This is a genomic window from Pseudomonas sp. R1-7 (assembly GCF_051132105.1).
Lineage (GTDB): Bacteria > Pseudomonadota > Gammaproteobacteria > Pseudomonadales > Pseudomonadaceae > Aquipseudomonas.
Window position 1 is genome coordinate 2,408,874 of record NZ_CP071661.1, and the last position, 56,438, is coordinate 2,465,311.

A 56,438-nucleotide genomic window follows, 5' to 3' on the forward strand; every position below is an offset into this window, starting at 1 on the left:
ATGAGCGGCTCAGCCCTCGCGCTCAAGCCCCTCATCCACCTCGACAACGCCTTTGCTCCGGGTCTTCAATTCACTGACAATCACCGCCGCCACGATCAGTGCCGCGCCGAGCAAGGCAATCGCCGGCAGCCGCTCGCCCGCCAGGCGCCCGGCGATGCCGGCCCACACCGGTTCGCCTGCGTAGATCAGTGTGGCGCGGGTCGGCGAGACGCTTTTTTGCGCCCAGTTCATTGCCACCTGGATCGCGGCGCTGGCGGCGCCGAGGCCTACGGCGCTGGCCAGCAGCAGCCAGGAGAAGCTCGGGATCACTTCTTGCGTCGGGACCACCATCAAGAAGGCGAGCACCGCCGTGCTTGCCAGTTGCACCACTGTCACCCGGCGTACATCGACCTGGCCGGCGTAGGTACTGATCAGGATGATCTCGGCGGCGATCGCGATGGCGCTGATCAGCGTGGCGATTTCACCCGGGCTGAAATTAAGCGAGGCCCCGGCCGGGCCCGACACCAGCATCAGCCCGGTGAAGGCCAGCATGATGCCGATGCTCGGCATCAAGCCCGGTCGACGGCCCAGCACCAGCCATTGCAGCAACGGCACGAATGGCACGTATAGCGCGGTGATGAACGCCGACTGGCTACTGGGGATGGTTTGCAGGCCGACCGTCTGCAGGCCATAGCCGAGCATGATCGCCACGCCAATAAAACATCCAGCCTTGAGTTCGAACAGCGTCAGCGCGCGAAGATGCCGCCAGGAGAACAACGCGACAAACGCAGCCGCCGCGGCGAAGCGCAAACCCACGAAAAACATCGGCCCGCTGACCGTCATGGCGTGCTGCACCAATAGGAACGTTCCGCCCCAGATCATGGTGATCAACACCAGCACGCACTCGGCCTTGCTGAACCTTGGGAGAGGGGAGGATGCTTGCGGGGAGTTCAACGATGCCATGACCTTGCGCGCTACTAGAGGCGGACGCACAATGCGCCCGAAGTTGGGCAGTATAATGCGCAACCCCGGCAGATGAGCAATATAGTGCACAAAGAAAACAACCAGCGGGCATCGGTCCTGCAACACGTCAGCCAGAACGTCCGGCGCCTGAGGCATGCCGCGCAGCTCAGCCAGACCGCGCTCGCAGAGTTATCCGGGGTCAGTCGGCGGATGTTGGTTGCCATCGAAGCCGGCGAAAAGAATGTCAGCCTGACCACCCTGGACCGTGTCGCCGAAGCCCTCGATGTGGCCTTCAGCGACCTGATCCAGGCCCCCGACGCCCGCGACCCGAGCCGTATCAACGAGCTGGCCTGGGCGGGGACCATTGCCGGCAGCAAAGCCGTGTTGCTCGCCAAGGCAACCGCCAGCCGTGAAGTGGAACTTTGGGAATGGCGCCTGGAGCCCGGCGAGCATTACCATTCAGAGCCCGACGCGGACGGTTGGAGCGAGCAGCTCTATGTGTTCGAGGGCTGCCTGACCCTGTTGTTGGGCGGCGAGGAACGACAGATTGGCGCTGGTGAGTTTTTCATGTTCGCCAGCAACCAGCCCCACGCCTATCGCAACGATGGGCCGGTGGCTGCGAGGTTTGTACGCAACGTGGTGATCTAGAATCCTGGAGAGCGGTATGGACACAGCGCTGGAGCAACATGAGCAGGGCATCACCCGGCAAGCCGATGTCCTGATCATCGGCGGCGGCCTGAGCGGTGCCATGCTGGCCGCGCAGTTGCTTCGCCTGCCGGGTCGGCGTGAGGTGCTGATCGTCGAGCCGCGCAGTGAACTGGGTCGGGGCGAGGCCTACAGTGCCGTGGAGCTGGGTCACACCTTGAACGGCAACGCGGCGCGCATGAGCGTCGACCCGGACAACGCCGACGATTTGACCCAATGGCTCACGGCGTTCATCGAGGCCGGCGGCTGGCCCGAGTCGGACCAGCAGCATGTGCCGATCAGTGAGCTGTTCCCGCCCCGAGGGATGTTTGGCCTCTATGTGCAACAACGGCTGGCCGAGGCGCGCGAGATTGGCGCGGTCAATGGCTCGGTGGCCGAGCATGTGCGCGCAGAGGCCATCGATCTGCAGGTCAGCGATGACGCCGTGCGCGTGACGCTGGATAACGGCCAAGTCTTGCAGGGACGCTCTGCCGTGCTCGCCACCGGCATGTTCCCGGCGGCACGCACCCCTCAAACCGAATCCAGCGGCCTGAATGCAGCGGCCCTGGATCCTTGGGATGTGGCTGCGATGCGTCAGCTCGATCCGCAGTCCACGGTGCTGATCATCGGCTCGGGTTTGACCATGGTCGACGCCGTCGTGTCCCTGGTGCAAGCCGGGCATCGCGGCCCGATCGAAGTGTTTTCCCGTCACGGCCTGCTGCCTCACGTGCGCCGCCAGCCACCGGCCTGGGTGGACTTTCTTGCCGAAGATCACAGCCTGCGTTCGCCCCGCCAACTGATGCGCGCGCTGCGCGAGCAATGCCGCCTGGCCCAAGCCCAAGGGATCGATTGGCAGGCGCCGCTGGACACCGTGCGCGCACACATCGGGCGCTTGTGGAACCAGGCCAGCGACGTGCAGCGCCGGCAGTTCGTGCGGCATGTGCGGCCGTGGTGGGAGAGCCATCACCATCGCTCGCCGCCATTGAGTGCGGAACTGGTCGCGCGCCTGCATGGGGAAGGGCGGTTGCGGATTCAGGCAGCGTCGTACAAGGGACTTGTATCGTCTGGCGCAGGGTCGGTGGCGATCAATATTCGTCGACGGGGCGAGGCAGGGTTGGAGGTGGTGAAGGGCGCCGCGCTGATCAACTCCAGTGGCATTGAATATGACTGGCGTCGGGTTGCCCGACCATTGCCGCAGCAGTTGTTGGCCCGAGGGCTGATCCGGCCGGGGCCGCTGGCACTGGGGATCGCTGCGCGTGCCGATGGCGCGGTGCTGAATGCTCGGGGCGAACCCGCCGACCGCCTGTTCGCCATGGGCCCGCCACTGCGGGGGATGTGGTGGGAAAGTACTGCCGTGACGGATGTGGCGAGCCAGGCCAAGGTGTTGGCGGGGCGGTTGGCTGAACTGCAAGCTCGACACTGAGCACCGTGGCGAGGGGCCAGGTTTCAGTGCTCCTGCACTCGCACCCAACGCTGTTCCCGTGCCGCCAGGCGAATCGCCGCCGCCAGCCGCTCCACTTCCCAAGCCTCCTCGAAATCCGTCCCGCGGCCACTTTCGCCTGCCAGCGCCAGGATCAACTCGTGCACCTCCAACGTCTTCAATTCGTTGTACCCCAACTGATGCCCGGCGGCCGGGCTGAAGGCGGCATAGCCGGGTAAGTCCGGGCCGGCCAACAAGCGCTGGAAACCTGCCTGGCCGACGCGGCAGATCCGCAGTTCGTTCAACCGTTCCTGATCGAAGCCCAGGGTGCCGAGGGTGCCGCTGATCTCGAAACTCAGGTGATTCTTATAGCCATGCTTGAGCCAAGTGCTGCTCACCGTGCCCCGGGCGCCATTGGCGAAACACAGCAGCGCGTGGACTTGGTCATCCACCGCAATAGATCGTGGTTCAGCATTGCCGGCGCTGGTGGGGCGTTGGTTGTGCACGGTCTGGCTGTCGGCGCACACGGCGTCGATGTCCCCTAATAAATACCGGGCCATCGCCAGCAAATGGCTGCCCAGGTCCGCCAGCGCGCCACCGGCGTGGGTCGCTTCGCAACGCCACGACCAGGGCAAGGTCGGGTCGGCCATGAAATCTTCGCTGAACTCCCCCTGGAAACTGATGATCCGCCCCAGTTCCCCGCGTTGGATCATGTCCCGCACCAATTGGATGATCGGGTTGTGCTGGTAGTTGTAGCCGACCCGTGTCACCACGCCGGCAGCCTTGGCTGCCTGGCGCATCTGCTCGGCCTGCTCCAGGGAGACCGCCAGGGGCTTTTCGCAATACACCGGTTTGCCCGCCGCCAGCGCGGCCATGGCCATCGGGAAGTGCAAATGGTTAGGAGTGGTGATGGCGACCAGGTGAACCTTCGGGTCGTCGATCAGCCGCTGCCAGTCACTGTGGGCTGTTTCGAATCCCCAGCTCTGGGCGCACTGGCTGGCACGCTGTGGCTCAGCGTCGGCCAGGGCCGCGAGTGAGAGGTTGAGGGGAAGGTTGAACACCGCCTTGGCATTGTGGAACGCCAAGGCATGGGCACGGCCCATGAAGCCGGTGCCAATCAGACCGATGCCGAGTTCACGCATGAGAAGAGCCCTTTGAATTTTTATTTTCAGAAGGGCTCTTTATGGAATAAATATTCTTTAATTGCAAATGTTGGAATAAATATTCATTTCTGCTGTCGCTGAAGATCCACTGTGGAAGCGAGCTTGCTCGCGATAGCGGTGGGTCAGTCAGTACTTATATGACTGATGAAATGCTATCGCGAGCAAGCTCGCTCCCACAGGGGCTTTCACAGGGCTCACTGTCAGGACAGGAACCCACCATCCACATTCAACGCGACGCCCGTGGTGTAGCTCGACGCATCGCTGGCCAGGTACAACACCGCCCCGGCCATTTCGCTCGGGTCGGCCACGCGCTTGAGGGGGATCTGCGCCAGGGCGGTCTTCAGGATGGCGTCGTTCTTGACCAGGGCCGAGGCGAACTTGGTGTCGGTCAGGCCTGGCAGCAGGGCGTTGCAACGGATGCCGAACTGCGCGCATTCCTTGGCGAAGACCTTGGTCATGTTAATCACCGCGGCCTTGGTCACCGAGTAGATGCCTTGGAAAATCCCCGGCGAGATGCCGTTGATCGACGCGACGTTGATGATGCTGCCGCCACCGTTTTCACGCATCAGCTTGCCGGCTTCCACCGACATGAAAAAGTAGCCGCGGATGTTTACGTCGACGGTTTTCTGGAATGCGCCCAGGTCGGTGTCCAGCACGTTGCAGAACTGCGGGTTGGTGGCGGCGTTGTTCACCAGGATGTCCAGGCGCCCGAACTGTTCGCGGATACCGGCGAACACTTGGCTGATCTGCTCCATTTCGCCAATGTGGCAGGCGATGGCGGTGGCCTTGCCGCCCGCAGCGATGATCGCGTCGGCCACGTGCTGGCAACCGTCGAGCTTGCGACTGGAAACGATCACATGGGCGCCTTGCTGGGCCAGCAGCTTGGCGATGGCTTCGCCGATGCCACGGCTGGCGCCGGAAACGAAAGCGATCTTACCGTCGAGGTCGAACAACTGGGTCTTGGACATGCTGTTTCCTTGTTATAGGTGCGCTCAGAGCGTGGATTTACTGATGACCTGCAGGCTCATCTGCTCCAGCAATTTGTTCATCTGAACGAACTGCGCGAAGCGTTTGTCCTGGGTCTGGCCATGGAAAAAGCGGTAGTAGATCTGCTGGACGATACCGGCCAGGCGGAACAGGCCATAGGTGTAGTAGAAGTCGAAGTTGTCGATGCGGATTCCGGCGCGTTCGGCATAGTAGTCAACGAACTCACGGCGGGTCAGCATGCCCGGCGCATGGCTTGGCTGGCGGCGCAACAGTTGCACCGGCGCCGGATCACCGGCCTCGATCCAGTAGGCGAGGCTGTTGCCCAGGTCCATCAACGGGTCGCCGAGGGTGGTCAGTTCCCAATCCAGCACACCGATGATCTGCATCGGGTTGTCCGGGTCGAGGATGACGTTGTCGAAGCGGTAGTCGTTGTGGACGATGCTCGATGTCGGATGATCGGCGGGCATCTTGTCGTTGAGCCAGGCCTTGACCGCCTCCCACTTGGGCGCATCGGGGGTCAGGGCTTTTTCGTAGCGGTCGCTCCAGCCACGGATCTGCCGGGCCACGTAGCCTTCGGGCTTGCCCAGGTCGGCCAGGCCGCAGGCGTTGTAGTCGACGCGGTGCAGCTCGACGAGCCGGTCGATGAAGCTTTTGCACAGTGCTTCGGTGCGGGCGGCGTCGAAACCCAGTTCCGGCGGCAGCTCGGCGCGAAGGATAATGCCCTTGACCCGTTCCATCACATAGAACTCGGCGCCCATCACCGACTCATCAGTGCAGTGCACATAGGCTTTCGGGCAGTACGGGAAACCTTCGCGCAACTGATTGAGGATGCGGAACTCACGGCCCATGTCGTGGGCTGACTTGGCCTTGTGGCCGAACGGCGGCCGCCGCAGGACAAACTCCTGCTCGGGGTATTCCAGCAGGTACGTCAGGTTTGACGCGCCACCGGGAAACTGGCTGATCACCGGCGCGCCGGTCAAGCCAGGAATATGGGCCTTGAGGTACGGGTCGATCAGGTTGGCATCGAGTTCTTCACCGTCGCGCACGCGGGTGGACTGATCAGTAACTGCCATGCTTATCCCTTCTGCTTATTTTGGAGGCCATCGATCATTGGCTAATCTAATGGCGCGTGGGGGGCGTCACAAGCACGCCGGGGTCTTATAGGTTAGCGTGTTGCTGGATAATCAGCGGCCTTGATGCATGGCGCCGTGCGTATCGTGCGGCGGCGAGCTAAGGTTTGGAGACTGTCGCTTCCAAGGAGCAATCGCGATGGGATGTCCGCAAGTCTGTGGCACCGCGACCCTGCAATGCAGTTTCGGCGCGGCACCGGCGGTGCTCAACGTATTACCGGTCAATCGCTTGCTGACCGGCGGGATGCCGGCGGCAAATATCATGGATCATATTCCCTTGGTGAATATCACCACGTTCGGCATGTGCCAGAGCCTGGCGAATCCGACCGTGGCCGCGGCCACTGCGGCGGCGTTGGGCGTGCTGACCCCCATGCCGTGCATTCCGGCCACCGCGACCCCGTGGATTCCCGGCGGCGCTCCGACCCTGTTGCTCGGCAACATGCCGGCCATCGACGCCAACAGCACGTTGATGTGTACCTGGGCCGGGGTGATCAAGATCGTCGTGCCGGGGCAGGTGCAGATGTTGATTCCCTGATGGCGCGAAAAGGGATGACTCCTGTGGGAGGTAGAAAACTCAGGCCTGCGCCGGATCATTCCAACGCCGGAACCACCAGCGCACCCGGGAGATCGGCTTGCCCTCGGCGTCCAGTGGACGGCCGTCCTGGGCATAGGCCTGGGCCGGTTCCAGCAGTTGACCGTTGAGGTAACGGGCTTCGACTGCCGGGCTGCCGTTGGGGTGCAGGCGACGATAATGACCGTCACGCACGCCGTCGCGATAAAACTCGGCTTCGGCCAGTTGCCCATCGGGAAAGTAATTGTTTGCCTCACCGTGCAATAGCCCGCGGCGGTACGTGGCCTGGCGTTGCAAACCGCCCTCAGCCGCATAGAAACTCGCCATGCCTTGTAGTTTGCCTTTCACGAACGGCAACACCGCCGAAACCTTGCCATTGGGATGATACAAAGTGCTGGTGCCTTGCAGCTCACCCTGGCTGTAGTTGAGTGTCGCTTGCGGGCGCTGTGCTTCTTCAATCTGCAACGGGCCGTCGAGCTTGCCATCGACCAGTTGCCCCTTCAGTTGACTGTCACCACGCTCGACGTCCAGTTTTTTCGAGGCCATGGCCGCGCTTCCTCAGTTGACCTTCACCAGGCCGCCCTTGATGGTCAGCATGCCGCCGCCGTCAACGGTCTGTTCGGCGGCGGCCTTGTTTACCAAACTGATGCCGGCGTCGTTGGTCAGGGTGGTGCCGGCCTTGTTTTCCAAGGAGGTCCCGGCCTGGTTGCTCAGGGCCGTGCCGGCTTTCTGGCTGATGGACGTGCTGGCCTGGACGGCCAGGTCCGTGCCGCTCTTGACGGCGAAGCTGTCGCCGCTTTGCAGGGTCAGGGTGCCACTGACCTTGATGGTCAGGTTGCCGTCCACCGTCAGGCTGTAGTTGCCGGTGACCTTGTGATCGTAGTTGCCGCCGGTGCTGTGGGTCTGGTCCGAGCCCACGGTCACGGTGCGGGTGTCTTTCACATCGAGGCTGTCGCTGCCGGTCTGGATGGTCACGCTGCGCTTGCCTTTCTCCAGGGTGACGGTTTCGTCGCCATCCTTCACCGTGCGGGTGCGGGCGTTCTGCACCGTGAGGGTTTCATCGTGGCCGACGGTGGCGGCGGTGTCGTTGAGCACGTTGATGTTGAAGTCCTTTTGTGCCTGGAGAAACACCTCTTCCGCGTCTTTCTTGTCTTCGAAGCGCAACTCGTTGAAACCGCCACCGCCCTTGGACGAGTTGGTCTTGATTCCGGACTGGGTCTGGTTCGCTGGCAGCGCGTAGGGCGGGGGATTGTCGCCGTTGTAGACGCAACCGGTGACCAAGGGCCGATCCGGGTCGCCGTCGATGAAGGTGACGATGACTTCCTGGCCGATGCGCGGCACGAACTGCATGCCAAAGCCCTTGCCGCTCCAGGGCAAGACCACGCGCACCCAGCAGGAAGAAGTCTCGTCGTTCTTGCCGGTGCGGTCCCAGGGGAACTGCAACTTGATCCGGCCGTATTCATCGGTCCAGATCTCCTCGCCGGCCTTGCCCACCACCAGTGCCGTCTGGGTATGCATGCGTGGTTTGGGCGTGATGCGAGCCGGTCGGTAGGCGGTGGCCTTGGGGATCGCTTCGAAGCGGTTGCGGTAGCTGTCGTGGCTGGCCTCATGGCTGACCGCCGTCACCACCCAATCAATATTCAGCGTCGTGTCTTCATGCCCGGCGAGAGTGAACCAGTAGCCCGGCACCAACCAGCGGCAGTCGCTTTCGCCAACGAAGCGTTTCTCTTGGCTGCGCAGGCCGTCCACCCGCTGTTTGGTCAACGCATCGCCCCGGGTCTTGGCGGTATAGCTGCCCGGATGTTCGTACATCGAGTTCGGCCCGGCCACGGCTTCAGCCTGGCTGAAGAGCGATGTCGTCGGCGTGGTGAACTCATAATCGGTGGCCTGGTAAACCCCGGCCACCGCTTGCAGACACACTTGGCCTGCGCGGATACCGTGCAGTTCTCGCTCCCCCAGCTTCTGCCCGAGATAATTCACCGTCGGCCCATTGGGGATGGGTTCGAAGGCGTCGTTGCTGTCGGCCAGTATCAGCGTGTGCTGACCGTCTTCATGGCCGAAGAACCAGAAAATCCCGTCCTCTTCCAACAGGCGCGACACGAAGGCCAGGTCGGTTTCGCCGTATTGCACACAGTATTCGCGCGGGGTGTAGCTGCCGCTGAGCTTGAGCTGGAAATCGCTGAAACCGTGGGCCTTGAAAATCGTGGTGACGATGTCCGAGGTGGCGAGGTTCTGGAACACCCGGTTGTTGCTGGCAAGGCTCAGCCACCAGAGCCAGGGCCGGAGCAAAAGCTGATAATGCTCGGCGGTGGCATCGGCTGGCAGTTGGCGAATCTCGGCCACCAACCCATCAAGCGGGCGCAGCATGGCGTCCTTGTGCAAGGTGGTGGTCACATGGCTGGCGACGGCCGTGGTGAGGTCCAGCGAGGCACCGTCGTTGATGCCGTTGAGAATGTGCGAGCCCAGCGCGTTGAGGCGTTCTTCGCCGGACAGTGAGGCGGGGTACAGCGCCGACAGCGAGGTGGCGGTGAGGGAGAGGGTGGTGTTGCTGTCGGTGGTGCGGGGCATTGAAAGGCCTCACGACGTCGAGAAAACGCACGCGTCAGCTGTAATGGGTGGTGATGAAGTTGTACGGTGCGCTTAATTGGCTTGATCGACTGATAGGAAGGCCGTGAGGATATGTGTCTATATTGCAGAGATAAGCGGTGAAAGACCCCTCGGCATCGCAGACCCATGAATCACCGCGGTTCAGGGTCTTATCCAGCAACTCACGATTTTTCTGACTGGTAGCGATGACCACGACCCAGCGATTGTCGGCCTTGAACCCGTGGAGCTTATTGACATCCCGGGTGATTGATTCCTGCAGGTTAGCGCCGCCGAAATCTCCGTTTGTGCTCTCTACTTTGATTTCCACCGCATAAGTCTTTCCTTGGAGAACGAAGTAGAAATCGACCTTCTCGGCGCTGTAAGGCCAGGGGTAGCTGATCTCCCTGACCTTGGCAGCGATCGCGTAGCCACGTAGAAGGTGGTAGGCAATTTCAACTTGGGCGGCGCCTTCCCACGGACCGTTCGAAGTCCAGCTTTTATTGAACTGGCTCGGTGTGCCGGAAAAATCTTGCGGGTGGACGCCGGCTGCCTGCAATACCACATTTAAAAAGTCGCTTTCCGTCATGATGCATGTCTCCGTTGAGTAAGAAACTGCTACGAAATTCGGTCGGCCTGGAGGTGTTACTCCAACACCCACTCCGCCAACTTCCCCGTCACCTGCGTCATCAGCACGTTCTCGACATCCCGCGCCCCGGCGGCGCTGCACTTGGCCAATACCGCCTTGACGATTCCGGCGTCGAACTCGAACTGCTTGCCCGTCGCGGCCTTGTAGCGCCCGCGCAATTTCTCCAGCTTCGCCAGCACGATCCCTTCCAGCGTCGCTTCATCCAGCGGCCGGTACGCCACCACCGTCATGCGCGCTAAAAACGCCGGGCGGAACGCTTGCAGCAGCACCTTGTGCAAGGCTTCGTTGAAGGCGTCGCTGCCCAGTTGCGCCACTGGCGTGTCCAAAAGCAGTTCGGCGCCGACGTTGCTGGTGGCGAGCATCACGGTGTTCTTGAAGTCCACCACCAGGCCGGTGCCGTCTTCCATCAGGCCTTTGTCGAAGACGTTGTAGAAGGCTTCGAGCACGTCCGGGTGGGCCTTTTCGATTTCATCCAGCAACACCACGGAATAGGGTTTGCGCCGCACTGCTTCGGTGAGCACGCCGCCGCTGCCATAGCCGACGTAGCCGGGTGGGGCGCCTTTGAGTTGGCTGACGGTGTGGGCTTCCTGGTACTCCGAGAGGTTGATGCTGATCAGGTTGCGTTCGCCGCCGTACAAGGCGTCGGCCAGGGCGTAGGCGGTTTCGGTCTTGCCCACGCCGGTTGGGCCCACCAACAAAAACACGCCGACCGGTTTCTGTGGGTCGGTGAGGCCTGCGCGGTAGGCTTGCAGGCGTTGGGCGATGGTATTCAGCGCGGTGCTTTGGCCCATGACCCGCTGGCCCATGCGTTGGCCGAGGGTACGCACGGCGTGGGCTTCGTCGGCGAGCATCTTGCCGACCGGGATGCCGGTCCAACCCGCGATCACCGCGGCGACGGTCTTGCTGTCCACCTGTTCGGGCACCAGCGGATCGTCCTGGCGAATGGCATCCAGGCCGGCTTCCAGGCGCAACAGTTCGGCGGCCAGATGGTCGATGCGGTTGTCGATCTCGGTGTCGGCTTTTTCGCTGTCGGCGCGTTCACTCAGGGCGAGCAGCTCGCGGCGGGTGTCGAGCAGTTCGCGCACGGCTTCGCGCTCTTCGTCCCAGCGAGTTTCCAGCTCGCGGATGGCCTGCACGTTGCTGGTCGATTCACTTTCCAGCAAGGTGATGCGCTCGCGATGATCCAGACCGGTGGCCTGTTCCCTGCGCAGGCGTTCGACTTCATCCTTGAGGCTGTTCTGTCGATGGCGCAGGCTTTCCAGCGGCGGCGGCACGTCATGTTGGCCAAGGGCGACCCGGGCGCAGGCGGTGTCGAGCACGCTGATGGCTTTGTCCGGCAATTGGCGACCGGAAATATAGCGGTGGGAGAGTTTCACCGCCTCGTGAATGGCGGCATCCAGCACCTGCACGCCGTGGTGCTGCTCCAGTTTGCTCGCCACGCCGCGGAGCATTTCCACGGCGGTGAGTTCGTCCGGTTCTTCCACTTGGACCAGTTGGAAGCGCCGGGCCAGGGCCGGGTCTTTCTCGAAGTATTTCTTGTACTCGAGCCAGGTGGTGGCAGCCAGGGTACGCAATTCGCCCCGGGCCAAGGCCGGCTTGAGCAAATTGGCCGCGTCGCTGCCACCCTCGGCTCCGCCAGCGCCGATCAGCGTGTGGGCTTCGTCGATGAACAGGATGATCGGTTTTTCCGCGCTACGTACCGCGTCGATCACGCCCTTGAGGCGTTGTTCGAACTCGCCCTTGACGCCCGCGCCGGCTTGCAACAGGCCGAGGTCGAGGACCCGCAGCGTGACTTCCTGCAACGACGGCGGCACATCCCCGGCCGCGATGCGCAGGGCGAGGCCTTCCACTACGGCAGTCTTGCCGACGCCCGGCGCGCCCACCAGGATCGGGTTGTTTTGCCGGCGCCTGAGGAGAATGTCGATGCACTGGCGGATCTCGCCGTCGCGGCCGACGATGGGGTCGATGCGACCGTTGCGGGCGTCGGCGGTCAGGTCCTGGGTGTACTGATCGAGCACCGGGTCCTGTTTCTGTGGTGCTTCGCCGGGTTTGGCCGGGCGCACGCCGCCGACATGCTCGCGGGAGCTTTCAGTCCATTCCAACAGGTGGGCGCGCAGGGCATCGCGGGGAATGCGCAGCAACGACGAGGTGCTGTTGAGCAACAGGCTGCGACGTTCGTCCCGGTCAAGCAGTGCCAGCAGTAACAGCCCGGAGCGGATGCTGTCCAGGCCCAGCACGCTGGCCTGGACCACGGCGTCTTCCAGCAGGCCGATGGTTTGCGCCGACAGGGCGGGCGTGCGGGTGCTTCCGGATTTGAACAGGTCCAGAGCCTTGTTGGTTTCCGCCGCCACCGCATCACGCTCCAAGCCGAAGCGCGGCAACAGGCAGGCGAAGTCACCGCCTTCGATGTCGAGCAATTCCAACAGCAGGTGTTCGATTTCGACGTAGTGGTGGCCGCGTTGCAGGCAACGTTGCGCGGCCCGCTCCAAGGCTCGGCGGTTGTCCGGGTTGAGGCGTCCGATCAGGCTGGCCAGTTCCATTTCAGGCGATCTCCGGCTGGCGAAGGCGGGTTTCGATCCGTTGCACGGCCAGGCTCGGCTGGCGTTGCAGGCCGCCGTTCCAGTTCAACCGTGGCGCTGCCTGGCGGCCCAGTTGCAACGGGCCGGCACCACGGACCAGCAGCACCAGGGTGCAATCCAGGTCAGGGCCGAAATACAGCGCATAAAGGCTGGCGAGCAGTGGATGGGTTTCGCCAGTAGGCAGCAAGCCGCTGGCCTGGGTCGCGGTTAGCGGCCCCAGCGTCAGGCGCACGCCAGCGTGTTCGTCCCAGACCCGTGTACCGGCGACTGCGTTGCGGCCCAGGCGAAGATTGCGTCCGCCCTGTTGCAAGCGGCTGCGGCTGGCTGGCGGGATTTCACGCCAGGCACCTTCATAGGCGTTCAGCTCGACAGGCAAGCCGAACTGTTCACGGACAATCGCCGCAAAGCCGGCCAGGGAACGCCGGCCATCGGCATACAGCGCGGTGCAGGCCAGCACCGCTGAGTCGGGTGCGGCCTGGCGTTCCTGCATGGCTTTGGGCAGCAGTCCGGTCAACGCGCGCATTTGCGCCTGTACGGCGGACGAGCCTGGGGCCGTGAACCCCAGGGCGATGCGGTGTTTGCGCATCACCTTGTAGAGCAGGCTGAGCAGGCGGTGCTGGAACAGGTCGAGGAATTGCGCCGGGGCATGATCTTTCGCCCGCGCCCGTTGTTGCAGCCATTCCTGGTAGGCGTAGGGCAGCGGGCCGTCCGGGCCTCCGAGACCGAAGATCGGTGTGGTCAGGGTGGGCGGGAGCCCCGGTTCCTGGCACAGGCTTTCGATTTCACTGGCAGCGAACAGTGGCGTCAGGGGGCCGCGTAGGCGCAACGCCTCTGCGTGCGGTGCGGTGCCGCTGCCCAGGGGCTCGGCCTGCGGATGTTCGCGTTCGAGCAGCAATAAGGCCTGGAGCCATTCGAAGCGTTGCGGATCGCGTCGCAGTCGCTCGCTGAGGTTCAGAGCGCCAGGGGTTTGCCGGCTTGGGGTTGCCATGTCTTCACCTCCTTGTCGGACTGGACCAGCACGGTGCGCACGAAGCGATTGGCGGTGGCGTACAGGGAAAAGAACTGCGCCAGTACGCCGGACAACAACACGGCACTGCTGCCGACGAAGTGATGCGGATCCAGTTGCAGGCGCACCTCCAGACCATTACGCCAGCCGCGCCAGGCGTCTTCGCCGAGATGGGCAATGACGCGCTCGCAGCCCAATCCCGATACGCCTGCGATCTGGCGACGGGCGCTGGCCTCGTCCCGCAGGTTGTGCAGTTCGAGAATCTCACGCAACGCGTCCAGCGCCCGGGGACCTTCCACCAGCGACAGGTGGTTGAGGGTCAATTGCGACACCAGCCGCCAGCGCGATTCCCCGTCCAGGCGTGGCAGGCTCTGCGGGCTGGGGGGATTGCGCAGTCGGGCCCAGGCCACCGGCCCCGGGCGCTCAAAACCCAGTGGCGTGCCGGCCGGCAGGCTCTGGGCCAGATGGCGATTGGTGCAGAGCAATTCGGCGGTGAGGCTGTAATTCTGGAATTCGGCCGAGGGGTCGAACCGGGTATCCACCAGGCTGACCATCAGGTCGGTGCCCAGTCGGTTCGGGGTCATGCCGCTGACCCGTCGCGCATGCCAATAACAGGGCTCGTCGCTGCCATGTTGGCTGCCGTAATAGGCCGGCACTTTACGCACCCCCTGGCCAGTCATGGCACGGATGCCACGGATGCTGTGGATCTCCACACTGTTTTCCCGATGACTGTCGGCCACCAGCCGATATTCGCTGCGGGTGCCGTCCGGGCGCAGGGGCTCGGAAGTTCGGGGAAACAGGTTGATCACCGGAGCGCAGCCCAGGGCGATGTCGCTGGCCTGGAGCGGCAGGCGGCTGGTTGGCGCCCGATCGAACACGATGTAGAGATATAAAGAAGCGCTGTCGCTGTTGGCGCCGGCCAGCGGCAGGTCGAAAAAGCCGAATTTGTCCGGAAAGGCGAAATACTCCGCCAACAGGCGCATGCCTGGATGCACGCCGTCTTCGTCTGGAAGCAAGGCTTGGTCACTGGCGAAACCGACGATGTGCGGCAAACCCGCCAACGGTTCCGGCACGCTACCCGGCGCGCCGGCCAGGACCTTGATGGCGTGTGCGCCAAGCAAATCGTACAGCCCGGCGTTGATCATCGGTGATGCCGCCAAGTGTATCCGCAGCGAGTCGATGCCCAGGGTCGACCATTGGCTTTTCCCCAGGCAACGCAGCTCCAGGCGCAAGGCCGAGCGCGCCTGGACCACCCCTGTCAGCGCCTGGGCCTCGTCACTGCCCAGCAACAAGGCTTCGCTGACTTGCAGTGGCCACAGGTGCACGGCGGCGGTGGTGCGAAAATGAATGCTCTGGCCTTTGTCCGTGGTGACGAACAAGGGCGTGTCGCGGGGCAGCGGATAGCCCTCGTTCAAGTTGCCTTTGCTTGGGTCGGGCTCGAACTGCACGATGGCGCAAGACGGCAAGGGTCGCATGGCCAGCGGGTAAAGCTGTTCGAGCAGCGCATCACTGAATTCGGCGTAGTCGTCGTCCAACCGACGCTGCAAGCGTGCGGCCAACAGTGCGAAACCTTCCAGGAGGCGTTCGACGTGAGGGTCGGGGCATTCACCGGGAGACAGTTCCAGGCGTCGGGCGACCTTGGGGTAACGCTCGGCGAACAGGCTTCCGGCATGGCGCAACCAGGTCAATTCGCGCTGGTAATAATCCAACAGTTGCGGGTCAATCGAGTCGCTCATGGCGCACCTCCAAGCCGTCGCCGGCGTGCTCGATCACAAACGCCACGGGCCACGGGTGCGGGTCGCCACGCAGCTCGCCCAACAGGCGTATGCACAGTTGTTGCGGCTGGCCGGGCACCGGGCAGACCTCGACTTCGCCCAAGTGCAGGCGCGGTTCGAAGTGGGTAATGGCCTGGCGAATTTCCCGGGTCAGCTGGCGCCGGTCATCGCTGCGCTGCTGTTGCAGCGCGGTCCAGTCGGCGATGCCGTAGTCGAGGATGCTTGGTGGCTCGGTCAGCGCCCGTGGGCCGCGACGGGTATTGAACAGGCGCGACAGTTCGGCATGCACCGAATCCTGCAACGCCTGTCGATCGAATGCCCGCCCGGTATCGTCCGCCAGGCTGGCCAGACGTTCGAACAGGGGCGGGCGCAGCCCGAAACCAGCCATGGCGCGGCGTCCTTACTTGGTCATTTTGTTGGCGGCCAAGTCCCAGGTCGTGCCCGCCGTGCCTTCCTTGGTGCCGTCATCTTTCTGCGCGGTGAGCTCCCATTTGATCTTGGTGAAATTCAGCGACAGGGTTTCCACCGGTTTGCCACCCGTGCCGCCGCTGACACTGACGTTGGACAGCACGACGTTGGTGAGGGTGTAGACAATGAACGGCATGATCTGGCCGCTGCCTTCGGCGGCGTTGCGGCCGATGGTGACGATGGCTTGCGGGATTGGCTTGCCGGCGCAGCAGTATTCGTTGAGCGACGGGGTGGAGCTGTCGATGAATTTGGTCAGGGTGAATTCGCCGATGTGCGGGCGGCCGGAGGTGCGCTCCGAGTTGCTGACGTCGTTGGTGACCTGCATGGCCACGTTGTGGCTGTAGGACATGACCTCGATCTTGTCCGTGAAACCCTCCAGCAGGCTGTCGCCCTTGATGTCGCCGCCGAGGTCGAGAATGATTGCGTCCATTGTTTGGAACTCCTGAAGAAGACGAATGAGGCAGTGCCCAATACCGATGAATTAACCTGTGGCCAAGGCGCTTGCTGTGGCTAGAAAGCTTTTGTGGCAATGGAGCTTTTGTGGCGAGGGCGCAAGCTCCCTCGCCACGAGAAGTGCTTTAGCCACACAGCCACGCCGTGGTCAGGCAGCTACCGGCGGCGGCAGCGTCGCCACCAGGCGGATCGAGGCCGTCAGTTCCTCCAGTTGGAAGTGCGGCCGCAGAAACACCGTGGCTTTATAGGCCCCGGGCTTGCCAGCCACCTCAGTCACGTCCACCCGGGCTTCGCGCAACGGGTACTGCGCCTTGATCTCCTGCGGCGCGTTGTCGTTGATCAGCACGTAGTCGGCGATCCAGTTGTTGAGGTAGGTCTGCACGTTGTCACGGGTCATGAAACTCCCGACCTTGTCGCGCATGATCACCTTCAGGTAATGGGCGAAGCGCGAAGCCGCCAGCACATACGGCAACATCGCCGAGATCCGTGCATTGGCATTGGCCTCGTTGGTGTTGTAGACCTTGGCCTTGTTGGTGGTCTGGCCACCGAAGAACACCGCCACGTCGCTGTTTTTCTTGTGGCACAGGGAGATGAAGCCCAGGTCGTTGAGTTCTTTTTCGCGACGGTCGGTGATCGCCACCTCGGTCGGGCATTTGAGCGACAGGTCCCCGGAGCTGGTACGGAAGGTATGGGCCGGCAGGCCTTCGACCGCGCCACCGCCCTCGGCCCCGCGAATCGCCGCGCACCAGCCGTATTTGGCGAAGGCCTCGGTGATGCGTTGCGCCAGGGTCCAGGCGGCGTTGCCCCACAAGTATTTGCTGTGGTCGGTGCCGTTGACGTCTTCGACGTAGTTGATGCCTTCCACCGGCAACGTGTCCGGGCCGTAGGGCAGGCGCAGCAGGAAGTGCGGCAGCACCAGGGACACGTAACGCGAATCTTCGCTTTCACGGAAGGCGCGCCACTTGATCAGCTCCTGGCTTTCGAAGATTTTCGACAGGTCCCGGGGGATCGCCAGTTCGGTGAAGCTGGTCATGTCGAACAAACGTGGGCTGGCGGCGGCAATGAACGGCGCGTGCGCGGCGGCAGCGACGTTCGAGAGTTTTTCCAGCAGGCCGATGTCCTGCGGATGTCGGCCAAAGGTGTAGTCGCCCACCAGCAGGCTGAACGGGTGCCCGCCGAAGGTGCCGTATTCTTCCTCGTAGATTTTCTTGAATAGGGCGCTCTGGTCGAATTCGACGGCTTTTTCCAGGTCGTTCTGCAGTTCTTTCTGCGTAACGTTGAGCAGGCGTAATTTGAGCCGGGTGCTGGTTTCGGTGTTCTGCACCAGCAGGTGCAGGCCGCGCCAGGAGGCCTCGAGTTTCTGCAGGTCGGGATGGTGCAAAACTTCATTGAGCTGGGCGCTGATCAATTCGTCGATCTGGCTGATACGGTCGTTGATCATCGCCACGGTGTCCTTGTCGATGGCCATGCCTTCGTCGAGAACCTGCGTGGCGAATTCGGCCAGCATGTCGCGGGCGTAGTCTTGCTGGCTATCGTCGTGGGCCATGCGGCCTTCGGCGATGATCTTGTCCAACAGGGACAGGGTCTGGGTCGTGCTCTCGCTGGTTTGAGCGCTGGATGAAGCAGGCATGGCTTTATCTCCCTTGAATGAGGCGCGCGATCAGGCCTGTGGTTCGGCCGGGGCAGGGTCATCGTTGGCGGCGACGGTCGGCAACTCTGGCGTCGCGTCCTGGGGCCGGGCCGATTTGATCTCCTGCAGGCCTTCGGTGTTGGCGATCACGTCACGCAGCAGCTTGTCCAAGTCGTCGTTGCCGTCGAGCTTGGTCAACAGGTCCCGCAGGCGCTGCCGCGCTTCGAACAAGCGGCGCAGCGGCGTGACTTGCTCGACCACCTTGACCGGGTCGAAATCGTCGATGTGCCGGAAGTTGAGTTCGATGTTGAGCTTGCTGTCGTCGCCGCTGAGGGTGTTGTTCACCTGGAGCGTGGCGCGGGGGGAGATGGAGGCGAGCACCTCGTTGAAATTATCCCGATCGATCTCGGTGAAGCGCCGCTCGTTGAGCTTGGGCAGCGGCTCCAATGGCTTGCCCGAGAGGTCGGCCAGAATGCCGACGACCAGTGGCAATTCTTTTTTCTCGATAGCGTTGCCGATTTCCACGTCGTAGGTGATCTGGACGCGGGGAGGGCGGACTCTGTCGAGCTTGTGCTGGGTACTTTCTGCCATGGCGGCCGACTCCGATGCATGTGTGGAAGCAATGCATCGGGAGTCCCGCTCATCGCATTCCCTTGCTGATCCGCAGGTTGCAAGTGGACGGCAGAAAACCTGTCATTCCCTTGACGAACCTGGTCCATTCGACTGTGTGAGTCGAACTATCCAAGACGCTAGAACAGGTCTATAAAAATGCAAGCAAAACAATTTTTGACCGCTGAGAAAAGGAAAATTCATTTTGCGTGCGTTTTTTCATGGATTTTTTTTCAGCCTGGCGCTCACCGGTTGTTCGTTGTTCGCCCCCAGCGTCGACCTCGACAGCCTGACCCTGGACGTCGCGCCTCGGGCCAACGACGACACGCCGATCGCCGTGGATTTCATCGCAGTGAACGACCCGGACCTGCTCAAGCAACTGTCGGGCATCACCGCCAGCCAGTGGTTTGCCGGGCGCGAACAGTTCCAGCGTGACTATCGCCAACTCCTGTCGGTGTGGGGGCTGGAGCTGGTCCCGGGGCAATTCATCGACCGCCAACCGTTCCCGCTGGAGGGGCGGCGCGCCGCTGGACTTTTGGTCTTCGCCAGCTATAACACTCCGGGAGCCCACCGGCTTCGTCTGGACGATCAGCACGAGGCCTGGCTGAAGTTCGACAGTCGCGAGATGACCCTCGTGAATGACGACCGGCACAAGCAGCCTTGAGTGACCGCGGGCCGCCTCGCGCGGCGATTTGGGATGTCGAAGGGAGTCGTATGAGCCTGTTACCTGACGCGGTGTGCTGGCATGAGGGCATGCAACTGCTGCCCCAGCATTTTCAGTTGCAAGGGCTGCGGGCCGAGGCCCTCGCCGCGCATTTTGCCGGGGCTTGCAACCCTTGGTTCTGGGGCGTCGGGCAGTTGGAAGTCGATCCGTCGGCCCTGAGTGCCGGCCAGGTGCGCCTGCTGCAATTGCAAGGCACCTTGCCGGACGGCTTGCCGGTCAACCTGCAAGCCGGTGTCGGGCCAACCTTGGAACTGGACGTCAACGAGGCGATCGACAAGACCGAAGACGCTACCGTGACCGTCTACCTGGCGGTCAGCCCGCTGTGGCGTGCCGGGCAATTGCTGCCGCTCAAGGGGCGCTTGCAATCGGTGGTCGGCGAGGCTTTGCCAGACCTTACCAGCGGTGAATTTCCCGAGTCGATCACGGTCTGGCGCCCCAACCCGAGGCTGTGCACGCAACTGAGCAAGGCTGACTCGATCTGCCTGCCATTGCTGCGTATCCGCAAGGAGGGCGGCGGTTTCTGGCGCGTGCCGTATACGCCGCCAACGCCGATCCTGCTGCCGGAGTCGACGCTTGGTCGGCGGGTGGCCGGGGTGTGCGCGAGGGCCAGGGAAAAGTGCATGTTCCTGGCCGGTCGCTTGCGTCAGGCCCAGGCGGCTGGCAACCAGGACGATGCCATGGAGATCCGTCGGCAATTGACGGCCCTGTGGGCGCGCTTGCCGGAGGTCGAAGGGATGTTGAATACCCGGGTGGCGACGCCCCAGGCGCTCTACGGCTTGCTCCTCGGGCTGGCCGGGAGCTGGTCGGCGCTGGATCCGCTGGCGGGCGTCCCGGCTTTCGCGCCGTTGGATTTTGTGGAGTTGCAGCGCGGCTACGAGCCGCTGCTCGATTGGCTGGAAAACACCCTGGAACTGGTCCGCGCCGGTTACCGGAGCCTGGCGTTCGAGCGCAACGAGCAGGTCTTCTCGATCCAATTGCCTGACGACCAGCCCAATCAACGCCTGGTGATCGGTTTACGCATGCCCAACGGCGCCAGCGAGCAAGCAGCAGCCGAGTGGTTGCGTGGGGCGATCATCGCGTCGGCGCCCCACATTGCGCTGTTGAGTCGCCAACGCATGAGCGGTTTGCCCCACCAGGCCATGGGCCGCAACGAACAGGTGGCCTACAGCGTCGGTGACGACACCCGTCTGTTCGTGGTGGCCGCCAGTGGACAATGGTTCGATGGGCAACTGCCGCTGCACATCGTGGCGCCGGCTTCGGCCCAGGCCAGCAGCCCTTGGCAGGTGGTGTTGTTCGTGGCGCAAGCCAGTGAAAGTGCCTGATCGCAAAAGGGGAGTCGTATGCCTGACGGAAGTGGCGGGGTGGTCCGGAGTCTGCACGAGGCGCCGCTGAGCAGCGCGTTTCGTCAAGCCTGGTTGAAATGGTCCCAGGAGTGGCAAGATCTGCCCAAGGACAGCGACCCGGCAATCGTCATCAATCGGGTCGTGGAATTTTCCGGGCGCGGCGCCCAGCGCCTATGGCGGGTGGCCTACGCCACCGTCGGCGATGCCGCTTCCGAGCAGGTCAAGGCGCTGGTCTACGCCTTCGTGGCGTTGGTGGACGAGACCTTGCTGTTCAGCGCTTGGCCCGGCCAACTGGCGTGGCAGCAGCATCCCCTCGAGTCACGCATGTACGCCAGCCGTCAGGCCGGCGAGCGCTTGCCCGCCGCGATCAAGAAACTGCTGGATGAGCAAATGCCCGGCACTCGGGATCTGGCGAATGTCTACCTGCAATGCCTGATCCTCGGATTCCAAGGGCGCTTGCGCGGCGAGCCTGGCCAAGTCCAACACGAAAAATGGCGTGTGGCGTTGTTCACCTTTGCCTGGCAGCACGAACCCGATTACGTCGATGTCAGCCAGCGCCTGGCGATGTCTGCGGCGGCTACGCCCGCGCGTATGCCAGCGCAGCAATCCTTGCCGGACGGCTTTCGCCTGGGGTTGGCGATCGTGGCGATGGTGCTGTTGCTGACTGGCTTGGGGCAGGTCTTCTGGCGTGACATCCGCCTGGAGCTCGAACCGGTGTTGCAATTGAACGAGTCGTCAGTCCAGGAGCAGGATTCATGAACACCCTGAGCATCGTCGCCTCGGTGCTGCTCGCCATTGTCGTGATGCTGGTGATCGCGGCAGCGGTGTGGTGGTTGCGAACCCAGGGCGGGGCGGCGATTCGCAATTTCTACGGGGCGGTGCGCCAAATGGAGCAGGAGCAGGGCACCCGCGACCGCTATCAGACGCCATGGCTGATGATGCTCGGCAACGAAACCGACGGTGCCCAGTTGTGCAGCCAATGGCGTTTGCAACCCACGGACAAGGCGGGCTGGTTCGGGCGTTGGTTTTGCGATGCCGAGGGCGCCGTACTGGTGGTGCCCCAGGCGTTGTTCCTGCCCGATGAAGGCATGAACCGGCAACGGGGCAATTGGTGGCGACTGCTGGGCCTGCTGTTGCGGCTGCGCAGCAAGCGGCCGTTGGACGGAGTGATCTGGACAGTGCCGTTCAGCAAGCTCGATGACATCGAGCAAACCACTGAGCTGAGCCTCAAGGTCCGTCGGGTTTTTATTGACCTGCTGCAACGGTTTGGCCTCAGCCTGCCGGTGTACGTGGTGATCACCGGGATGGAAGAGTTGCCCGGGTTCCAGGAGCTGGTCAGCGCGCTGCCTGCCAAGGCGCGAGAGTCGATGCTGGGTTGGTCGTCGCCTTACTTGTCTGATGCGGCGTGGCAATCGCACTGGAGTGACCAGGCGCTGGATGAGATCAACGCCGCGCTGGCGCAGTCGATCATCGAGATCGGCGCGCTGTCGGGACAGCTGAGCACCGATCTCTATGGCCTGCCGGAACGCTTCGAAGGCTTGCGACGAGCCTTGCAGATCTTGTTGGAGCCGGTGTTCCAGGGCAACGCCCAAGGCGAAGCGCCGCGATTTCGCGGCGTGTACTTCACCGCCAGCCAGGCCCCGGCGACCAGCGGCGACAGTTTGACCGCCCATCACAATGGCCAGCGGCAAACGGTATTCGCCCGGCAATTGTGGTCGCGACGTCTTATGGCCGAACGCGGCCTTGCCCAGCCGGTGCCTCGCTTGCTGCGCGTGCGCCAACGCGGGCATCGGCTGGCCGGCGCGGTGGCGTTGGTGGTGGGCCTGGTCTGGTTGGGCGGCATGGTTTGGGTCTGGCGCGATTCGGTGGAAAACGCCGAGGGACTGTCGCGGTTGGTGCTCAGTGCCCACAAGAACCACATCGTCGTTGACCCGGACCAGCCGCAACTGGAGCCGACCCGGCATAACGTGCAGAACTACTGGAACGTCTTGGAGAAAGCCCCGCGCTGGCGCTTTGTCTCGGTTGTCTTCCCCACATCCTGGTTCTCCTCCGTGGACACGCAGCTGGAGGATGGCTTGCGCCTGACCGCCCGGCATCACTGGATATTACCGTTGCGGGACCTGCTCAATTCCGACCTGGCGCAACTCAAGTCCATCCGCAACACCGAGCGGCGCGGCAACGTCGAGAACGACGACCCCGCGCAGTGGCAAAGCTACCTGAAGGCCAAGGCGCTGGTGGATATGGCGGCACGCCTCGAGCAGCACAACCAGATGTTCAGCCAAGTGGTGAACGATCCCAAGGCGCCACTGGACGAACTGGTGCAGTTGAGCAACGCCGCGTTGTCCCTGGGCCTCAACACTGGCACCTTGAGTCGCCCACGGTTTTACAACCGGGTCCTGTTCGACGCCCACAACAGCGATTTGCAAGGGCTGGACCTGAATGCGGCGCGCCCGGTCATCGCCGATAATTTCACCGGCCTGATGCAACGCTGGCTGGACCATTACTTCCTGGCGGACAACTTCGTCCGGCAGGCCGGTTATCTCAAGTTGCACCTGCAACGGCTGGAGGCCGGCAGCGGCAACTCCTTGAGTGAGCTGGAAGACCTGATGGCGCTGATCGATGACTTGCAGACGCTAGTGAGCCTGACCAACTCCGCCTGGGGCCGGGGCAAGGGCCAGGACCTGGTGCCCGGCTACACCCAGATGCTGGACAAGGTCAGCCACAGCACTTTGCTCGGCCCGGACATCACACAGGATCTGGAGAGCCAGGCGGCGAAGCTGCAGCAGAGCTTTCGCGACCAGTGGATCGTCCAGAGTGGTTCCCGGGACAATCTGCTGGTGCAGCAGGGCAGCGGCTTGCTGATATTGCAGGACCATGTCACGGCCCTGGACGGTGCGGTACAAGCGCTGTTCAAACGGGATTTCGTGGCGTTGGCGATGCAGAAGGATCCGTCGACTGGCAATCTTGATCCGATAGGTCAGGGCGATGGCGGTGATGATTTCAGCGTCGCCCTGAATTACTTCGCCAGCTACAAGAGCTACGCCAGCGAAGAGCTGTCGCGGATTCCGCCGGATTACCGCGACGCGCTGATGCAGGCCGCCGAAACCGCCGCGGCCCGGGCCATGTGGTTGAGCCTGGATGAAAATGACCAGCCGCTGCCCGGCACCGGCTTCAATGTGCAAACGACCCAGGCGGTTGCGCTGCAAAAAGCCTTCATGGATGTGCACCGCAGCGACCTGGCGATACGTTTCCAGCGCTTGCTCAATCGCCGGGCGTTGGCACAGATCAACAGTGGCCTCGACGAAATCGATGCCCAGCCGTTGTTCAGCCAGCGCGCCGACATCGAGCGTTGGGATGGTTCGAAGAACTTCGGCTTGCAGCTGTACGGCGCCAACGATCCACAGGAACTGAAGCTGAACCTGAACCAGCAATTCAGCGCCATGCTGCAGATCGCCGAACAGCGCATGCCCGCCCTGGAATGGTTGATCGTCCAGCAGGACGACCTGTCCGCCCTGGAACATGACCAGGTGGCGCGGTTCATGGCCCTCAATGACGAATTGCTCAAGTACAAGAACCAGAACCCGGCCAGCTCGGCTGCCCAGTTGGAACAATTGGTAAGTCGGGATTTCAATGCGATGGACACCGCGTCCTGCGCGCAGATCTTGCAGACCTCCAGCCTGTCCGGCGGGCGCGGTGACCTGGCTCGGCGCACCGTCGCGTTGCAGCAGAGTGCTCTGCAACGTTGCCTGTACCTGCAACAGAATCAGGCGGCGATGGCCTGGAATGACCTGGCCAATTATTTCAATCAGTACCTTGCCGGACGCTTTCCGTTTTCCCAGGACCTGCGGGCCAGCGATGCCGACCCGGCACGGGTGCAGCACCTGTTGGAATTGATCGAGACGCGCGTGCCCCTGGCCCAGGCCGCGCTGACACTGAACCAGACGCCGGAGCGATTGGCGGCCGCGGATTTCCTAAATCGCTTGAAGCAGGCCGGCGTATGGCTCGGGCCGCTGTTCGTGCGGGACAAGAGCGGTGTGCTGGGCGTGGAGATGGACGTGCGCTGGCGTACCGATCGCGATGAGGAGCGTGGCGCCGACCAGGTCATCGCCTGGAGTCTGGATGCGGGTAACCAGCAGATCAGCTACCCCGGTGAAGGCCAGCAGAACCTGCGCTGGGGGGTCGGCCAGCCCGTGCGCCTGACCTTGCGCTGGGCCCGCAACGGTTACCAGCGTCCGGCCAACGATCCATTGCAACCAAACCTGGTGGTGCGCGACCTCGAAGCCGGCTGGGAATACCAGGGGCCATGGTCGTTGTTGCGCCTGATGCGTTCGCTGGTGTCGGCCCAGCGCCAGCCGAACGTCGACTACACCGATTTTCCCCTGGCCCTGCAACTGCCCGTGACCGCCCAGACCCAGGCCCGCACCGCGCAGCAGACCTTGATGTTCGTGCGCCTGTCGTTGATGAGCCAGGGTTCCAAGCTGCCGCTGTCGATCCCGCCGCTGCCGACGCAGGCGCCCCGTTCGCCTTTCCTGGCGCCTGCGTCGAGGCCTGCCATTGCCACCCGTGAGGAGGGCCTGTGAGTTTGCCGATAACCCCGTTACCCGAATTGGTCAGCCAATTGCTCGAGCCGATCAGCGTCGAGTCGCCTTGCGGCCAGGATCTGCGCTACGAAACGGAGTACGACCAGTTGCGCGAGTTGCGCCGGGAGGACGACACCAGTCTGCCCACCGGCGTGTGGCAGTCTTCAATCAAGCGCGCGCTCTGGCCGGACCTGGAAAGGCTCGCGACCACGTTGTTGCTTGAGCGCAGCAAGGATCTGATGATCAGCGCCTGGCTGGGGGAGGCCTGGCTGCACTTGGCCGGATTGGACGGCTTGCCGGGCAGCCTGGCGCTGGTGGCGGGGCTGTGCGAACGTTATCCGGAACACCTGCATCCCCTTGCCGAGGATGGCGATCAATCGTGGCGGGTGATTCCGCTGGAATGGCTGGCCCGTCGCTACAGCGAAGTGTTGCTGACGCGGGTGCCGTTTCTGGATGGCCGCGATCCGACTTTCGCCGGTTTCAGCCTGGACGATTGGCAACGCCTGCAGCGCCAGCAAGTGCAGGGCAACGACAGCAAGAACGCCAAGGCCTCGGCGGAGGCGGCGCGCAACGAGCAAAAGAAACTCAGCGAACTGATTCGCAGCACACCGCTGTCTTTCTGGTTGCATCGCCAGGGCAGCCTGATGTTGAGCCTGCAGCATCTGCAACGACTCGAAGCCTGGAGCGACGCGTACCTGGGCAACCTGGCCCCGGGCTACAAATCCTTGCAGGACGTGATGCAAGCCATGTTGGCATTGGTAGAGGAGTTCATCGCGATGCATCCACAGCAACCCGCCGTCGTGCCCGCGCAAACGTCCCCGGTGGCGGCGACGCCGATGTCCGAGCCGGCGGCGGCACCTTCCCAGCTCTTCCAGGAGCCGGCCAATCGTGAAGAGGCCTATCGACAGCTGCTGGTCATCGCCGGTTACCTGGCGCGCACCGAACCCCACAGCCCCGTGCCCTATCTGATCCGGCGCGGTGTGGAATGGGGCAACAAGCCGCTGAGCGAGTTGCTGGGTGAATTGATCAGTGCCGATGCCGAGTCCCGACGGCTGTGGACGTTACTCGGGGTGCTTTAATGCTGCGTGTCGGGTAGTTCCACCGGCGTCAGCACCGGCTTGCCGGAAAAGAACGCGTTCAGGTTCTCTCCGACCAACTCCACCATGGCGCGTGTCGCTTCCGGCGACAGCCCGGCGACGTGGGGGGTCAGTACGACGTTGGGCAAATGCTTGAGGGCGTCGGGTACTTCGGGTTCATGGTCGAATACATCCAGCGCAGCCCCGGCAATTCGCCGGTGCTCAAGGGCGAAGATGAGCTCGGTGGTGGCGACCACGCTGCCGCGGGCGATGTTGACCAGAAATCCGTTGGGGCCCAGTGCGTCGAGGGTCTGTTTGTTGATCAGTTGCCGGGTATCCAGGCCGCCAGGCGTCGCAACGATCAAGAAATCTGAAACTCGGGCCAGTTCGGTGGGCGTGGCGCAGAAGCTGTAGGGTACGTCGGTGCGCACGCGGCGATTGTGGTAGCTGACGTTCATGTCGAAGCCGAGGGCAGCGCGCTTGGCAATCGCCATGCCCACGGCGCCAAGTCCCAGCACGCCCAAGTGCTTGCCGGCGAGGGAAGGGCGCGTGCTTCGCGGCCATTCGCCCCGGCGCAGGGCGGCATCGGATCGAGGCACATCGCGCACCAGTGCCAGCAACAACGCCATGGCATGGTCGGCCACCGACGAGGCGTTGACCCCTGCGCCGTTGGTCACCACGATGCCCCGGTTGCGTGCGGCCTGCAGGTCCACTTGTTCATATCCGGCGCCGATCACGCAGATAATCTTCAGGTTGGGCAGGGCCGTCATCTCTTCGGCGGTCAAACCCAAGGGGCCACGGGTCAGGACCGCGCTGAACCGGTCGCCGTGTTCGAAGATCGCTGCCTTGCGTTCGGCGGGCGTGGGCGCCAATTCCAGGTGATAGCCCTGGCGCTCCAGGATCGGCAGGTATTCATTGACGGTTTCAACCAGTACCAGAACGGTTGCGGTCATGCTGGGCTCCTGTGGGCGCTTTATCGAACATCAAGTATTCAACCTGATTGTAGGAGTCGAAGGCAGAGGTAGCCTGGGCTTTTTATGGTCATTTTTGGATCCTGTTCAGTCGTCGTTGGAGCGAGTCAAAAAATCTGCTCCGCACAACCACTCCTCAGCTAAGTCTTTGCTTCTGCTCGCTAATCCCGGACAATCGCGCCCCTGTTTCGGCCAGGGCGCTGCCTGTCGGGGTTTTCCGACTCGTCCTGGCCGGGTGCATGTGACCGGAAAGCGGAGATCCGACCGGATGAATGATCAGGCCAACAGCGTCGAAGAGCGCTTTGAAACGATAGCCCCAGCCGCCCTCAGTCAATGGAGTCGCCACGACACGACGTGGATGCTGGGCCTGTTTGGTACCGCCATCGGTGCCGGCACTCTGTTCTTGCCTATCAATGCGGGGCTTGGCGGTTTCTGGCCGCTGCTGGTCCTGGCGGTGTTGGCATTCCCCATGACGTTCTATGCCCACCGGGGCCTGACTCGTTTTGTATTGTCCGGCCGCGACGGGGCGGACATCACCGAGGTGGTGGAAGAGCATTTCGGCATCAAGGCCGGCGCGCTGATCACGCTTTTGTACTTCTTTGCGATCTTCCCGATCCTGCTGATCTACAGCGTGGCGCTGACCAACACGGTGGGTAGCTTCCTGGAACACCAACTGCATGTGCAGCCACCGCCTCGGGCGGTGTTGTCGCTGATGCTCATCCTCGGTTTGCTGGCCGTGGTGCGCTGCGGCGAGCAGGTGATCGTCAAGGCCATGAGCCTGATGGTTTATCCGTTTATCGTGGCGCTGCTGTTCCTCGCGGTGTTCCTTGTGCCCCACTGGAACGGCGGCATCCTGACCACCGCGTCGACGATGCCGGAACCTTCGGCGCTGCTGCATACCCTGTGGTTGGCAATCCCGGTGATGGTGTTCTCGTTCAACCACTCACCGATCATCTCGGCATTCGCGGTGGATCAGAAGCGTCGCTATGGCCATAACGCCGAAGAGCGCAGCGCACAGATCCTGTCGCGCGCCCATGTATTGATGGTGGTGATGGTGCTGTTCTTCGTGTTCAGCTGCGTGCTGACCCTGACCCCGGCGCAACTGGCCGAGGCCAAGGCGCAGAACCTGTCGATCCTGTCGTACCTGGCCAACCACTTCAGCAACCCGACCATTGCCTTTGCGGCGCCGTTGATTGCTTTCGTGGCGATCGCCAAGTCGTTCCTCGGGCATTACATCGGCGCCAGCGAAGGCCTCAAGGGCCTGATCGTCAAGAGCGGCCGCCGCCCGGCGCCCAAGACTCTCGATCGCGTGACAGCGGCGTTCATGCTGGTGGTGTGCTGGGCCGTTGCTACCCTCAACCCGAGCATTCTGGGCATGATCGAAACCCTCGGTGGCCCGGTGATCGCGGCGATCCTGTTCCTCATGCCGATGTACGCCATTCGCAAAGTCCCGGCCATGGCCCGCTATCGCGGCCAGGCTTCGAATGTCTTTGTGGTCGCGGTGGGCTTGGTGGCGATTACAGCGCTGGTCTATTCCTTCCTGGCGTGACCTGTTTTTTTGTGGGAGCGAGCCTGCTCGCGATAGCGGTGGCTCAGCCACATAGATGCCGGCATGTGTCCCGTTGCTTTTGCTTTTGCTTTTGCTTTTGCTTTTGCTTTTGCTTTTGCTCTGCTTTGGATCTTGATCTTGATCTTGATCTGGACGCCCCGTTAAACCACGCTGGCCGAACGCAGGCATTGCGCAGTGGGCATCCCGGCATGGATGCCGGGATAGCCGCGCTGGGCCATGGATGGCCCTTCGCGGCGGGCCCACGGAGCAATGCCGGAGTGAGGGCATGCCGAGCCTAGGCGAGGCACCAAGTGGTGGGGCAAAGCGCTTTTGGTTACTTTTGGCGCTTTTCCAAAAGTGACCCGCTGTAAGAGCGGAACCCTAAGCCGCCGTTACCGAAGAAACGGATATGTCCCCAACAAAAAGGCATTCCCTGAAATAGAAAAACGCCGCCCCTCGCAAGAAGGGCGGCGTTTTTAGTCGGGCGTCTTAATCGTTAGGCTTGGACGACCGGGATGTTGGCGTTCGCAGCCGCTTCACGGAACTCGGCGATCTGGTCGAAGCTCAGGTAGCGGTACACGTCCGCTGCCATGCTGTCGATCTTGCCGGCGTATTCCATGTACTCCTCGACGGTCGGCAGGCGACCCAGGATCGACGCTACGGATGCCAGTTCGGCCGAAGCCAGGTAGACATTCGCGCCGTCGCCCAGACGGTTCGGGAAGTTACGGGTCGAAGTCGAGACCACGGTGGAGTTCGGCTCGACGCGTGCCTGGTTACCCATGCACAGCGAGCAGCCTGGCATTTCCATCCGCGCTCCGGCCTTGCCGTAGATGCCGTAGTAGCCTTCTTCGGTCAGTTGGTGAGCGTCCATCTTGGTCGGCGGCGACAGCCACAGACGGGTTGGCAGCTGACCTTTGACCTGATCCAGCAGTTTACCGGCGGCGCGGAAGTGACCGATGTTGGTCATGCACGAACCGATGAACACTTCGTCGATCTTCTCGCCAGCAACGCTGGACAGCAGACGGGCGTCGTCCGGATCGTTCGGCGCGCAGAGCACAGGCTCGCTGATGTCGGCCAGGTCGATCTCGATGACTTCGGCGTATTCGGCGTCGGCATCGGCTTCCATCAGTTGCGGGTTGGCGATCCAGGCTTCCATCGCTTGGGCGCGACGTTCCAGGGTACGTGCGTCGCCGTAGCCTTCGCCGATCATCCAGCGCAGCAGGGTGATGTTGGACTGCAGGTACTCGGTGATCGACTCTTTCGACAACTTGATGGTGCAACCGGCAGCCGAACGTTCGGCCGAGGCGTCGGACAGTTCAAAAGCCTGTTCCAGGGTCAAGCCTTCCAGGCCTTCGATTTCCAGGATGCGGCCGGAGAAGGCGTTTTTCTTGCCTTTCTTCTCGACGGTCAACAGACCGTTCTGGATGGCGAAGTATGGAATGGCATGAACCAGGTCACGCAGGGTGATGCCAGGTTTCATCTTGCCTTTGAAACGCACCAGGATCGATTCCGGCATGTCCAGTGGCATGACGCCGGTGGCAGCGGCGAACGCGACCAGGCCGGAACCGGCCGGGAACGAGATGCCCATCGGGAAGCGGGTGTGGGAGTCACCGCCGGTGCCCACGGTGTCTGGCAGCAGCATGCGGTTCAGCCACGAGTGGATGATGCCGTCGCCCGGACGCAAGGAAACGCCGCCGCGGGTCATGATGAAGTCAGGCAGGGTGTGGTGGGTGGTGACGTCGATCGGCTTTGGATAGGCCGCGGTGTGGCAGAAGGACTGCATCACCAGGTCAGCCGAGAAGCCCAGGCACGCCAGGTCTTTCAGTTCGTCACGGGTCATTGGACCGGTGGTGTCCTGGGAGCCCACGGTGGTCATTTTCGGTTCGCAGTAGGTGCCAGGGCGCACGCCTTGGCCTTCTGCCAGGCCGCAAGCCTTGCCAACCATCTTCTGCGCCAGGGTGAAACCCTTGGTGCTTTCGGCTGGCGCTTCAGGCTTCTTGAACAGGTCGAACGGTGGCAGGCCCAGTTCGGCGCGAGCCTTCTCGGTCAGGCCACGGCCGATGATCAGCGGAATACGGCCGCCAGCGCGGACTTCGTCCAACAGCACCGGGGTCTTCATTTCGAAGGTGGTGATGACTTCGTCGGTACCGTGCTTGCAGACTTTGCCGGCGTGCGGGTACAGGTCGATCACGTCGCCCATGTTCATGTTCGACACGTCGAACTCGATAGGCAGTGCGCCGGCATCTTCCATGGTGTTGTAGAAGATCGGGGCGATCTTGCTGCCGAAGCAGAAACCGCCAGCGCGCTTGTTCGGCACGTACGGGATGTCGTCGCCGAAGAACCACAGCACCGAGTTGGTGGCCGATTTACGCGAGGAACCGGTACCGACCACGTCACCGACGTAGGCGATCGGGAAGCCCTGGCCGCGCATTTCTTCGATCTGCTTCATCGGGCCGGTCTTGCCTTGCTCGTCCGGAACGATGCCGTCACGGGCCATTTTCAGCATGGCCAGGGCGTGCAGCGGGATGTCCGGGCGGGACCAGGCGTCCGGGGCAGGGGACAGGTCGTCGGTGTTGGTTTCGCCGGTGACCTTGAACACGCGCAGGCTGATCTTGTCGGCCAGCACCGGGCGCTTCTTGAACCACTCGCCGTCAGCCCAGGATTGCAGCACGGCCTTGGCGTGAACGTTACCGTTCTTGGCTTTTTCTGCCACGTCGTGGAAGGCATCGAACATCAGCAGGGTGTGCTTGAGTTCTTCGGCGGCGACGGGTGCCAGCTCCGCGTCGTCCAGCAGCTCGACCAGGGTCACGATGTTGTAGCCGCCCTGCATGGTGCCGAGCAATTCGACGGCGCGCTTCTTGTCCAGCAGAGGGGATTGGGCCTGGCCCTTGGCCAGGGCGGACAGGAAACCGGCCTTGACGTAGGCGGCTTCGTCGACTCCAGGCGGAACGCGATTGGTGATCAGGTCAACGAGGAAAGCTTCTTCGCCAGCCGGAGGATTTTTCAGCAGCTCGATCAGGCCTGCAGTTTGTTCGGCGTTAAGCGGCTGGGGAACGATACCCAGGGCTGCGCGCTCTTCGATATGTTTGCGGTAGGCTTCAAGCACAGTTATTACCCTCATCAGTGGTCCCAAATGGGTGTCCGGGACGCTCATCCAGAAACTCACGGCACTCATGCGCGTCAGGGGGCTTTTTGGGCCTCCACGCCAGAGTGGCCGGAGTTCCTCACAGAAGCTGCTTTCAAAGTTTTACGCCTGCAGAACGGGAGCTGATGAGGGTTGGCGTTGGGCTTTCCCCGCTGGAAAGACCCTTCGCCAACACCGCTCTGAAGGAACGACTGTGCTCGTGACGCTTTGAAAACAGCTTCTAACGGACATTGGCGCCTTAAAAGGCTGGCTGATTCTACGGGAAAAAAAAATTAAAGGTAAGTTGGGCTTCCAGGTTTGAGGGGTGATCAATCTTAGACAAAGGGCTAACATGCCCGCCTGTCCTGTTTTTGCGTGTGCGTTGCCTTATGCCCAACCAGCTCATCAAGACGCCCTGCGTCGGCCTCTGTTCCACTGTCTACGGTGACCTGGTGTGCCGTGGCTGCAAGCGGTTCCACCATGAAGTGATTCACTGGAACGGTTACAACGAGGACGAAAAACGCGCGGTGTGGATGCGGCTCGAGCAACTGCTGGTGCAGGTGATGGTGGCGAAGCTGGAAGTTTTTGATGCGGCGCTGCTGCGCCAGCAACTGGAAGCGCGCAAGATCCGCTTCGTGCCTCACCAATCGGAATATTGCTGGGCCTACCAGCTGATCGCCCGCGGCGCGCGGGTGATCAACAACCTGGAAGCCTACGGCATGGTGCTCTTGCCGGAATTTCGCGATTGGGAGCTGCCGGACCTGCGCGATGCCATTGATCGGGAATTTTTCCTCCTGTCCGAAGCGCATTACCAACGCTACATCGCGCCGGGGTTCCTGAAGGATGCGATCGGCGGCTGAAGGTGAGGGCTTGTGTGGCGAGGGGATTTATCCCCGCTGGGCTGCGCAGCAGCCCCAATAGCTGCGAAGACCATCCTCCCTGAGGGACCGCGGTGTCAGTTTCAGGGGCGCTTCGCGCCCCAACGGGGATAAATCCCCTCGCCACAGCTTTGTTTATTCCTTCACTGCCAACTCCACCAGGTGATCCTCGACCTCCTGCGGCTTGAGCACCAGCACGTCGCTTTCCAGCGTATCGAGCACGGCTTCGGCGGTGTTGCCGATCAACACACCTGACAATCCGGAGCGCGCCACGGTGCCGATAACAGTGACGGCTGCCTGGAGCTTGTGGGCCATGTAGGGAATCAACACGTCCGCCGGGCCTTCCTGGATGTGCAAGTGTTCGTCGTCAATGTCGAATTCAGCCTGGAACGCCCGGCATTGTTCGCGATAACGGGCTTCGATGGTTTCCTTGAGCTGGAAGGTCGGATCAGCCGACGAGAGCATCGGTGACGGATGAGCGCTGATGACATGCAGGTGCGCCTTGGCCAGGAAGGCGATGTCATAACCATGGTCGATGATGGTCGAGTGCAGGTGGCGATGCTCGCCATCGGCGTTGCCGACGTCGACCGCCGCCAGGATGACCCTGTCTTTCCAGGACCCGCTGGTCTTGACCAGCAGCACGGGTGTGGGACAGTGGCGCAGCAGCTTCCAGTCCGCCGGCGTCAGCAGGGCTTTCTTCAACGGGCTGTCGGGGAAATGCTGCTTGATGACCAGGCCACAACCTTCGGCTTGCTGCACGTCGATAATGGTTTCGTAGAGGCTTTCGTTCCAGGCCTGCTCGGTGGTGACGCTGTAGCCGTCGGCCAGCAATGCGCTCTTGAGTACGGTGAGCAGGCCTGCATGATCGTGGTGTTTGTCGCACACCAGCAGGTGCAGGTGAGCCTGGGTCACGCCAGCGATCAGTTTGGCCCGCTTGAGCGCGAGGCTTTCCGAATGTTCAGGTTCGATGACCACCAGGATGCTGCGAATGGCTTGCATGATCGGCGTCTCCAGCAATAAAGGGGCGTGGCGTTGATCAACTATAGTTGTTGTGGAAGGCTCGTCGACTTGATGCATATCAACGGTGGTGACTGGTGGTCTGGAGGCAGGCCGGTATAATCGGCGCCCTTTGCTCGACTACCTTTTCCCGTGAGCCCCATGATCCTTCCCGAAATCCACGAGTTCCTCGGTTGCCGCACTCCTGATGCCTGGGTCCAGGCTGCGCTGGCCGATCAGGACACCCTGCTGATCGACCACAAGAACTGCGAGTTCAAGGCCGCCAGCACTGCCCTGAGCCTGATCGCCAAGTACCATTCCCACGTTGATCTGATCAACATGATGTCGCGCCTGGCCCGGGAAGAACTGGTGCACCATGAGCAGGTCATGCGCTTGATGAAAAAACGCAAGGTCGGCCTGCGCCAGCTTTCCGCCGGGCGCTACGCATCGGGCCTGCGCAAGGTGGTGCGCAGCCACGAGCCGGTAAAACTGGTGGACACTCTAGTGGTCGGCGCTTTCATCGAGGCCCGCAGCTGCGAGCGTTTCGAGGCGTTGGTGCCGCATCTGGACGAGGAACTCGGCAAGTTCTACTTCGGCCTGCTGAAAAGCGAGGCCCGGCATTTCCAAGGTTACTTGAAGCTCGCCTATCAGTACGGCGACGCCAAGGACATCGCTCAGGTGATCGACAAGGTTCGGGAAGCCGAGCGCGAGCTGATCGAGTCGCCGGATGTGGAATTCCGGTTTCACAGTGGCGTGCCGGCCTAGCGGGTCAAACCCAGTCGCTCATGCCACTGGGCAATCGACTCTTCGGGATACACCTCGAATTGCTGGTCGCCCGGATGCGCCTCGACCTCCACCCACGGCGCCTTGGAGCCCAGCATCAAGTGGGTGCGCTCCGGCGGTACCGGCAGTGGCGTGTCGATGGCTGAGGCAAATGGGTGAATCAGCTCCGGCCACTCGGGGCTGAACAGCCACAGGCCTGAACCGCACAACGAGCAGAAGTGCCGTTCGGCGCTGCTGGGGTGTGACCGTTTATCGCCCTCGTTCTTGAGTCGCGCATGGTAGACCGTGATGTGCTTGCGGCCTTGTACCTTCAGGCTTTTCGCATCACCCCCCAGGTTGATCGCAAAACCACCGCCGCCCTGGGTCTTGCGACAGATCGAGCAATAGCAGCGCTGGTAAGGGTAGGGGTGACTGCTGTCCAGGCTGAACGAAACGGCGCCGCAGTGGCAGGATCCTTCGAGGTGCATGGGGGAACCTCCATCGGGGAATTGAATAATCTGGACAATATCGAGGGCTCGAATGTTCTCAATTACTTGGGCACCCGCCACAAATACCAAGCCGCCACTGTGCGATAAGGGCTCCAGGCCTGGCCGATAGCGATCATCTGTCGGCGATTCGGCTGAGCGTCCAACCCCCTGAGCCGTCGATATCCCTCGCGAACCCCGAAATCATCCGCCGGCAGGATATCGGGCCGTTCCAGGCTGTAGATCAGCAGCATCTCGACAGTCCAGCGCCCCACGCCGCGCAGGCTGACCAGGCGTTCGATCAGTGCCTCATCCTCCATGGCCCGTGCCGAGGCGTAATCCGGCACGACGCCGTCCAGTGTCGCCTGGGCGATGCCCTGGAGGGTTGCGATCTTGCTGGCGGAAAATCCGCAGTTGCGCAATAGCACGCCGTCAGCCGCCAACAGTTGTGTGGGGTCGGGAAAGGCTGCGGGGGCAAACAGCGCCAGGAGGCGCCCGAGAATGGCATCCCCGGCCTTGGCATGCAGCTGTTGATAGGCGATCGCCCGTACCAGCGCCTCGTAGGGTTCGCGGGTCGGCTTGGGTTGCAGCAGGCAAGGGCCGACGGATTCGACGTGGCGTCGCCAGTCTTCGTCAAGGTTGGCCAGGAAAATACTCGCTTCGTGGTAAGGCGCGTCCATCTTTCTCTCGGTCAGGGGCAGGTCAGAACGCCAGGGGTAACGAAACCTGCACCGCGGCTTTTTCCAGCCGCAGCAGAAACGCCTTGCGCGGCTGGCCGCCACCATAGCCAGTCAACGCGCCATCCGCGCCAATCACCCGATGACAGGGAACGACAATGGCCAGGCGATTCTGCCCGTTGGCCAAGCCCACTGCGCGGCTGGCGCCGGGGCTGCCGAGCGCGCAAGCAACGGCGCCGTAGCTGCGGGTTTCGCCATAGGGAATCTTTTGCAATTCGTCCCAGACCCGGATCGCGAAGGCGCTGCCGGGCATGTGCACAGGTACATTGAAGGTCGTGAGTTTGCCGGCGAAATAGTCCGCCAGTTCGCTTTCTATCTGTTGCAAATGAGCGTTGTGCCCCGGGGCTACGGTGTAGTCGTAGCGTTGCTGCAGTTCTTCCAGCTCCTTGGTCAAGGCCGGGCGGTCGAGAAACTCCAGCAGCACCAGGCCACGACGCTCGGCCATGGCCAGCATCGGTCCCAGCGGGGTGGTCAGGCGGGTGAACAACAGCGGTTCGCTGAGGCCGGCGCGGCCGGGCGTGATATGAAACGACTTCACGAACGCATCGCGAAAACCGCTCAGGGACTCATAGCCGGAATCGAATGCCGCGTTGTCGATCGAGGCGCCGTCCTTGATTCCCCCCAAGGCGATGCCCAAGCGTCGGGTGCGCAGGTAGGCATGGAACGTCATGCCGAAATGCTGCTTGAACCAGCGGCGCAGCCTGAGCGGTTCGATGCCTTGCTCAAGCAGCAGCGCGTCTGTCCAGCGCAGGTCGGGTTCGGCATCCACGGCCTTGAGCAGCGCCTGGATCCAGTCCGGCGCAATGGCTGCGGCGTCCAGCGGCTTGCAGCGCAGGCAGGCTCGATAGCCGGCTGACATGGCTTCATCGGCGTGGGCGAAGAACTCCACGTTCTCCGGCTTCGGCTTGCGCGCCGTGCAAGTGGGGCGGCAGAAAATGCCGGTGGTCTTGACCGCAGTGAAGAAGACCCCCTCGTAGGCGGTGTCTCGTTCGAGCATGGCGCGGACCATTTCGGCGTGGGGCGGTAGAAGCGAGTCTTGTAGGTTCATGGATGGAGCATAGAACCGAGCCCGGGACGACTCCACCGAAAAATCGACAGTGAATTTTCCAGGCGTTTGGTCGGACAATCCCGAACAAAAATTGAACCTCCGAGTCTTAAAGGTTCACCCGCTGTTTTTGTCTTTCGGAGACATCATGTCCAAACATAAGAAATCCCTCATCGCCGTTGCTGTCTGTGCCCTGGCGCTTGGTGCTTCGGCGCTGTTGCCTGCCGACCTGTCGCCTATCGGTTCGAGCTATGCCGCAGGCAATGGCGGTGGTGGAGGCGGTGGTGGAGGCGGTGGTGGCGGCAACGGCGGTGGCGGCGGTCACGGTGGTGGAAACGGTGGTGGCAATGGCGGCGGCCACGGTGCTGGCATTGGTGGTGGCCAGGGTCATGACAAGTCGGGCGACGCCCGCGGCCTTGGCAAGGGATTGGCCAGCGACCACTCCGGCACTCGTACCCGCACCCGGGATCATGGCGTGAGCGGCAAGCACACCGGCACTACCCGCACCGATCGCGCCAGCAAGTCTTCGGTGACCTCGGCCATTGCCAAGGACCGTGATACGCGCGGCCTGACCAAGGCGTCGGCAATTTCCACTGCCACGCCAGGCACCCACAACACCAAGGGCCTGACCAACGCGACCAGCTCGTCGATCAAGAACGATCGCTGATCGCCTGAACAAAGCCGCGATGCCTGTGTAGGCATCGCGGCTTTTTTTCGCCTGCCGGACGGCCGTGGCGAAGGGTCAGTATTTCCAGAACACCGGCGTGAACAGCACCAGCACCGTCAGGATTTCCAGGCGTCCCAGCAGCATGCCGATGGTCAGCAGCCATTTTGCCGCATCCGGCAGGGTTGCGAAGTTGCCGGCCGGGCCGATGATATTGCCCATGCCCGGTCCCACGTTGCAGACCGCGGTGGCCGCGCCAGTCAGGGCGGTCGTCCAATCCAGGCCGATCAGCGCGAGGCCCAGGGCGATGGCGCCAATCGTGATGGTGAAAAAGAACGAAAACGTCAGCAGCGAGCGAACGATTTCCTCGTCGATGGGATGGTTGTTGTATTTCTTCTGGATCACCGCCCGCGGGTGGATCAATTGCTTCAAGCTGCCCATCAGCAGGACCTTGGCGACTTGAAAGCGAAAAATCTTCAGCCCCCCGGACGTGGACCCCGAACAGCCGCCGACGAACGTCAGGTAGAAGAACAGCAGCAGGGCAAAACTGCCCCACAGCGTGTAGTCACCCAGCGCCACGCCAGTAGTCGTGACGACAGAGGTAACGTTGACCGCCACGATACGGACCGCATCCAACCATGCGTGGTCGCTGTTCAGGCTCAGCCAGGTTCCCACCACCAGCCATGTGACCACCAGGAATCCGACGAAGCCCCTTACTTGCTGGTCTTTTAACAGGGCTCGCCTGCGCCCCCGCAGCGTTGCGACATAGAGCGTGAACGGCAACGCGCCTGCCATCATGATGACTACCGACACCCAATGGACCGCCGGTTGGGTCCAGTGCGCCAGGGAGGAATCGGAGGTCGAGAAGCCGCCGGTGGAGATCATCGACATCGCATGGTTGATCGCTTCGAAGGGCGTCATGCCGGCCAGCCACAGTGCCAAGGTCGCGAGGGCGGTCAAACCGACGTAGATCCACAGGATGTAGTTGGCCGCGACGTGGGAGCGTGGCGTGACTTTCTCCGACCAGTCCGATGATTCGGTCTGGAACAGCCGCATGCCGCCGACTCGAAGCAGTGGCAGGATCGCCACGGCCATGCCGATAAAGCCGATTCCGCCGAGCCATTGCAACATCGAGCGCCAGATCAACAGGCCGGGCGATGCCGTATCCAGCCCGGTCAGGATGGTCGAGCCGGTAGTGGTAATCCCCGACATGGTTTCGAAGAACGCATCGGTGTAGCTGATGTGCTGGATGAACACCATCGGCAGGGCGGCGAAGGCGCAGACAAATACCCAACTGGCGGTGGTGAGCAGGTACATCTCCCGGGGGCGCATCTGGACATGTGCCGGCTTGCCACGGGCGACCAGCGCAATACCACAGACAAATGTGATCAGGCTCGACCAGAGAAACGCCGACAAGTCATCGTTGCGCTCGTAGAACATCAGCGTGAACAGCGGAATCGCCATGCTGACCGCGAGGGTTATCAGGAAAATCCCGAGAATGAAACCGATGAGACGCAGAACCGCTGTGGACATGGATGACGCCTGTTTCAAAGAGCTGCACAGTATCGATTTGGTGAATCGCTCACCGCGTAAAATTTGCGTAAAAAAATGAAGCGGAAGGGGTCGCCGACAAAGGCAGTTTTCTTCAATACCCGAGGGAGCGGCCCGTTTACCTTGGGCCCTCTTTCCTGGAACGAAGAAGATATGTGATGAGCTTGATTTTTTCCATGGCTACCTTCGCGCTGGTGGCTTCCATTACCCCTGGGCCGGTCAACATCGTTGCCCTCAGCTCCGGTGCCCGCTACGGGTTTCGCGCCACCTTGCGCCATGTCGCCGGCGCCACCCTGGGCTTTGTCCTGCTGCTGGTCTTGATGGGGTTGGGGTTGCACGAGGTCTTGCAGCGCTGGCCGGGGCTGACCCGTGTGGTGCAACTGGCGGGCGTGGCGTTCCTGTTGTTCATGGCCTGGAAACTGGCAATGGATGACGGCGAGCTGGGGGACCGGGACGAGGGGCGCGCGCCGTCGATGTTCTATGGCGCGCTGATGCAATGGCTCAACCCCAAGGCCTGGCTGGCTTGCGTGGCAGGGATGGGCGCTTTCGTGGCCGATGGCGAGACGTGGCTGGTGTGGCAGTTCGCGGCGATCTACCTGGTGATCTGTTACCTGTCGGTGGGCTGCTGGGCCTACGCTGGGAGCTACCTGCGTATCTGGTTGGGGAACCCGGCGACCATGCGCCTGTTCAATCGGGCCATGGCGGCGTTGCTGGTGGCGAGCGCGGTGTATTTGTTGTTGCCGTAAGCCAACGCAGCATCAGCCGCGATATTGGCCCGGCGTCGCCGCCAGGTGTTGCTTGAAGGCCCGCTGAAAATGCGCCTGGTCGGCAAACCCGCTTTCCAGCGCCACATCGGCAATCAACTTGCCCTCGCGCAATTGGCGTCTTGCGAACTGGATTCGACGATTGATCAGGAAGGCATGGGGCGTCATGCCGTAGTGCCGCTTGAAGGCCCGGCTCAAGTAGGACGGCGAAAGCTGCGCGAAGGCGCAGATGTCTTCGAGCTTGAGGGCTTCGGTGCAATGATCATGGATGAACTGCGCGGCGCGCATCAGGGCCGGGTGGCTGCCCCGGTCCGGACGCCCAGCCGGATTGAGCCGATGCTGAAGGTCGGTGAAGAACGCCTCGGTGGCATCTCGCTTGGCGCCGGCATCGATCCGTTCATCCACCAACACGTCGTAGAGCTCACACAGGCCCGAGAAAAGCGCGGTATCGCGGCTGTGGGTAGTGTCGAACGCCTGGAAATCCAGGGACGGATCAACGCCGATCCGGCGTTGCAGATCCCTCAACCAATGGGTGTCGACATACAGCATCACATACGACCAGGGCTGATTGTCGATCGGATTGCAGGCGTGGACGTCGCCAGGGTTCATCAGTACCACCGTGCCGCCCTCGACGTGGAAGTTCGACTGCTCGTGCAGATAGGTACTGCGCCCGGCCGTGATCGCACCGATGGAAAAATGGTCATGGGAGTGGAGCGAGTAGCAGACCTTGCGACCGTCGGCGATGGCGCGGGCCTCGATGAAAGGCAGCGCCGCGTCGCGCCAGAAGCGTGGGGCAGCGTCGTGGTTGGCGGGCTTCATCGGTCAAGGTCCTGTTATGTGGGCTGTGCTGAGTGTATTCGCGTGCGCTGCAAAATGCCCGTTCGAGTTCGGCGCGGGTCTGGACTAGACTGCAAGGACGCTCGCCAATGGAGTTACCGATGCTCGCGCCAGGAGAACCTGAGAACGAAGCCGTCCGCCTCAAGCAGCTGCAGTCGCTCAAGCTGCTGGATACCGAACCCGAGGAGCGATTCGACCGCCTGACCCGCCTCGCCCGGCGTCTGTTCAACGTGCCCATCGCCCTGGTGTCGCTGGTGGATGCCAATCGGCAGTGGTTCAAGTCCAGTGCCGGCCTGGATGCCAGCGAAACGCCCCGCGAGGTGTCCTTCTGTGGGCACGCGATCCTGCAGGACGAGATCCTGGAGGTTTGCGACGCGGAACAGGACGAGCGATTCCACGACAATCCGCTGGTGACCGAACAGCCCGGCATCCGCTTCTACGCGGGTCATCCCCTGGGACTGGAAGATGGCAGCAAGATGGGCACCTTGTGCCTGCTGGACACCAAGCCACGCAAGCTCAATGACGAAGAGCGCGACCTGCTGCGCGACCTGGCGAGCATGGCCGAGCAGGAGCTGGTCGCCGTGCAGATGGCGAGCATGGATGAACTGACCCTGTTATCCAATCGGCGAGGCTTCAGGACGTTGGCGCAGCATGCGTTGCGCGTCTGCGGCCGGCTTTCGCGACCGGCCACGCTGCTGTTTTTCGACCTCAACGATTTCAAGCCGATCAACGACCGTTTTGGCCATGCCGAAGGCGACAGTGCCTTGAAAACCTTTGCCGACGTGCTGCGCATTGCCTTTCGGGAAAGCGACGTGATCGGCCGCCTGGGGGGCGATGAATTCGTCGCGTTGCTCACTGGTGCGTCTCATGTCGAGACCGCCGCGATCATGGCGCGTCTCAGGGAGATCCTGGAGGAGCGCAACGCGACGTTGCAACGCGGTTACGACATCCACTTCAGCGTCGGCCAGATCGAGTACGACCCTGAGCGACATGGTTCGATCGATAGCCTGCTGGCCGATGCGGACGCGGCGATGTATGCGCAGAAGAAGGGGCGGCGCGATAGCTTGAACTGATCGGCCCATGACCCAGGCGAAACGCTCTAGAGCCAAGGGTTCTGCGCCAGATGCCGGGCTTCGAAGCGACGAATCTGTTCGGCGCGTTGAAGCGTGGCGCCAATGGCGTCCAGCCCCAGCAGCAAGGATTGCTTGCGCAGCTCATCGATCTCGAAGGCAATCACCTCGCCATCCGCCAATCTGATCTGTTGCGCCGACAGGTCGACGGTCAGGCTGGCGGTTTCGGCGTGGCTGACCGTTTGCGCAATTTTCCTTAGCTGCGGTTCGGGCAATTGAATCAGCAACACTCCGTTGCGTTGGCAATTGTCATAGAAGATCCCGGCGAAACTGCTGCCGATGAGCGCCCTGATGCCTGTTTGCTTCAATCCCCAGACAGCATGTTCCCGGCTTGAGCCGCAGCCGAAGTTTTCACCCACCACCAGGAACGTAGCGCCGCGCCAGCCAGGTTTGTTGAGTACGAATTCGGGATTGGGAACGCCAGCCTCCAGCCACTTCAAGTCAAAGAACAGGCCCCGGTCCAGCCCGTTGCGGTCGATGCCCTTGAGAAATTGCTTGGGCATGATCACGTCGGTGTCGATGTTGGCGGCCAGCAGCGGGGCGGCGGTTCCGATTACGGTAGTGAAGGGTTGCATGCTTCAGGCCTCCGGCAGCAGTGAACGAACGTCGGTCAGGTGACCGGCAATTGCGGCGGCCGCCACCATGGCCGGGCTCATCAAGTGGGTGCGGGCACCTGCGCCCTGGCGTCCTTCGAAGTTGCGGTTGGTACTGGAGGCGCAGCGATCTCCAGGGGAAAGCACGTCATCGTTCATGGCCAGGCACATCGAACAGCCGGATTGGCGCCATTCGAAACCGGCGTCGCGGAATATCGCCGCCAGGCCTTCTTCTTCGGCTTGCTGGCGCACCAGGGTCGAGCCGGGCACGATCATCGCCCGCACATGGGCGGCGACGTGCTTGCCCTGTACGACACGGGCCGCATCGCGCAGGTCTTCGATCCGCGCATTGGTACATGAGCCGATGAAGGCATGGTTGATGACCACTTCGGCGAGCGGCATGCCTGGCTTCAGGCCCATGTAGTCCAGCGCGCGCTGCAGGCCTTGGCGCAGGATCAGGTCGGTTTCTGCCGAAGGGTCAGGTACCCGACTGCCGATGGCAGCAGCCTGGTCAGGGCTGGTGCCCCAGGTGACCATGGGTTCCAACGCATCGACATCGAGCGTCACTTCCCGGTCGAAGACGGCGCCGTCATCGCTGTGCAGGGTTCGCCACTGGGTCACGGCCTTTTCCCACACCTCGCCCCGGGGGGCGCGGGGTTTGCTCTTCAAGTAGTCAAAGACCTTGTCATCCGGCGCCATGAATGCACCCCTGGCGCCGGCCTCGACGGCCATGTTGCAAATGGTCATGCGGGCTTCGACGCTCAGCGCGGCGATCGCCGGTCCGGTGAATTCGATCGCATAACCGGTGGCGCCCGAGGCGCCGATTCTTTCGATCAGCGCCATGATGATGTCCTTGGCGGTGACGCCTGCCCCGAGGGTCCCGTTGACCGTGACGCGCAAGGTTTTCAGGCGCTTGTAGACCAGTGTCTGGGTGGCCAGCAGGTGTTCTATTTCAGACGTGCCGATGCCGAAGCCGAAGGCCCCCAACGCGCCGTAGGTGGTGGTATGGCTGTCGCCCGCGGCCACCACCATGCCGGGCAGGATGAAGCCTTGCTCGGGGGCGACGACGTGCTCGATGCCCTGGCGTTTATCCAGCACATCGAACAGCTCGATGCCGAAGTCGCGGCAGTTTTGCGCAAAGTACGACACCTGCCGGGCACCGCCGGCATCCGGCATGGCTGCGATGCGCTGGGGCGCCGTCGGGTTGACGTGGTCGACCACCGCCAGCGTCGCGCTCGGGCGCCAGACGCTACGGCCGTTTTCGCGCAGGCCGCTGAAGGCTTGTGGGCTGGTGTATTCGTTGGCGACCTGGCGATCGATGTACAACAGCACGTGGCCCTGGTCATCCAGTGGGCAAACGGTATGGCTGTCGATGTGCTTTTGATAGAGCGTTCGAGGGCTGTTCATGCAGGCGCTTCTTTTTTCCTGGCGGGGCTGCGGACAGCATATTTATCGCCCACGTCGTATCAAGAGCCCTGGAGTGAAGGCGTTGCACACGAATTGTGATCAATCGTGAGGGCCGGGCGGCCCCTCCATGGCCGCCACGGATCGGGTTGAATCAGCGTCGGGCAGTCCGGGTGCTGACGTCCACCCATACGGCCAGGACCAGGATGCTGCCCTTGACGATCATCTGCCAATAGCTGTCGACGTCGAGCATGGACATGCCGTTGTCCAGACTCGTGATGACCAGCGCCCCCAGCAGCGCGCCGTAGACCGTGCCCGAGCCTCCGCGCATGGATGTGCCGCCGATGAAGCAGGCGGCGATGGCGTCCAGTTCGCCCATGTTGCCGGCCGAAGGCGAGCCGGCGGCCAGGCGCGCGGTATTGACCATGCCGGCGAGGGCGCACATCACGCCCATGATGCCGAAGATCCAGAGTTTCACCGCCTGCACGTTGATGCCGGACAGGCGCGTGGCTTCCATGTTGCTGCCCACGGAGTAGACGCGCCGGCCGAACACGGTCTGGCTGGTGACGTAGCTGAACACCCCCAGCAGGACCAGCAGGAGCAGCACCGGAACCGGAATCCCGTCGTAGCTGTTGAGCGTATAGACGAACCCGGCCAGCACCGCGCCGATCAGCACCACCCGCGCCACATCACGCACCAGCGAATGGGCTGCCAGACCATGGAGCGCGCGGTTGCGGCGCTGTTTCCAGGTGAGGAACAGCGTCAGCGCGAACAGCACCATGCCCAGACCCGTGCCGACCGCATGGGGCAGGTAACCCTGGCCGACATAGACCAGCTCCGGCGATACCGGGGCGATGGTGGTGCCGCCGGTGATGCCCAGCAGGATCCCGCGAAACGCCAGCATGCCGCCCAGGCCGACGATGAAAGAGGGGATGCGCAGGTAGGCGGTCATGTAGCCGTTGGCCAGCCCGATCATCAGTCCGCACAGGGCGACCAGGCTCAGGTTTGCCAGCAGCGGAATGTGATAGACCACATCAAGTATCGCCGCCAGTCCCCCCAGCAAACCGAGCAACGAGCCTACCGACAAATCGATCTCGCCGCTGATGATCACCAGCACCATGCCGCAGGCAAGAATGCCAGTGATGGACATCTGCCGCAGCAGGTTGGAAAGGTTGCGCGGGGTCAGGAATCCGCCGTCGGTCTGCCAACTGAAGAACAACCAGATGACCGCCACGGCGATTACCAGGGCGAGCATTTTGTAGCGGGTGAAGACTTGTTTGACCTGATTCATCTACGCGGACTTCCGATCATTGTTGTTATTGCTTTCGGGATGGCTGAGCGCGGCGGCGAGCACCTGTTCCTGGGTCAGTTCCTGGTTGATGAAGTCGCCGCGCAGTTGCCCCTCGCCGATCACCAGCACGCGGTCGGACACCCCCAGCACTTCGGCCAGCTCCGAGGAGACCATGATGATCGATACACCTTCGGCGGCCAGCGCGCCCATCAGTTTGTAGATCTCATATTTGGCGCCGACGTCCACGCCCCGGGTGGGCTCGTCGAGAATCAACACCCGGGGCTTGGTCAGGAGCATCTTCGCCAACACGGCTTTTTGCTGGTTGCCTCCGGATAGGCTGGTGATCGGCAGGAACGGGCTCGCGGTCTTGAGGTGCATGCGCGCGATTTCCCGGTCGATGCTGCCCAGCTCGGCCTCGGCGTCGATGCGGGTCATCTTCGAGAAATTCTCGAGCACCGCCAAGGTGATGTTCTGGCCGACGCCCAGGTCCGGGATGATGCCTTGGCGCTTGCGATCTTCAGGGACCATGCACAGGCCGGCGCGGATCGACTTGAGCGGCGTGCTGCTGTCGATGCGCTGGCCGTCGAGCCAGACTTCGCTTTCATGACGGCCGGGGTAGGCGCCGAACAGCGCCGACACCAGCTCAGTGCGACCGGCGCCGACCAGCCCGGCGATGCCGAGGATTTCGCCGCGCTTGAGCACGAACGAAATGTCATCGACGCGTTTGCGCCTGGGGTTGTCAACGTCGTAGCAGGTGACGTGGCGCGCCTCGAAAATAACCTCGCCGATGTCATGGGGTTCGGTGGGGTAGAGGTTGCTCATTTCCCTTCCGACCATCTGGGTGATGATCTTCGCAATGTCCATCTCGGCCATGGCGGTGGTGGCGATGTGTTTGCCGTCGCGGATCACCGAAATGGTGTCGCACACGGCGGCCACTTCATCGAGCTTGTGGGAGATGTAGACACACGCCACGCCCTTGGCCTTGAGGTCGCGGATGATGTCCAGCAGCACGTCGATTTCCGAGCGGGTCAGGGCCGAGGAGGGCTCGTCGAGGATCAGCAGGCGCGCCTGCTTGTTCAAGGCCTTGGCGATCTCGACCAATTGCTGGTAGCCACCGCCGTACTGCGAGACCGGCAGCGAGACGTTCATGTCCGGCACCTTGAGGTCGCGCATCAGGGCTTCGGCGCGGTGGATCATCGCCGGATAGTTCATGCGTCCGCCGGGCAATGTCAGCTCGTGGCCCATGAAGATGTTTTCGGCCACGGACAGGTCGGGGACCAGGGTCAATTCCTGATGAATGATCACGATGCCGGCGGCTTCGGTATCGCTGATCGATTGCGCCTTCAGCGGCTGGCCATCCCAGAGGATCTCGCCCTCCCAGGTGCCGTAGGGGTAGACCGCCGAGAGGACCTTCATCAAGGTGGATTTGCCGGCACCGTTCTCGCCGCACAGGCCGACGCACTCACCCGGCCTGACCTTGATGTCGATGCCATTGAGGGCCTTGACACCGCCGAAGGTCTTGACGATGCCGTTCATTTGCAACAGGTATTCGGACATGGCGAGGGCTCGTAAAAAAGGGCTCTGGCATCACTGGACCTGTGGGAGCGAGCTTGCTCGCGATAGCGGCAGTACATCCAACATTGATGCAAGCTGGACCACCGCCATCGCGAGCAAGCTCGCTCCCACAGTGTTTCACTTGATTGCCTGGTCAGGTCACTGCCCGGCAATCTGCGCCTTGGTGTAGAACCCGTCCTTTTCCAGCAGGTCGATGTTGTCCTTGGTCAGCGCCGTAGGCGTGAGCAGGATGGTGTCGACTTTCTTGGTGCCGTTGTCGTACTGCGAGCTATAGGTGGGTTTTTCGTTGCGCGCCAGCTGTACCGAGAGCTTGGCGGCTTCGGAGGCGATCAGTTTCAGCGGCTTGTAGACGGTCATGGTCTGGGTCCCGTCGATCACTCGCTTGACCGCCGCCAGGTCGGCGTCCTGGCCCGAGATCGGCACCTTGCCGGCCAGCTTCTGCGCGGCCAGGGCCTGGATGGCGCCGCCGGCGGTGGCGTCGTTGGAGGCGACGATGCCATCGATCTTGTTGTTGTTCCGGGTCAGGGCGTTTTCCACGATGCTCAGGGCTTCGGTGGGGTTCCATTCCTTCACCCATTGCTGGCCGACGATCTTGATGTCGCCCTTGTCGATGGCCGGTTGCAGCACCTTCATCTGGCCTTCGCGCAGGATCTTGGCGTTGTTGTCCGTCGGCGCGCCGCCCAGCAGGAAGTAGTTGCCCTTGGGCGCTGCCTTCAAGACGCCGCCGGCCTGCATCTCGCCGACTTTTTCGTTATCGAAGGAGATGTAGGCGTCGATGTCGGCGTTGAGGATCAGCCGGTCATAGGAGACCACCTTGATCCCGGCCTTCTTGGCTTCGGCGACGGCGTTGGTCAGCACGGTGGCGTTGAACGGCACGATGACGATCACGTCGACGCCACGGGAAATGAGGTTTTCGATCTGGGAGATCTGTTTCTGCTCGTTGGCGTCCGCCGATTGCACGAAGACTTTTGCATCGAGTTTTTCCGCCGCCGCGACGAAATAATCCCGGTCCCGGGACCAACGTTCCAGGCGCAGGTCATCGATGGAAAAACCAATCTTGGGGTTGGTGGCGTCGGCCATGGCCGGGAGCGAGAGCAGGGCGAGGGCGCCGGCGAGCAGGGTACGTTTGAATCTTTTCATGGTGGTGCGTCCTTTTATTGTTTTTTGAAAGACACTGCCTGACGATGAACGTGATGCCGGTAGAACTGTAGAGCGTTGCGCGGCGTTGCGGGCACAGATTTGTCGCGCGAATGTAACAGCCATTCCGCGCCCGCAAAGTCGTCCGCTGTCAGGCGTAGATGAACCGATTGACGACGTTTTCGAGCATCTCCTGGCGTCCGCTGACCGCCTGCGGATTCAGGTCGTTGGTGAACGCGTGTTCGGCCAGGGATTCGAGGCTGTAGTCACCAGCAAGCAGCGCCTTGCCGAACGGCTGCTGCCAGCCGGCGTAGCGCTGGTCCTTGAATTGCTGCAGCTGATCGTCTTGCACCATGGCGGCGGCGCGCTCCAGGGACAGGGCGAGCACGTCCATGGCCGCGACATGACCGTGGAACAGATCGACCTCGTCCACGCTCTGGCGACGCACCTTGGAATCGAAGTTGAAGCCGCCGTTGCCAAAGCCCCCGGCCTTGAGGATTTCATAAGTGGCCAGGGTCATTTCCTCGACGCTGTTGGGGAACTGGTCGGTGTCCCAGCCGTTCTGCGGATCGCCGCGGTTGGCGTCGATGCTGCCGAAGATCCCCAGGGAGACCGCCGTGGCGATTTCATGGTGGAAACTGTGCCCGGCCAGGGTTGCGTGGTTGGCCTCGATGTTGACCTTGATCTCTTTTTCCAGGCCGAACTGCTGGAGGAAACCGAACACCGTTGCGCTGTCGTAATCGTACTGGTGCTTGGTCGGCTCCTGAGGCTTGGGCTCGATCAGCAGGTCGCCCTTGAAGCCGATCTTGTACTTATGCTCGACCACCATGCGCATGAAGCGGCCCAGCTGTTCCCGCTCCCGTTTGAGGTCGGTATTGAGCAGGGTTTCATAGCCTTCGCGACCGCCCCACAGTACATAGTTCGAGCCCTTGAGACGCTGGGTGGCGTTCATGGCACTGAACACTTGGGCGGCGGCGCAGGCGAAGACTTGCGGGTCTGGGTTGCTGGCGGCGCCGGCGGCGAAACGCGGGTTGCTGAAGCAGTTGGCGGTGCCCCAGAGCAATTTGACCCCGGTCTCTTCCTGGTGGCGCTCAAGGTGATCGACCATCTGCGCGAAATGGTTGCGGTACTCCTTCAGAGATTGGCCTTCCGGCGCGACATCGGTGTCGTGGAAGCAGTAGTAGTCGATGCCCAGTTTGGAGAAAAACTCGAACGCTGCCTCGGCCTTGCCGATCGCCACTTCCATCGGATCGCCGGCATGCTGCCACGGGCGCTTGAACGTGCCGGCGCCAAACACATCGGACCCCGGCCAGACGAAGGTGTGCCAGTAGCAGACGGCCATGCGCAGGTGTTCGCGCATGGGCTTGCCGAGGATCAACTTGTTGGCGTCGTAGTGTCGGAAGGCGAGCGGCGAGTTGCTGCCTGGGCCCTCGAAGCGAATGGGCTGGACTTCGGGAAAGTACGGCATGGACGGATTCCTTTTTATTCTTGGCGGTGTCCCGATACTAACGCCGGCCTTGGGGCTGCTGATTATGAAAATCACCAATAGGTGGTTCGATTTTGAGTATTGAGATTCACCGCCAGCGGGCCTAGTCTCTGTCCATCGGCCCAGGGTCCACACCATGAAAATCGTCCCGCCCGTCCACCGCATCGCCCTGTTGTTCAACGGCAGCAAGATCTACGACCGCGGCATCATCAGCGGCATCGGCAACTACCTGAGCAGCACCCGCGCGTCCTGGGATTTGTTCCTCGAGGAAGACTTTCTCTGCCGATTGAAAGGGATCGAGCGCTGGCAGGGCGATGGGATCATTGCTGACTTCGACGACCCGCTGATCGGCGAGGCGCTGGCCGGTATCAAGATGCCGGTGGTGGCGGTGGGCGGCTCGTACCAGGATGAGCGCGCCTATCCCAAGGGCATCCCTTATGTCGCCACCGATAACCATGGGCTGATCAAGCTGGCCTACGACCATTTGATCGAAGCTGGATTGACGCGGTTCGCCTGTTTCAGCCTGCCCGAATCCCAAGCCAATCGCTGGGCCCAGGAACGGGAGAAAGCCTTTCGCCGGTTGATGCAGCGCGATGGCCTGCAAGCCGAGGTCTATCGCGGCATGGGCACCAGCGCGCCGCTCTGGGACAGTGCAGTCGAGCAGCAGATCGCCTGGCTGCAAAGCCTGCCCAAACCCATCGGCATCATCGCCGTCAGCGACGCGCGGGCCCGGCAACTTCTGCAAGCCTGCCTGACCGCGGGCATCGCTGTGCCGGAGGAGGTGGCGTTGATCGGCATTGATAACGACCCGCTGACCCGCAGCCTGACGCGGGTTCCGCTGAGCTCAGTGGTGCAGGGCACCGAAACCATGGGCCGGACCGCCGCGCGGCTCCTCCACCAGATGCTGCACGGTATGCCGTCCACGGGTACGCAGGTGCTGGTCCCGCCGGAGGCGATCAACGTGCAGGCGTCGAGCTTGCACCAGCCGTTGGGCAATCCTTACGTCATGCAGGCGCTGTTGTTCATCCGCCAATACGCCTGCCAGGGCATCAAGACAGCCCAGGTGGCGGCGTATGTGGGCGTGTCGCGTTCATCCCTGGAGGCGCATTTTCGCAAGGAGCGCGGTTGCAGCGTTCACGATGAGATCTTGCGCTTCAAATTGGCTGCGGCGGCCAATGGTTTGGAAAACACTGACTCGGCGATTGCCGACATCGCCCGCAGTTGCGGCTTCAAGTCGGCGCAGTACCTGCACACGGTGTTTCGTCGGGAGTTCGGCTGTACGCCTCGGGAGTACCAACAGAGCACAAATGGATGAGCGAACAGCATTGTATCGAGACGTTCGTGTGAGGCATCAATCCGCCGCTTTGAGGGTCTTCTCTTGGACAAGCAGCATGGAGCGATCGGCGGTTTCCACGAACAGGTCATAAGCCTCCAGGTAGAGGTACGAACTGCTGGTTTTGAGTCCATTGTCCGCGTTGCAGTTCACGTTGAGCGCCGACCCTTGCAATGAGGCAACTTTCTGCGCGGCGGGAAAGGATTCACCGACAGAACATTCAAAGGTCTGCTCGAAAGGCTTGCCCTCACTGCTCACAAAGCTCTTGCTGTAGCCGATGGCGCTACCTGGCTTGAGGTTTTGCCAATCCCCCTCCAGGCCGATGCTCAGGAGGCGGCTCCTTCGTTCGGCCGAACCCGTTGGCTCAGGGCCGCTCGTCGAGGCCAGCTCGATCAGGCCGCGCCAGCGAACAATGACCTTTTCGCGGCCCAAGGCGCCCATGGCTTGCTCGCGCCAAATGCCTCGAGCTGGGCCTGGCTGCAAGTAAAGATCCATTGGGGCGTTTTTCACCAAGGCGCGAGGCACGAGGGGCGACGTCGCGTCGTACGTCAGCTGTAGATGGCTGAGGGTGCCGGTCGGGCGGCCCTGGGGCAATGCGCTGACCTGGGCCAGCAACGCTGCCGGTACTTCTGGCGTAGGGATGTCCGGCGGCAGTTTCTTGCGCTGGGAAGCAACCGGGTCGAGTTTTGCCAGCTTGGTGGGTTCGGCGCAAACGGCGCCCGTCAAGCGGTTTCGTTGCTCTGGGTCCAAGGCGCTGTCGAGCCGCTGCAGCGGCGGCAGCAAGCCTTGGGTGCTGTTCAGGCGATAGACCTGGCGGGTGTTGGCCTGGTGAGTGGCGCAATCGATTTCGACGCGCTCATATTGGCGGTCGTAGGCCTTGTTGGCCTCCAGGCGCAGGCGACCGAAATCGATGCCTGCCCATATCCAACGTCGAGTGTTGTCCAGGTCGAGGCTGCCTGAGTCCACCATCAGGACGTCCTCATCGTTGCCAGGAAGCTGCCTCCAGCCGCCGTCCTGGACCGCCTGGCACATTTGCTGAGCCGTGGTTCGTGCTGATTGCCTCGGGTCTGCCGGCAGCACGAAAGGCTCGTACCAGCCTTCAGCCTGGCGATAGTCCATGGCTAATTTCAGTGTCTCGCAATTGGTAAGGAGTCGTGCCTGGGTGGCTGGTTGGGTGCCTTCGGCGGGTACGTTGACCAATAGCAATGCGGTGGGGCCTATTCGTAACGTGTTATCCAACGCGAGGGGCTGGGCCAGTACACGGACCGTCATGGCTTGATTCTGCGCGTCGCGTTCGGCAGCGACGCGTTTGTTGTGCTCGGCTGTTTTATCGGATCGAGACGCACAGCCCACGAGGGCCGAGGCGCAGAGGGCGGTCAACAGAGCGGCGGTCGATAACTTGGATAGATAAAGCATGAACGTCCTTGATCAGTGTGAAGTCAGTCAGCTGCGTCGGTGGCGGTCCGTCAGAGGCATCCTGGCCGAGCGCTTTTTAGGGGGAGCGCAGATTAAGTGGTTTGCTGGCGATTGGCCAATGACGGATTCCCTCCACCTGAGGCCAGGCCATTCAGCCTGACAGCCATGTGTTCATGATCCGCCGATCCAGCTCCTCCCAGTCCGCCATGCCCAACACTCGCGTGGTATTCAAGCCGCGCAGATAACCGCGCAGTTGGTTGGCCGTGTCCCGCTTGAGTTGTGGGTTGAGCTCGTTGTCCAACAGCACGCTTTCGTACTGGGCCAGATACTCAGCCACCCGCTCCCGGAAGTCGGGCAATACTGCACCGCGAATAAGATCAAATGTTCTCATCAAAATGCCTCATCCGTTTTTCAAGGCTCGCAACTATTGCCATCAGTAATAGTGACCATTACGAAATGCAAGTTCTGCTTTGCTGGCGATCATTGGAGAATCAGCCCCATCGAAACGCAGCCCAACACTGCAGGACTTGAAACATGCGCCCTTTATTTTTCCTTGCCGTTGCCTTGTCGCCGTTGTTGCTGGCGGGATGTGCCTCGGCGCCGAACGATCCGACCCTGACCTTGCAGACCAGCAAGACACCGGCCGAATACGCTGAATGCGTCGTACCGAAGTTGCAAGGCAGTGCGCTGAGCCCGATGGTCTCGCAGACCCAGCGCAGCTACCGCATCGTTGTTCCGAGCAAGATCGCCGCGGACAACGTGCTGGAAGCCTACAAGGCCGGCGATGGAGGGAAAGTGTTCATCTATGACCGCCATTTGCTGGCATCCAATCTCCTGCCTTCGAATTTTGAACGCGCCGCCCAGGAATGCATCTGACCGGCCCGTAAACGCTTTTCTCCGTGCTCCTTTGGTTGGCCGCAACCAACCAATTCCCTTTGCCCCGCACCGTATTCGGTCGCGGGGCATTTTTTTGTCGGTAGAGTCTTGTTTACCTTGGTGTGAGAGGATGGCCCATGCAAAGCCACCATCGACAAAAAGGACTGAGATGAACCTGTTTCCTGCGCACTCCATGCCCTTCATTCTGACGTTCGCCGCCCTATGCGCCCCGGTGCACGCGGCGACCTGGCAGATTTGCGACATGCAATTGCAGGTCACTGAGGTGGTGAAGCAGCCGTACCCTGGCCTCCGGGCCCAGGTTCTGAAAACCCGCCCGGCCTCGCCCGACGTGGAATGTCCGAAAGAGGGCGCCGTGATCAATTTCATCCCGGAAACCGCTGACTACCAGGCCACGCTTGCCCGCCGCAAATGGCCTGTAAAAGGCCAGGCGATCCGGATCAAATACCGCTACCTGGACGGCATCTGCAAAGGCGACGGCAACGAACATCCTTGTCGTATCGAGCATTATCCTTTCGTGGCCCAATGATCAGCCTTGGCCGGCGTTCGCCTCGGCTTCGATCGCAGCCCTGACGCTGGGGCGCGTCTCGATCCGAGCCATATACAACGCCAGCGCCGGCCAATGCTCGATGTCGATGGCGAAAAACGGCAGCCATTTGAGCACCGTGAACAAATACGCGTCGGCAAGGCCGAAATCCCCCTGCAAATAGCTGTGTTGTTCGAGAGCGCCGGCCAGGTAATCAAGCCGCTTGAACAGCTTCTGCTTGAAGATGGCCTTGGTCGTTTCCGGGATCTCGGCGTTGAACAGCGGGGCACAGCCGCCATGGATTTCCGAGCTGATGAAGTTCAGCCATTCCTGCAACCGAACCCGCTCCCAGGTGCCATTGGCCGGTGCCAAGTGATTGCCCGGAACCTGATCGGCCAGGTACTGGACGATGGCGGGACCTTCGGTCAGCACTTCACCGTTATCCAGCATCAGCGCCGCGACGTAGCCCTTGGGATTGATGGCAAGAAAGTCCTGCCCGCCGACGGTTCGCTTGGTCTTGTTGTCGACGCGGATCAGCTCGAAGGCAATGTCCAGCTCCCGCAGCACGATGTGCGGGGACAATGAACAGGTCATGGGTGCGAAATACAATTTCATGGGATTTTCCTGATGGCGTTGAGTGCCGCTGAGGATCGGCGCCAACCGGAAGATTTTCAAAGGACATTTCGAGTGCTAGCGTATGACAAAATCTCATGAGCAACGTTGACCTCCATGGCCGTAAAAATCCCCTCACTCAACGGCCTGAAGGCGTTCGAATCAGCCGCGCGCCACATGAGCTTCACCCAGGCTGCCCTCGAGTTGAATGTCACCCAGACAGCGATCAGTCATCAGATCCGGCGGCTGGAGGACGAACTGGGCGTGCGCCTGTTCCTGCGGCTCAAGGACGGCCTCGCATTAACCGATGAAGGTCGCGCCTATTTTCCAGGCGTTCGTTCGGCATTCCATGAGTTGCGTCATTGCACCGAAACCTTGTTGGATTCTGTCCATGACAGTGCGCTGACGGTGAGTACCCTGGTGTCCTTCGCGTCAAAATGGCTGCTGCCTAGATTGGCCTCGTTCCAGGAGGCCTATCCCAACATCGATGTACGTGTCTCGGCTTCCACCGACATGGTGGATTTTCGCAAGGTTGGAATCGACGCGGCCATCCGTTACGGCACCGGAGATTGGAAGGGCTTGCGCGCCGACTGGCTGATGTCCGATGAGGTTTTTCCAGTGTGCAGTCCGAAGCTGTTGGTGGGGCCCAATGCGCTGAAGGCGCCCGGCGATCTGACCCATCACACCTTGTTGCAGGTCAGTGGCATGACGCGGGACGATTGGAGCCTCTGGTTGGGGGCCGCCGGCCAACCGAGCGCCCTGGCGGAAGGCTCACGGTTGACCTTCGACCTGGCGATGATGGCCGTGCAGGCGGCCATCGACGGCTTGGGCGTTTGCATCGGCCGCTCGACGTACGTCGACGACGATCTGAAGGCGGGACGACTGGTCGCGCCGTTTGCCCTGAGGTTGAAGTCCGATCTCGGCTTCTATCTGGTGACACCCGTCGAAGCAGCCCACTCGAAAAAGGTCGAGGCGTTCAGGGCCTGGTTGATCGATTCGATCAGTGGATCGAACCGAGCGACTCTCCCCCAGCTAGATTGACAGTCTGTACCAGTCGTCACGCCCGGCCTCGTCTTCTCCAGCGCGCGCCATCACGAAACCACAGCGTCGCAGCACTTTCACCGAGCCGATGTTCTCTGCATAGACATTGGCCAGCAACTGTCCGAGTCCCCAGCGCATCTGGGCCTGCTGGATCAGGTGCCTCACTGCCAGGGTCGCCAGACCCTGGCCACAAGCTTGCTGGGCGATGCGATAGCCAACTTGCGCCGAGCGTTCACGGGTGTCGATGTCCTTCAGGTTCGCTCGCCCGATGATCGTTCCGCTAGCGTCTTCGATAATGAAGGGGTGCCAGGTCCCGGCGGCAAGGCCGGACAGACAGTGGGCGATGTGATCGCTGACGCCTTGGGTCGAATAGAACGCCGAGTCGCGCGCATCGATGTGGCATTCGAACCAGTCGCGGTTTGCCACTTCAAAGGCCAGTAATGCCTCGACGTCAGTATCTTGCAGGGTGCGAATCTTTAGGTTGTCCTTGTCCACTCTTCACTTCCTGGTTTTGCTTGAGGTATCACAAACGCCGGTCCGGGGCGGAGGTGCCGAGCGAATACCGCGGCGCCAGTTTTAACACAGCGGGCCAATCCAGTCCGGTCAGAAGCGAGATTTGACGATCCGCGGGCGCCGCGGCATATTGCGCTCGGTTGTGTCTATTTGTGCTCGTTTGTGCAGGTTATGAATCCCATGAGTACCCCCCACGAAGTATTCCCCGGCGAACGCCAACGATTGATCAGCGAGCGGCTAGCCCTGTATGGCCGGGTCATCGCGGCTGATCTGGCGAGTGAATTCAACGTCTCCGAACACTCGATACGTCGCGACCTGGGCGCTTTGGCTGCGGCCGGTTTATGCAAGCGCGTCTATGGCGGTGCGATTCGCTTGCCAGCGGCCGAAGCGCCGATAGACGTCCGAATCCATCAGGACTCGGCCCGCAAGGACAATCTTGCCCGCGCCGCGGCTTCGCTGCTCAGCGCGGGCCAGCACGTCTTCCTCGATGCCGGGTCGACCAACCTGGCTATCGCCCGCGCCATCGATCCAGGCCTGCGCTTGACCCTCACCACCAACTCGCCGTTGATCGCGGTGGAACTGATGAAGCTGCCCAGCGCCGAGGTCATTCTGCTGGGTGGACGCCTGAATCCTGTTGCGGGCGGTGCGATCGGGTTGGCGGCTGTCCAGCAACTGCGCCAATTCAATTTCGATTTGTGCTTTGTCGGTGCCTGCGCTATCGACCCGGACAACGGCGTTACGGCGTTTGGCCT

The 56,438-nt window shown here is 62.1% G+C and carries 51 protein-coding genes (1 of these 51 only partly in view); 19 read left to right on the forward strand and 32 right to left on the reverse strand.

Features of this window, described 5'->3' with window-relative positions; genetic code table 11:
- Window positions 1-9: 9 nt before the first annotated feature.
- Window positions 10-1,032 carry a DMT family transporter gene (locus J3P79_RS10940; RefSeq protein ID WP_434610381.1) on the reverse strand — a complete coding sequence of 341 codons (1,023 nt, stop codon included), beginning with the start codon at window positions 1,030-1,032 and terminating at the stop codon, window positions 10-12.
- Between J3P79_RS10940 and J3P79_RS10945 the strand changes: the two genes are divergently transcribed.
- Both J3P79_RS10945 and J3P79_RS10950 read left to right on the forward strand, forming a co-directional pair.
- Window positions 1,027-1,590 carry a helix-turn-helix domain-containing protein gene (locus J3P79_RS10945; protein ID WP_434610383.1) on the forward strand — a complete coding sequence of 188 codons (564 nt, stop codon included), beginning with the start codon at window positions 1,027-1,029 and terminating at the stop codon, window positions 1,588-1,590. The two genes, J3P79_RS10940 and J3P79_RS10945, sit on opposite strands and share 6 nt — an antisense overlap.
- A gap of 16 nt (window positions 1,591-1,606) precedes the next feature.
- Window positions 1,607-3,049: an FAD/NAD(P)-binding protein gene (locus J3P79_RS10950; RefSeq protein WP_434610384.1), complete on the forward strand. Its 1,443-nt coding sequence runs from the start codon at window positions 1,607-1,609 to the stop codon at window positions 3,047-3,049.
- Between the two features lie 23 nt (window positions 3,050-3,072).
- Here J3P79_RS10950 and J3P79_RS10955 read toward each other — a convergent pair whose 3' ends face one another.
- The 3 genes from J3P79_RS10955 to J3P79_RS10965 form a co-directional block, all read right to left on the reverse strand.
- Window positions 3,073-4,188: a Gfo/Idh/MocA family protein gene (locus J3P79_RS10955; RefSeq protein ID WP_434610385.1), complete on the reverse strand. Its 1,116-nt coding sequence runs from the start codon at window positions 4,186-4,188 to the stop codon at window positions 3,073-3,075.
- 221 nt (window positions 4,189-4,409) lie between these two features.
- A complete protein-coding gene (locus J3P79_RS10960) occupies window positions 4,410-5,177 on the reverse strand; it encodes an SDR family oxidoreductase (RefSeq protein ID WP_003180553.1) in 768 nt (255 codons plus the stop codon).
- A 24-nt stretch (window positions 5,178-5,201) separates the two neighbouring features.
- Complete coding sequence (locus J3P79_RS10965) at window positions 5,202-6,269, reverse strand: phosphotransferase family protein (protein ID WP_434610387.1); 1,068 nt, start codon at window positions 6,267-6,269, stop codon at window positions 5,202-5,204.
- A gap of 196 nt (window positions 6,270-6,465) precedes the next feature.
- On the opposite strand from J3P79_RS10965, the gene J3P79_RS10970 reads away from it, so the two are divergent.
- A complete protein-coding gene (locus tag J3P79_RS10970; protein WP_025213233.1) occupies window positions 6,466-6,861 on the forward strand; it encodes a DUF4280 domain-containing protein in 396 nt (131 codons plus the stop codon).
- A 39-nt stretch (window positions 6,862-6,900) separates the two neighbouring features.
- On the opposite strand, the gene J3P79_RS10975 is transcribed toward J3P79_RS10970, so the two are convergent.
- The 10 genes from J3P79_RS10975 to tssB all read right to left on the reverse strand — a co-directional run bounded on the left by J3P79_RS10975 (window position 6,901) and on the right by tssB (window position 18,631).
- A complete protein-coding gene (locus J3P79_RS10975) occupies window positions 6,901-7,443 on the reverse strand; it encodes a toxin-antitoxin system YwqK family antitoxin (protein ID WP_434610390.1) in 543 nt (180 codons plus the stop codon).
- 12 nt (window positions 7,444-7,455) lie between these two features.
- The gene (gene tssI, locus J3P79_RS10980) at window positions 7,456-9,465 is read right to left on the reverse strand and encodes a type VI secretion system tip protein TssI/VgrG (protein ID WP_434610392.1); all 2,010 of its coding nucleotides are present in this window, start codon (window positions 9,463-9,465) and stop codon (window positions 7,456-7,458) included.
- A 34-nt stretch (window positions 9,466-9,499) separates the two neighbouring features.
- A complete protein-coding gene (locus J3P79_RS10985; protein WP_434610393.1) occupies window positions 9,500-10,069 on the reverse strand; it encodes a hypothetical protein in 570 nt (189 codons plus the stop codon).
- A 56-nt stretch (window positions 10,070-10,125) separates the two neighbouring features.
- A complete protein-coding gene (tssH, locus tag J3P79_RS10990) occupies window positions 10,126-12,669 on the reverse strand; it encodes a type VI secretion system ATPase TssH (RefSeq protein ID WP_434610395.1) in 2,544 nt (847 codons plus the stop codon).
- A gap of 1 nt (window position 12,670) precedes the next feature.
- Window positions 12,671-13,696, reverse strand: a complete 1,026-nt coding sequence (gene tssG, locus J3P79_RS10995) for a type VI secretion system baseplate subunit TssG (protein WP_434610397.1) — start codon at window positions 13,694-13,696, stop codon at window positions 12,671-12,673.
- The gene (gene tssF / locus J3P79_RS11000) at window positions 13,660-15,450 is read right to left on the reverse strand and encodes a type VI secretion system baseplate subunit TssF (protein WP_434610400.1); all 1,791 of its coding nucleotides are present in this window, start codon (window positions 15,448-15,450) and stop codon (window positions 13,660-13,662) included. The genes tssG and tssF overlap by 37 nt, the downstream gene beginning before the upstream one ends.
- On the reverse strand, window positions 15,434-15,877 hold the full coding sequence (gene tssE / locus J3P79_RS11005) for a type VI secretion system baseplate subunit TssE (RefSeq protein WP_434610402.1): 444 nt from the start codon (window positions 15,875-15,877) through the stop codon (window positions 15,434-15,436). Before tssE ends, tssF begins: the two co-directional genes overlap by 17 nt.
- A gap of 12 nt (window positions 15,878-15,889) precedes the next feature.
- Window positions 15,890-16,387 carry an Hcp family type VI secretion system effector gene (locus J3P79_RS11010; RefSeq protein WP_434610403.1) on the reverse strand — a complete coding sequence of 166 codons (498 nt, stop codon included), beginning with the start codon at window positions 16,385-16,387 and terminating at the stop codon, window positions 15,890-15,892.
- Between the two features lie 171 nt (window positions 16,388-16,558).
- Window positions 16,559-18,040 carry a type VI secretion system contractile sheath large subunit gene (gene tssC / locus J3P79_RS11015; RefSeq protein ID WP_060741946.1) on the reverse strand — a complete coding sequence of 494 codons (1,482 nt, stop codon included), beginning with the start codon at window positions 18,038-18,040 and terminating at the stop codon, window positions 16,559-16,561.
- 30 nt (window positions 18,041-18,070) lie between these two features.
- The gene (gene tssB / locus J3P79_RS11020; protein ID WP_039591360.1) at window positions 18,071-18,631 is read right to left on the reverse strand and encodes a type VI secretion system contractile sheath small subunit; all 561 of its coding nucleotides are present in this window, start codon (window positions 18,629-18,631) and stop codon (window positions 18,071-18,073) included.
- Window positions 18,632-18,854: 223 nt separating this feature from the next.
- Between tssB and J3P79_RS11025 the strand changes: the two genes are divergently transcribed.
- From J3P79_RS11025 to tssA, 5 genes are read left to right on the forward strand one after another with little or no spacing between them, the layout of a single operon-like run.
- Window positions 18,855-19,313, forward strand: coding sequence for a type VI secretion protein (locus J3P79_RS11025; protein ID WP_434610406.1), 459 nt, complete (start codon window positions 18,855-18,857; stop codon window positions 19,311-19,313).
- A 50-nt stretch (window positions 19,314-19,363) separates the two neighbouring features.
- On the forward strand, window positions 19,364-20,695 hold the full coding sequence (tssK, locus tag J3P79_RS11030; protein ID WP_434610407.1) for a type VI secretion system baseplate subunit TssK: 1,332 nt from the start codon (window positions 19,364-19,366) through the stop codon (window positions 20,693-20,695).
- Between the two features lie 18 nt (window positions 20,696-20,713).
- Window positions 20,714-21,475, forward strand: coding sequence for a DotU family type IV/VI secretion system protein (locus J3P79_RS11035; RefSeq protein ID WP_434610409.1), 762 nt, complete (start codon window positions 20,714-20,716; stop codon window positions 21,473-21,475).
- Window positions 21,472-25,296: a type VI secretion system protein gene (locus J3P79_RS11040; RefSeq protein WP_434610411.1), complete on the forward strand. Its 3,825-nt coding sequence runs from the start codon at window positions 21,472-21,474 to the stop codon at window positions 25,294-25,296. The genes J3P79_RS11035 and J3P79_RS11040 overlap by 4 nt, the downstream gene beginning before the upstream one ends.
- Window positions 25,293-26,375, forward strand: coding sequence for a type VI secretion system protein TssA (gene tssA, locus J3P79_RS11045; protein ID WP_434610412.1), 1,083 nt, complete (start codon window positions 25,293-25,295; stop codon window positions 26,373-26,375). The genes J3P79_RS11040 and tssA overlap by 4 nt, the downstream gene beginning before the upstream one ends.
- Here the strand turns inward: tssA and J3P79_RS11050 are convergent.
- The gene (locus J3P79_RS11050) at window positions 26,372-27,325 is read right to left on the reverse strand and encodes a 2-hydroxyacid dehydrogenase (RefSeq protein WP_434610415.1); all 954 of its coding nucleotides are present in this window, start codon (window positions 27,323-27,325) and stop codon (window positions 26,372-26,374) included. The genes tssA and J3P79_RS11050 overlap by 4 nt on opposite strands.
- Window positions 27,326-27,611: 286 nt before the next feature.
- Here J3P79_RS11050 and J3P79_RS11055 point away from each other — a divergent pair, with 286 nt between their 5' ends.
- A complete protein-coding gene (locus J3P79_RS11055; protein ID WP_434610416.1) occupies window positions 27,612-28,892 on the forward strand; it encodes a serine/threonine transporter in 1,281 nt (426 codons plus the stop codon).
- Window positions 28,893-29,388: 496 nt separating this feature from the next.
- On the opposite strand, the gene acnB is transcribed toward J3P79_RS11055, so the two are convergent.
- Window positions 29,389-31,998 (reverse strand): bifunctional aconitate hydratase 2/2-methylisocitrate dehydratase, encoded by a 2,610-nt coding sequence (gene acnB / locus J3P79_RS11060; RefSeq protein ID WP_249877324.1) that lies wholly within the window; start codon window positions 31,996-31,998, stop codon window positions 29,389-29,391.
- A 407-nt stretch (window positions 31,999-32,405) separates the two neighbouring features.
- Between acnB and J3P79_RS11065 the strand changes: the two genes are divergently transcribed.
- Window positions 32,406-32,876 (forward strand): DUF1289 domain-containing protein, encoded by a 471-nt coding sequence (locus J3P79_RS11065; RefSeq protein ID WP_434610418.1) that lies wholly within the window; start codon window positions 32,406-32,408, stop codon window positions 32,874-32,876.
- Between the two features lie 153 nt (window positions 32,877-33,029).
- On the opposite strand, the gene J3P79_RS11070 is transcribed toward J3P79_RS11065, so the two are convergent.
- Window positions 33,030-33,893 (reverse strand): universal stress protein, encoded by an 864-nt coding sequence (locus J3P79_RS11070; RefSeq protein WP_434610419.1) that lies wholly within the window; start codon window positions 33,891-33,893, stop codon window positions 33,030-33,032.
- A 159-nt stretch (window positions 33,894-34,052) separates the two neighbouring features.
- Between J3P79_RS11070 and J3P79_RS11075 the strand changes: the two genes are divergently transcribed.
- Window positions 34,053-34,655 (forward strand): tRNA-(ms[2]io[6]A)-hydroxylase, encoded by a 603-nt coding sequence (locus J3P79_RS11075; RefSeq protein WP_434610422.1) that lies wholly within the window; start codon window positions 34,053-34,055, stop codon window positions 34,653-34,655.
- Here J3P79_RS11075 and J3P79_RS11080 read toward each other — a convergent pair.
- The 3 genes from J3P79_RS11080 to J3P79_RS11090 all read right to left on the reverse strand — a co-directional run bounded on the left by J3P79_RS11080 (window position 34,652) and on the right by J3P79_RS11090 (window position 36,922).
- Window positions 34,652-35,140, reverse strand: coding sequence for a GFA family protein (locus J3P79_RS11080; RefSeq protein ID WP_434610424.1), 489 nt, complete (start codon window positions 35,138-35,140; stop codon window positions 34,652-34,654). The two genes, J3P79_RS11075 and J3P79_RS11080, sit on opposite strands and share 4 nt — an antisense overlap.
- A gap of 62 nt (window positions 35,141-35,202) precedes the next feature.
- Entirely contained in the window at window positions 35,203-35,817 is a 615-nt protein-coding gene (locus J3P79_RS11085; protein WP_434610426.1) for a DNA-3-methyladenine glycosylase family protein, read from the reverse strand.
- A 22-nt stretch (window positions 35,818-35,839) separates the two neighbouring features.
- Complete coding sequence (locus tag J3P79_RS11090; RefSeq protein WP_434610427.1) at window positions 35,840-36,922, reverse strand: bifunctional transcriptional activator/DNA repair enzyme AdaA; 1,083 nt, start codon at window positions 36,920-36,922, stop codon at window positions 35,840-35,842.
- Window positions 36,923-37,067: 145 nt separating this feature from the next.
- On the opposite strand from J3P79_RS11090, the gene J3P79_RS11095 reads away from it, so the two are divergent.
- Complete coding sequence (locus tag J3P79_RS11095) at window positions 37,068-37,586, forward strand: hypothetical protein (protein ID WP_434610429.1); 519 nt, start codon at window positions 37,068-37,070, stop codon at window positions 37,584-37,586.
- Between the two features lie 75 nt (window positions 37,587-37,661).
- On the opposite strand, the gene J3P79_RS11100 is transcribed toward J3P79_RS11095, so the two are convergent.
- Window positions 37,662-39,116 (reverse strand): TrkH family potassium uptake protein, encoded by a 1,455-nt coding sequence (locus J3P79_RS11100; protein ID WP_434610431.1) that lies wholly within the window; start codon window positions 39,114-39,116, stop codon window positions 37,662-37,664.
- A gap of 176 nt (window positions 39,117-39,292) precedes the next feature.
- Between J3P79_RS11100 and J3P79_RS11105 the strand changes: the two genes are divergently transcribed.
- Entirely contained in the window at window positions 39,293-39,880 is a 588-nt protein-coding gene (locus tag J3P79_RS11105; protein WP_434610432.1) for a LysE family translocator, read from the forward strand.
- 12 nt (window positions 39,881-39,892) lie between these two features.
- On the opposite strand, the gene J3P79_RS11110 is transcribed toward J3P79_RS11105, so the two are convergent.
- Window positions 39,893-40,717, reverse strand: coding sequence for an AraC family transcriptional regulator (locus tag J3P79_RS11110; RefSeq protein WP_434610435.1), 825 nt, complete (start codon window positions 40,715-40,717; stop codon window positions 39,893-39,895).
- Window positions 40,718-40,836: 119 nt separating this feature from the next.
- Between J3P79_RS11110 and J3P79_RS11115 the strand changes: the two genes are divergently transcribed.
- A complete protein-coding gene (locus tag J3P79_RS11115) occupies window positions 40,837-41,808 on the forward strand; it encodes a sensor domain-containing diguanylate cyclase (RefSeq protein ID WP_434610437.1) in 972 nt (323 codons plus the stop codon).
- A gap of 26 nt (window positions 41,809-41,834) precedes the next feature.
- On the opposite strand, the gene leuD is transcribed toward J3P79_RS11115, so the two are convergent.
- The 6 genes from leuD to xylA all read right to left on the reverse strand — a co-directional run bounded on the left by leuD (window position 41,835) and on the right by xylA (window position 49,333).
- On the reverse strand, window positions 41,835-42,440 hold the full coding sequence (gene leuD, locus J3P79_RS11120) for a 3-isopropylmalate dehydratase small subunit (protein ID WP_039591324.1): 606 nt from the start codon (window positions 42,438-42,440) through the stop codon (window positions 41,835-41,837).
- Window positions 42,441-42,443: 3 nt separating this feature from the next.
- Window positions 42,444-43,865: a 3-isopropylmalate dehydratase large subunit gene (gene leuC, locus J3P79_RS11125; RefSeq protein ID WP_434610439.1), complete on the reverse strand. Its 1,422-nt coding sequence runs from the start codon at window positions 43,863-43,865 to the stop codon at window positions 42,444-42,446.
- A gap of 151 nt (window positions 43,866-44,016) precedes the next feature.
- Window positions 44,017-45,153 carry a sugar ABC transporter permease gene (locus J3P79_RS11130; protein WP_434610440.1) on the reverse strand — a complete coding sequence of 379 codons (1,137 nt, stop codon included), beginning with the start codon at window positions 45,151-45,153 and terminating at the stop codon, window positions 44,017-44,019.
- Complete coding sequence (gene xylG, locus J3P79_RS11135) at window positions 45,154-46,710, reverse strand: D-xylose ABC transporter ATP-binding protein (RefSeq protein WP_434610443.1); 1,557 nt, start codon at window positions 46,708-46,710, stop codon at window positions 45,154-45,156.
- Between the two features lie 156 nt (window positions 46,711-46,866).
- A complete protein-coding gene (gene xylF / locus J3P79_RS11140; RefSeq protein ID WP_039591317.1) occupies window positions 46,867-47,868 on the reverse strand; it encodes a D-xylose ABC transporter substrate-binding protein in 1,002 nt (333 codons plus the stop codon).
- Between the two features lie 148 nt (window positions 47,869-48,016).
- Complete coding sequence (xylA, locus tag J3P79_RS11145; RefSeq protein ID WP_434610444.1) at window positions 48,017-49,333, reverse strand: xylose isomerase; 1,317 nt, start codon at window positions 49,331-49,333, stop codon at window positions 48,017-48,019.
- A gap of 154 nt (window positions 49,334-49,487) precedes the next feature.
- Here xylA and J3P79_RS11150 point away from each other — a divergent pair, with 154 nt between their 5' ends.
- Window positions 49,488-50,666, forward strand: a complete 1,179-nt coding sequence (locus J3P79_RS11150) for a XylR family transcriptional regulator (RefSeq protein WP_434610447.1) — start codon at window positions 49,488-49,490, stop codon at window positions 50,664-50,666.
- A 36-nt stretch (window positions 50,667-50,702) separates the two neighbouring features.
- On the opposite strand, the gene J3P79_RS11155 is transcribed toward J3P79_RS11150, so the two are convergent.
- Together J3P79_RS11155 and J3P79_RS11160 are read right to left on the reverse strand one after the other, a co-directional pair.
- Window positions 50,703-52,100, reverse strand: a complete 1,398-nt coding sequence (locus J3P79_RS11155; RefSeq protein ID WP_434610450.1) for a hypothetical protein — start codon at window positions 52,098-52,100, stop codon at window positions 50,703-50,705.
- 151 nt (window positions 52,101-52,251) lie between these two features.
- A complete protein-coding gene (locus J3P79_RS11160) occupies window positions 52,252-52,491 on the reverse strand; it encodes a hypothetical protein (RefSeq protein WP_434610451.1) in 240 nt (79 codons plus the stop codon).
- A 143-nt stretch (window positions 52,492-52,634) separates the two neighbouring features.
- Between J3P79_RS11160 and J3P79_RS11165 the strand changes: the two genes are divergently transcribed.
- Together J3P79_RS11165 and J3P79_RS11170 are read left to right on the forward strand one after the other, a co-directional pair.
- On the forward strand, window positions 52,635-52,976 hold the full coding sequence (locus tag J3P79_RS11165) for a hypothetical protein (RefSeq protein ID WP_434610453.1): 342 nt from the start codon (window positions 52,635-52,637) through the stop codon (window positions 52,974-52,976).
- 169 nt (window positions 52,977-53,145) lie between these two features.
- On the forward strand, window positions 53,146-53,523 hold the full coding sequence (locus tag J3P79_RS11170; RefSeq protein ID WP_434610454.1) for a hypothetical protein: 378 nt from the start codon (window positions 53,146-53,148) through the stop codon (window positions 53,521-53,523).
- On the opposite strand, the gene gstA is transcribed toward J3P79_RS11170, so the two are convergent.
- Complete coding sequence (gene gstA / locus J3P79_RS11175; protein WP_434610456.1) at window positions 53,524-54,135, reverse strand: glutathione transferase GstA; 612 nt, start codon at window positions 54,133-54,135, stop codon at window positions 53,524-53,526.
- A gap of 114 nt (window positions 54,136-54,249) precedes the next feature.
- Between gstA and J3P79_RS11180 the strand changes: the two genes are divergently transcribed.
- Window positions 54,250-55,173: a transcriptional regulator GcvA gene (locus J3P79_RS11180; RefSeq protein WP_434610458.1), complete on the forward strand. Its 924-nt coding sequence runs from the start codon at window positions 54,250-54,252 to the stop codon at window positions 55,171-55,173.
- Here the strand turns inward: J3P79_RS11180 and J3P79_RS11185 are convergent.
- A complete protein-coding gene (locus J3P79_RS11185; protein ID WP_434610460.1) occupies window positions 55,165-55,668 on the reverse strand; it encodes a GNAT family N-acetyltransferase in 504 nt (167 codons plus the stop codon). The genes J3P79_RS11180 and J3P79_RS11185 overlap by 9 nt on opposite strands.
- Before the next feature lie 198 nt (window positions 55,669-55,866).
- Between J3P79_RS11185 and J3P79_RS11190 the strand changes: the two genes are divergently transcribed.
- Window positions 55,867-56,438: the 5' portion of a DeoR/GlpR family DNA-binding transcription regulator gene (locus tag J3P79_RS11190; RefSeq protein ID WP_434610462.1), read on the forward strand. 214 nt of this gene lie beyond the right edge of the window; only the first 572 of its 786 coding nucleotides appear in the window; its start codon is at window positions 55,867-55,869; its stop codon lies off the right edge, out of view.

Bases quoted from the DNA above. Each gene is read 5' to 3' on its own strand.
- J3P79_RS10950 (WP_434610384.1), top strand. From the start codon at position 1,607: ATGGACACAGCGCTGGAGCAACATGAGCAGGGCATCACCCGGCAAGCC.
- J3P79_RS10955 (WP_434610385.1), bottom strand. From the start codon at position 4,188: ATGCGTGAACTCGGCATCGGTCTGATTGGCACCGGCTTCATGGGCCGT.
- J3P79_RS10960 (WP_003180553.1), bottom strand. From the start codon at position 5,177: ATGTCCAAGACCCAGTTGTTCGACCTCGACGGTAAGATCGCTTTCGTT.
- J3P79_RS10965 (WP_434610387.1), bottom strand. From the start codon at position 6,269: ATGGCAGTTACTGATCAGTCCACCCGCGTGCGCGACGGTGAAGAACTC.
- J3P79_RS10970 (WP_025213233.1), top strand. From the start codon at position 6,466: ATGGGATGTCCGCAAGTCTGTGGCACCGCGACCCTGCAATGCAGTTTC.
- J3P79_RS10975 (WP_434610390.1), bottom strand. From the start codon at position 7,443: ATGGCCTCGAAAAAACTGGACGTCGAGCGTGGTGACAGTCAACTGAAG.
- tssI (WP_434610392.1), bottom strand. From the start codon at position 9,465: ATGCCCCGCACCACCGACAGCAACACCACCCTCTCCCTCACCGCCACC.
- J3P79_RS10985 (WP_434610393.1), bottom strand. From the start codon at position 10,069: ATGACGGAAAGCGACTTTTTAAATGTGGTATTGCAGGCAGCCGGCGTC.
- tssH (WP_434610395.1), bottom strand. From the start codon at position 12,669: ATGGAACTGGCCAGCCTGATCGGACGCCTCAACCCGGACAACCGCCGA.
- tssG (WP_434610397.1), bottom strand. From the start codon at position 13,696: ATGGCAACCCCAAGCCGGCAAACCCCTGGCGCTCTGAACCTCAGCGAG.
- tssF (WP_434610400.1), bottom strand. From the start codon at position 15,450: ATGAGCGACTCGATTGACCCGCAACTGTTGGATTATTACCAGCGCGAA.
- tssE (WP_434610402.1), bottom strand. From the start codon at position 15,877: ATGGCTGGTTTCGGGCTGCGCCCGCCCCTGTTCGAACGTCTGGCCAGC.
- J3P79_RS11010 (WP_434610403.1), bottom strand. From the start codon at position 16,387: ATGGACGCAATCATTCTCGACCTCGGCGGCGACATCAAGGGCGACAGC.
- tssC (WP_060741946.1), bottom strand. From the start codon at position 18,040: ATGCCTGCTTCATCCAGCGCTCAAACCAGCGAGAGCACGACCCAGACC.
- tssB (WP_039591360.1), bottom strand. From the start codon at position 18,631: ATGGCAGAAAGTACCCAGCACAAGCTCGACAGAGTCCGCCCTCCCCGC.
- tssK (WP_434610407.1), top strand. From the start codon at position 19,364: ATGAGCCTGTTACCTGACGCGGTGTGCTGGCATGAGGGCATGCAACTG.
- J3P79_RS11035 (WP_434610409.1), top strand. From the start codon at position 20,714: ATGCCTGACGGAAGTGGCGGGGTGGTCCGGAGTCTGCACGAGGCGCCG.
- J3P79_RS11040 (WP_434610411.1), top strand. From the start codon at position 21,472: ATGAACACCCTGAGCATCGTCGCCTCGGTGCTGCTCGCCATTGTCGTG.
- J3P79_RS11050 (WP_434610415.1), bottom strand. From the start codon at position 27,325: ATGACCGCAACCGTTCTGGTACTGGTTGAAACCGTCAATGAATACCTG.
- J3P79_RS11055 (WP_434610416.1), top strand. From the start codon at position 27,612: ATGAATGATCAGGCCAACAGCGTCGAAGAGCGCTTTGAAACGATAGCC.
- J3P79_RS11065 (WP_434610418.1), top strand. From the start codon at position 32,406: ATGCCCAACCAGCTCATCAAGACGCCCTGCGTCGGCCTCTGTTCCACT.
- J3P79_RS11070 (WP_434610419.1), bottom strand. From the start codon at position 33,893: ATGCAAGCCATTCGCAGCATCCTGGTGGTCATCGAACCTGAACATTCG.
- J3P79_RS11075 (WP_434610422.1), top strand. From the start codon at position 34,053: ATGATCCTTCCCGAAATCCACGAGTTCCTCGGTTGCCGCACTCCTGAT.
- J3P79_RS11080 (WP_434610424.1), bottom strand. From the start codon at position 35,140: ATGCACCTCGAAGGATCCTGCCACTGCGGCGCCGTTTCGTTCAGCCTG.
- J3P79_RS11085 (WP_434610426.1), bottom strand. From the start codon at position 35,817: ATGGACGCGCCTTACCACGAAGCGAGTATTTTCCTGGCCAACCTTGAC.
- J3P79_RS11090 (WP_434610427.1), bottom strand. From the start codon at position 36,922: ATGAACCTACAAGACTCGCTTCTACCGCCCCACGCCGAAATGGTCCGC.
- J3P79_RS11095 (WP_434610429.1), top strand. From the start codon at position 37,068: ATGTCCAAACATAAGAAATCCCTCATCGCCGTTGCTGTCTGTGCCCTG.
- J3P79_RS11100 (WP_434610431.1), bottom strand. From the start codon at position 39,116: ATGTCCACAGCGGTTCTGCGTCTCATCGGTTTCATTCTCGGGATTTTC.
- J3P79_RS11105 (WP_434610432.1), top strand. From the start codon at position 39,293: ATGAGCTTGATTTTTTCCATGGCTACCTTCGCGCTGGTGGCTTCCATT.
- J3P79_RS11110 (WP_434610435.1), bottom strand. From the start codon at position 40,717: ATGAAGCCCGCCAACCACGACGCTGCCCCACGCTTCTGGCGCGACGCG.
- J3P79_RS11115 (WP_434610437.1), top strand. From the start codon at position 40,837: ATGCTCGCGCCAGGAGAACCTGAGAACGAAGCCGTCCGCCTCAAGCAG.
- leuD (WP_039591324.1), bottom strand. From the start codon at position 42,440: ATGCAACCCTTCACTACCGTAATCGGAACCGCCGCCCCGCTGCTGGCC.
- leuC (WP_434610439.1), bottom strand. From the start codon at position 43,865: ATGAACAGCCCTCGAACGCTCTATCAAAAGCACATCGACAGCCATACC.
- J3P79_RS11130 (WP_434610440.1), bottom strand. From the start codon at position 45,153: ATGAATCAGGTCAAACAAGTCTTCACCCGCTACAAAATGCTCGCCCTG.
- xylG (WP_434610443.1), bottom strand. From the start codon at position 46,710: ATGTCCGAATACCTGTTGCAAATGAACGGCATCGTCAAGACCTTCGGC.
- xylF (WP_039591317.1), bottom strand. From the start codon at position 47,868: ATGAAAAGATTCAAACGTACCCTGCTCGCCGGCGCCCTCGCCCTGCTC.
- xylA (WP_434610444.1), bottom strand. From the start codon at position 49,333: ATGCCGTACTTTCCCGAAGTCCAGCCCATTCGCTTCGAGGGCCCAGGC.
- J3P79_RS11150 (WP_434610447.1), top strand. From the start codon at position 49,488: ATGAAAATCGTCCCGCCCGTCCACCGCATCGCCCTGTTGTTCAACGGC.
- J3P79_RS11155 (WP_434610450.1), bottom strand. From the start codon at position 52,100: ATGCTTTATCTATCCAAGTTATCGACCGCCGCTCTGTTGACCGCCCTC.
- J3P79_RS11160 (WP_434610451.1), bottom strand. From the start codon at position 52,491: ATGAGAACATTTGATCTTATTCGCGGTGCAGTATTGCCCGACTTCCGG.
- J3P79_RS11165 (WP_434610453.1), top strand. From the start codon at position 52,635: ATGCGCCCTTTATTTTTCCTTGCCGTTGCCTTGTCGCCGTTGTTGCTG.
- J3P79_RS11170 (WP_434610454.1), top strand. From the start codon at position 53,146: ATGAACCTGTTTCCTGCGCACTCCATGCCCTTCATTCTGACGTTCGCC.
- gstA (WP_434610456.1), bottom strand. From the start codon at position 54,135: ATGAAATTGTATTTCGCACCCATGACCTGTTCATTGTCCCCGCACATC.
- J3P79_RS11180 (WP_434610458.1), top strand. From the start codon at position 54,250: ATGGCCGTAAAAATCCCCTCACTCAACGGCCTGAAGGCGTTCGAATCA.